Origin of the sequence: Pseudoalteromonas phenolica (assembly GCF_005876835.1) — a bacterium.
Lineage (GTDB): Bacteria > Pseudomonadota > Gammaproteobacteria > Enterobacterales > Alteromonadaceae > Pseudoalteromonas > Pseudoalteromonas phenolica_B.
The window spans coordinates 1-54817 of sequence record NZ_PPSW01000031.1 but is presented as its reverse complement, the minus strand read 5'-3'; the positions used below and the strand labels follow the sequence as shown (position 1 = coordinate 54817).

Sequence of the window (54817 nt, the reverse complement as noted above, 5' to 3'; positions counted from 1 at the left end):
TCTTCAATTAAAAGTTTTTTGAATCCGAAGATTCGTGCTCAATGAATTCTGTATAAATTGACTATATAGTCACTCATAAGAAATTGAGACTCTAAATTTTTTGCTCCTGAATCAAGAGCTGTTAGAACTCAATCTGTACGAGTGCCCACACAGATGATTGCTTCATATTTTTAAAGAACAGTGTAACTAATCTTGGTTAGTTACCGCAGCCTTGCTGCGAAGTGGAGCGCCATAATAACGACTTCACTTTTTATGTCAACACTTAATTTTAATCTTTTTCGTAAAGAAAGTTTTTAAGATTAAGTTTTATTTGACTCGACATCGTTTTGATTTGCTTTTCAGCGTCTCGCCCCGTGTCAGTGGGGTCGCATTATAGGGAGAGCTGAAAATTACGCAACCCCTTTTTTAAAGAAAAATGCAAAAAACTAACTGTTTGCGTGCATTTTAAACGAAACGTCTATTTTCATATATGTTACGGCTATAAAACATACAAATATGGCGTTCTGCTTGAGGGTTTATGACTTATCCGCGACTCTATAACTGCCTTCATAATCAAATAGCTTTTCCTTTACTTGCCAACCGTACTTCTTATGTTGGTTTGCAATCACAAAGTCAGGCGCTTTTAATTGGTACGCATATTGTTGAACTACCGAAGCCTGCTTAAAGTTAATTGGAGAAGAGACACCAGATACACGTTTTGCGTATTGCTTATTAAAAACGTACACACTTTTACTGTTATTGAAGTCGTACACCTCACTACAAGATGCACCATCTTCATCAAAGTAAGTTACTTTTATCTTTTCATCGGTCAGAGTTGTAATAGACAAACCACTACAACGTAAAACCATGGCGTTTTTGAGATTCAGTGCCGCTCTCAATTTATCATCTGGATCAGCCATAATAGAATGACATTTATGACACTGCCTCGCTGCTATGTCATTTTCAGCCCCACATTCATCACATTCTTTAAATTTAAAGCGATAGTCACATTGTTGCTCTTCTTCGCCATTATCCAGTAGTCCCTGACAACGGCGGCCAAAATGTTCTATGACTTTGCCTTGCTCATCTGTTTTGCCCCAGAATATATTTGCAAAGCCACAACCAGGACAAAGTACTTGAACCGGTTCGTTATCTGAACTAGGTTTTTTAGCCCCCACTTCAGGTTGGAACAAATCAAACTGATTACCTGCAAAGTCCATAACGAGACACTCTTTTTTGTCATCTGCAAGCCGTAAGCCTCGTCCAACTATTTGTTGATACAAACTGACGGATTCGGTTGGTCTTAATATAGCGATAAAATCAACATGGGGGGCATCGAAACCAGTCGTAAGAACGGATACATTTATAAGGTATTTTATTTGTTTGTTTTTGAAGTTCTTAATAATGGCATCACGCTCTGCCTGATGGGTATCACCAATCACCAGTGCAGCTTCACTTTGCGGCAAGTACGAAAAAATTTCTTTCGCATGCATAACCGTGGCAGCGAAGATCATTACACCTTTTCTTAAAGTGCTTTGCTCTATCACATGGTCGATGATGCTTTTTGTCGCTCGGGTTTGGCTATCTAACAAACTATTCATTTCTGTTTCACTAAACCTGCCAAAATTATCTGTTGTCAGACTCGAGAAATCATAATGTTTTATTGCCGGATCAACTTGTTTAGGCGGCGTAAGGTATTTATTGCTTATCATATATCTTAGAGGTAACTCGAAAATACACTTCTTAAATGGAGAGTCGCTATTACCTCTAGCAAAGCCATGATAATGATGTTGATAGATCCAACCCATGCCTAAACGATATGGTGTCGCGGTTAAACCTAGCACCTTTAAACTCGCGTTATGTTCTTTCAAAGCTGAAATGACTTTGCCGTACTGACTTTTACCATCCCCATTTACGCGGTGGCATTCATCTATAATGACCAAGGAGTATTCTTCATTTAACTGGTCGATATTTCTGGAAAGCGATTGAACACTGGCAAAGGTGACTAGATGAATAAGTGACTTTTGTTTTAAACCTGCAGAGAAAATACTCGCTTGTAGCCCAAAACTTTTATATTTTTCACTGTTTTGCTCTACCAACTCTTTTACATGAGCTAAAACAAGAATTTTTTTTCGGGCAAGTCTAGCCAACTCTGCAATCACAAGGCTTTTACCTGCACCTGTTGGTAAAACGATTACTGCTGGGTCGTTAGTTTTCTTAAAATGAGAAATGGTATTTTGAACAGCTTCTTGCTGATAAGGTCTGAGCGTGTAAATAATTAACCTCTAAAACAAATGAGCAGCCTATAAGCCTGCTCACCTAAAGACTAAACTTAAATTACTGCGTATTGTTGCAGGTCAACATCAACAAATACTTTAGGACGTTTTCCACGACCACTCCATTCAAATATCTCACCGTCTTTCTCCATGCGATATTTAATAGCTACTTTACTGCGTTTGTCAGTCAGAGTACTTTCAAGCAAATCCTCAACAGTCAGTCCTTTATCTTTAATTAAAGCTAATACTTCTGCTTTTGCAGCTTCCTGCGCTTTTTGTGAGGCAATTGCGTCGTTTATTAATCCAAGTGCTTTTTCTAACTCACTAACACTTGCAGACTTAATAAATGATTTTATTTCTTTCATTGCCTTCTCTCAAATATTTAATTTCTATTTAGCTTAGTTGTGTATTTTAAATCAATTACACACTCATATTAATAGTATAAATATATTAAAAACTTGCAAATATTATATTTGTTACGAAATATAATTGCACAAAAAAACGCGCTTAATGCGCGTTTTAGAAATTACAAAAAATAGTTAAGTTATATTTAAACTACTTTCCAGTCGATTTCTGCACCCGCTTTAATAGGCACAACATCTGCATCACCTAGTGGGTAACTGTCAGGCACCTGCCAAGGTGACTTCTCTAGCGTGATAGTATCGCTGTTTCTAGGCAAACCATAAAAATCAGCACCAAAGTGGCTAGCAAAGCCTTCTAGCTTATCTAATGCATCTACTTCTTCAAATGCTTCAGCATATAACTCAATTGCTGCGTGAGCAGTATAAGCACCCGCACAACCGCATGCTGCTTCTTTCTTATCTTTGGCATGAGGTGCAGAATCAGTACCTAAGAAAAACTTAGGATTACCGCTTGTAGCAGCTTTTATTAGTGCCTGTTGATGTGTATTACGCTTAAGAATAGGTAAACAATAATAATGAGGGCGAATACCACCAGCTAGCATATGATTACGGTTATAAAGTAAGTGGTGGGCAGTAATAGTAGCAGCTACATTGTCAGAGGCTGCTTCAACAAACTCAACCGCATCTTTTGTTGTGATGTGCTCTAGTACAATTTTAAGTCCAGGGAAAGCATCAACAACTTTAGATAGTTTTGTTTCTAAAAACACTCTTTCTCTGTCGAAGATATCGATTGAAGAGTCAGTTACCTCACCATGTACTAATAGCAACATGCCCACTTCTTGCATTGCTTCTAATGCAGGAAATACATTTTCAATGTCAGTTACGCCTGAATCTGAATTGGTCGTTGCGCCAGCAGGGTAAAGTTTTGCAGCGAAAATTTTACCTGTAGCTTTAGCTTTTCTGATTTCTTCAGGGGTAGTTTTATCTGTTAGATATAAAACCATAAGAGGCTCAAAATTGCCTTGTGGCTCTGCAGCCATAATACGATCACGATAAGATAATGCTGTGTCTGTACAAGTTGCAGGTGGTACAAGATTTGGCATGATAATGGCGCGCCCCATGTAACGGCTCACATCTCGAACCGTATCTTTTAACTGCACACCATCACGAAGGTGAATATGCCAATCATCAGGTCTGGTAATTGTTAAGGTAGTTGCTTTACTTGTCATTGCTTATTTCCGCTCCTCAGTTTGCTCGATCATAGGCACTTAGCCTTATCTAGTAAAGTTTTTAGGACGAAATACTCCCAACTTCTATACACTCATTTACAATCAAATTCGTTAATAACCCTATTTTATTATGTCGTTTTAACGACAAGTAGGTTAACGTATAGCCATGGACCAGAATGAATATTGTGCATGCTTTCGAATAACAACAAATTAGAATCAAAAACCGAACAGCTCAGCATTATAAATCAATTTTCATCTTCGCTTTTGCAAATCACCCAGCTAGATGAACTTTTTGATTATGTAACTTCTCAAGTAGTAAGCCGTTTAGGCTTTGTAGACTGTGTTATTTATCTTGCAGATGAACAGGCTGAATTCTTAGAAGAAGTTGCATCAATGGGTGTCGCACATCAAAGTATTGATTACCAAGTTGCCCAGACTCGTATTCCTATTGGTCAAGGTATCACCGGGCATGTGGCCCGAACGCAAGTCCCTTTTGTGTCTGGGGATGTTAGAAAAGAAGCAATGTATATTGCCGATTCTCGCCCTGCCCTTTCAGAAATTTGTGTGCCTTTAGTTTATGAAAATACCCTACTCGGGGTAATTGATTGTGAACACCCTAAATTAAATTATTTTACCGATGCGCATCTACAAATACTGTCTACCGTTGCTCATTTATTAAGCGCAAAAATATATCAGGTTCGTACACTTGATAATTTAACAACGACAGTAAGACAATTAAACCAAGCGCAACAACTTGAACAATGTTTATTAAAAATTGCCAACATCGCATATAAGTCAGCCGATCTAAATGCATTTTATGATGATTTATATCAAATCATTAATACTCAGTTACCCGCGGAAAACTTTTTTATTGCGCTTTATAACCGCAAATCAGATGTCTTAGAAATTAAATACCTTATCGAAAGTGAATTAAAATGTTTAGCAACGCCAAAAATTTCAAAAGACCAATTAAAAGATTCTGCGTCGTATTATTTGCTGAAAAGTAATAAACCTCTGCTATGTGATCAAATACAGTTTAAACAGCACATTGAAGACGGGCATTTTAAAATGCTCGGTCGTTCGCCGCTTTCTTGGTTGGGTGTGCCTTTTACAGTTAATGAGCAATATCAAGGTGTTATTGTGCTACAAAGCTACCAAAAGAATAAGAGCTTTGAAGCGCATGACTTAGAGATTCTGACCTATATAAGTCGCCAAGTAAGTATGGCCATTGATCGTCAAATTTCTCGCCAAGCTCTTGAACATAGAGCATTACACGATGAGCTAACTGGTTTGGCAAATCGTTATTTATTATTTGAACGTGTCAAACATGCCATATTGGCTTTAGGCCGCGCCAAGCAAAAAAACCTTCATTGCTTGCTTTACTTAGATCTTGACCGATTTAAAAGTATTAATGATTCACTCGGTCACGATGTCGGCGACCATTTTCTTATTGCCATTGTGGAAATGATCAAAAGCTGTATTCGAAAAACAGATACCTTTGCGCGATTGGGCGGTGATGAATTTGCAATCTTCATGGAAAATGTTCAGGACAAACACCAAGTAGAATTGGCACTTGAACGTATCACCAATGCAATTGCAAAACCTTTGCATATTGATGGTCATGTTTTGCAAGCATCTAGTAGCATTGGGGTGGCATTTACAGAAAGTGCCCAAGATAATGCGATTTCATTACTACAACAGGCCGATGCTGCCATGTATGAAGCTAAATCTCGTGGTCGAGGCCAAGTCTGTTACTTCAATAACGCTATGCGCCGTAAGCTAAAGCGCCAAGCCGATATTGAAAACGACTTGCAGCATGGCATCAAAAACAATGAGTTCGAGCTGTTCTTTCAGCCTATTTTTGCGTTGCAAGACCCTCATATTGTCAGCTTTGAAGCGCTAGTAAGATGGCATCATCCGAAAACTGGCTTTGTACCGCCTAATGACTTTATTCCTATTGCTGAGCAAACAGGTCAGATCATTGATCTGGACCTGCACTTATTAGAACTTGCAGGCGCACAGTTACAAAAATGGCGTCGCACTGGTATGCCGACAATTCGAGTAACCGTCAATGTCTCATCTCGTCACTTTGCCAGTCTTGAGTTTGTAGACTTTATGAAAGAGATCTACACCAAATACCAGTTACCCAATGGAACATTGTGTTTAGAAATAACCGAATCAGGGTTAATTGAAAACCTCAGCCTTGCAACACGAATAATTGAAGGATTAGAACCACTCGGTGTAAAACTTTATCTAGATGATTTTGGTACGGGCTATTCGGCGCTAGGTTATCTTCATCAGTTACCGATCCATGTACTGAAAATAGATAAGAGCTTTGTGGATCAATTAACACAAAAAGAGAACCCCTTGGTAGATGCTATTTTATCTCTAGCCCACTCTTTAAGGTTAACTGTGGTTGCTGAAGGTATTGAGAACCCAAAACAATGGGCGCTACTAAAACGTAAAGGTTGCCAATTTGGTCAAGGCTATATTGTGTCAAAGCCACTGCCAGCAGATAAAGCCATGGAGTTATTACTCAAACATACAGAGATGGTGCTACCAATTTAAAAGTGACCTTCCACTTAAATTAATAAAACAAAACCTGCATTACGCAGGTTTTGTCTTATCTTCTAGCTACTTTACTTTTAGTTAAAGTTAATTTTATCCAAGTTCCTTTCTGAGTTCTTTGGTCGCTTTCACCATGTTATCAAGCGCAGCTCTGGTTTCTTCCCATCCACGAGTTTTTAGACCGCAATCAGGATTCACCCACAAACGCTCTACTGGGATCTTCTTGGCGGCTTTATGGATCAATGATTTGATCCACGCAATGTCTGCCACATTCGGACTATGGATATCATACACACCGGGGCCAATTTCGTTTGGATAGGCAAAATCTTCAAAAGCATTTAGTAGTTCCATGTTCGAGCGAGATGTTTCTATGGTGATCACATCAGCATCCATATCGGCGATTGCACCAATAATGTCGTTGAACTCTGCATAACACATGTGCGTATGAATTTGCGTTTCATCTTTAACCCCCGATGCCGACACTCTAAATGCATATGCAGCCCAATCAAGGTAACTTTGCCATTCACTTGCCCTTAATGGCATGCCTTCTCGAAATGCTGGTTCGTCAATTTGTATGATATTAATTCCCGCGTTTTGTAAATCGACGACTTCATCTCGAAGTGTCAATGCGATTTGATTTGCAATGCTTCGCTTGTCGAGATCATCTCTAACAAATGACCAAAATAAAATGGTGACAGGCCCTGTGAGCATACCCTTCATTTTCTTAGCGGTTTGCGCTTGCGCATATTGCGTCCAGTTCACAGTCATTGGCTTTTCTCGAGATACATCGCCCCAGATAATAGGCGGTTTAACACAGCGAGAGCCATAGCTTTGCACCCAACCAAATTGCGTAAATGCAAATCCTTCGAGCTGCTCACCAAAATACTCAACCATATCATTACGCTCAGCCTCACCATGCACTAGCACATCGATATCAAGCGCTTCTTGCTCTTCAACCGCATAACGGATCTCCGCTTGCATTTGGTTTTCGTACTCTGCGGCTGAAATAACACCGGCTTTAAACTCTTTTCGTGCTTGGCGAATGGCTTGCGTCTGTGGAAAAGAGCCTATGGTTGTAGTTGGTAATAAAGGCAGTCCTAATGCGGCTTGCTGCTTTTTGACACGTTTGGCAAATTCACTTTGTCGCTTTGCGTGCTCAGAAGTAAGTAATGCCACTTTTTCTTGAACCACAAGATTATTTACGCGCTTAGAACTCGCTCTGGCTTTTACGGGCGCAGAATATAAATCTAAAGTTGTGAGTGCTTTATTCTCAATGGCTGTTTTAAGTAGCTTAAGTTCTTGTGCCTTTTGTTTTGAGAACGCCAACCAAGAACGTAATTCTGCATCAAGCTTTTCTTCTTGATCTAAATCTACCGGAGTATGGAGTAATGAACATGACGGTGCTAACCATAAATTATCACCACGACTTTGTGCTATGGGCTCGATTTGATCATAAATAGAAGACAGATCTGCTCGCCAAATATTACGGCCATTAATAACCCCCAAAGATAAAACTTGGTCATCATTTAAAAGCTGGTTTAGCTTTGTAAGATCTTGCTCACCTGCGACACAATCAAAATGCACGCCTGCGACAGGATATTGCTGAATATCTTCATAGTAATCTTTTACTGAATCAAAGTAGCTTGCCAGTAAAACCTTCACACCTTGTCCATTTAATGTAGCAAAAGAAGTGCGCAATGCACTGCGATACTCATCTGATAGCTCTAGGGCAAGAATTGGCTCATCAATCTGTACCCATTCAACGCCAAGTTCAGCCAACTTTTGTAACACTTGCTGATAAACCGGTAACAATCTCTCCAGAAGCGAAAGCTTATTAAACGGCTCATCTGCACACTTAGCTAAATGCAAATAAGTGACAGGCCCTACCAAAACAGGTTTAACTTTATAACCAAGACTGTGTGCTTCAGCGACTTCTTCAAACAATGCTTGCCAGCTAAGTTCAAAGGTTTGCTCTTTAGAAAGCTCGGGTACTATATAGTGGTAGTTGGTATTAAACCACTTAGTCATTTCACTCGCAGCACAAGCACAACCACTTGGCGCTTTACCTCGACCTACTCTGAATAATGTATCTAGGTCAACACTGCCATCAATATTTACATGACGCTTTGGTGTAGCCCCTACTAATAAACTGGTATTGAGTACATGGTCATACCATGCAAAATCGCCAACCGGGAGTAATTCAATGCCCGCTTCAGCCTGTATAGCCCAATTCTCGGCTCTGATAATTTTGCCTTTCTCTAGTAACTCGACCTGAGTGAGCTCGCCTCGCCAATATGCTTCGACTGCAAATTTGAGTTCTCGTTTTTTGCCAACTCGTGGAAAACCTAAATTATGAATATACGCCATGCTCTTTCCTTAAAATTATACGGATGTTTAGATGGCTAAAAGTATTAACATGAGATAGGATGAAGACAATTGATGGTTTTTCAGTTTTAACATGAACAAAATTAATCAAATAAAATTGTAAAAAATATGATCAAAACATGACAACGCTGTCAAAAATAGTGTTATAGTGATTTTGCTAATTAAACACAGTTTTATGCTGTTTTTATAAACTAGCAAACACGGAAATTAAAGTTATGCAGTTCAGGAATAGGTGAACTCTGAATTTTGCTCACTCTAAGAATGAGATTTATTAAAGATGATAGATATTAAACATTTAAAAACCATTTCAACGCTTAAAGAAACCGGCTCGCTCGTTAATACAGCCCGTGAACTGTTTTTAACTCAATCTGCTTTATCTCATCAAATTAAAGACTTAGAGAACAAATTAGACTGTCAGCTGTTCGAAAGAAAAACACAACCTGTGCGTTTTACACCACAAGGTATGCTACTACTAGAATTGGCCAATGAAGTGTTACCAAGAGTAGAAGCAACCAAGTGTCGATTAAAAGAAAGCCTCAATCAGCCAATTTCTCAACTGCGCTTAAGTGTTGAATGTCACGCATGTTTCCATTGGCTACTGCCGACAATCAAAGAATTTAACAATTTCTGGCCTGACATCCATGTAGATTATGAGCGCGGGTTTAGCTACGACGCCATTCCTGAGCTACTAAACGATGACTTAGATTTGGTATTAACTTCTGACATTCGTGAAGCAGACAAGCTTGAATACGCACATCTATTTGATTTTAAGTTGAAGCTGATTGTATCACCCGATCATGAACTGGCTAAAAAAGCCTACGTCACGGCACTCGACTTAAAAGACGAAACCATTATTTCGTACCCTATTCCTAAAGAACGCCAAGATATTTTTAAGCATTTTATCCAAAATGCACGCTTTGACGGCACATTAAAAACGGTTGACCAGGGATTACTTATTTTCCAGTTAGTCAGTGCCGGTATGGGTGTTGCCGCTCTACCTGATTGGCTAGTGACACCTTATGAAAGCCAAGGATTAATTAAGTCTATTCCTCTAGGCGCACTGGGGTTAAATCGTCCGATGTATTTAGCCATGAAGAAAAACATGAAAGACAACCCTGTCTATCGTCACTTCTTAAATACGTGTAAGCAAAGTAACGGACGATAACCACAGAAATCATCTGGTTGTCTTACTGATTCTATTTTAAACTAGCCCAAATTCTCTTTGGGCTTTTTTATGTTTGAAATCAAAAAGATCATCGGCGGCCTCTTGATGCCCTTGCCACTCACCTTAATTATCTTGTCACTGTGTTTATTATTTATCGCAAAGCAAAATAAAAAGTCATACTTAATTGCTTGGCTTTGTGTTCTTGCCACTTGGTTTATAAGCACACCTTACGGCGCGAACCTGTTGATTGAACCTGTCGAAAAGACACAAGCGCCTTTCAATATTAAAAAACACAAGAAGCTCGATTATATTGTTGTACTTGGCTGTGATGTTTATGCCAACAGCCGTCTGCCAGCAAACGGCCAACTTGGTGGCTGCGCGTTATCACGTTTAGTTGAAGGGCTTCGTCTGGCAAATGCATACCCACGAGCTAAACTGATTGTCTCAGGGTATGGCTTTGGTAAAACCACAGGCGCTGATTTAATGGCTGAGACTGCTAAAAGTTTAGGTATTGCAAAGCACCGAGTGTCGACTAATCCAACAGCCAAAGACACCGCCGATGAAGCAAAACTACTTGCACCAAAATTAGTAGATAGACAAGTTGCATTGGTTACCTCAGCAAGTCATATGGCCAGAGCCAGTGATTTATTTTATGTGCAAGGGGTTGATGTGCTCAAAGCACCGGTGCAATTTTACACTTATACAAATACCCCTACGCATAAGCTTTTTATTCCAGATTCGGGAGTATTAAGAGCGGTTACGAGCCACTGGCATGAAGTCGTAGGTAAAGCGTGGATTGCATTAAGACGATTCATTAACCCTGAAGCTTTATGAATCAGTGCTTAAAAATACGTTAAAATGCTTACTTTTACAGCGCTTTATCGCAATTTAGAAGGCTAAAAGTAGAGAAATGGCGCAAAAAATTGAAAATTAGCCCAATTTTCGGTATAAATGCGCCTTTAAATTAAACCCGCGTATCCGCGTATTAACGACTAGGATCTACGATGAGTAAACTTGATAAAACTGAAGTATTAAGCGCTTTTGAAGCTGCATATGAAGCTGCCCATGGTAAAAAGCCAGAGATCACAACTAAACCTGGCTGGTACAGCATTGACGGTGGCAAAAACATGCGTCTTGCAGATGTAGCAGCACTAACAGAAGAGCTTACTTCTGGTTCTGCGGCTCCTAGCCAAGAAGCGGCTCCTGCTAAAAAAGAAGCAAAAAAACCAGCAGCGCCTGCGAAAACTAAAAAAGCAGCATTTACTGTTGTTAAAGCTAACGAAGAAGGCTACACACCAGAAGAATTCTGGATCATCCGTCTTGCTGAAAAAGAGCATGACTGTCGCCTTCCACGTGGTGTGGTTTAATCCCCACACAGTTAGATATAAAAAAACCGCGTTTACCGCGGTTTTTTTATATCTGATTTTAATATTGAAAGATTAAAATCCAACAGGAGTGAGACCTAAGCCTCACTCACCAGTGAAAAAGTTACTCTTCGAAGAATAACTTCTCGCGTTTTTTAGCATCGACTTCTTGCATTGTAGACGCATCAAATAAACGGCCATTGATCATGGTATGACTGATCTTGTCCGTATCTCTGATATTATCTAGCGGGTTTTTATCTAACACGATTAAGTCTGCTAATTTGCCCGCCTCAATTGAACCAATGTGTTCATCAAGACCAATATGCTTAGCCGGATCAATCGTAGCTGCACGCAATGCTTCATGTGGCGTCATTCCACCTTGTGCAAACATCCAGATTTCCCAGTGTGCCGCTAGGCCTTCACGCTGACCATGTGCACCTAGGTTCACAAGTGTACCTAAATCTTGTAATTCAGCAGACACTCGTGCGTTGTTGAAGTGATTATAGTGGTGATCTGGTGACTTAATACGACGCATTGAACGTGGTAGTAATTGATTCTTAGGCACAAACTTACTTAATCTTGGGTGTGCCCACACATCGGTTTTATCATACCAGTAGTTTTCACCCCAAATACCGCCATAAGCCACACCCAGCGTTGGTGTATATCCTACATCAGTCTGCGACCATAACTGCTTAATATCGTCATAGATATGCGAGACAGGTAAAGAGTGCTCAATACCAGTATGACCATCAACGACCATAGTGAGGTTGTGTTGTAACAATGAACCACCCTCGGGCACTACCATCATGCCTAACTGACGACCCGCTTCTACCACTTGCTGACGCTGTTCACGACGTGGTTGGTTATAAGACTTCACACTAAAGGCACCGACTTTTTGTAAACGTTCTAAGTGGAACTTAGCATCGTCTAATGAATCGACATGTGATGTATACCCCGGCATATTCGCACCGTACAAAATTGTGCCGGTTGAGAAAATACGAGGGCCAACAATTTTACCTGCTTTTTGCATTTCGCTGGCTGCAAAGATCTCTGTGGTATCGTTAGATGGATCGTGAATGGTTGTTACACCTAAAGACAAGCCCGCAAAGTTCTTCCAGTTTTGCTCTGGAATGATCTCGTTGCTGCCTTGCGCACCGTGCGCGTGTACATCCACCAGCCCAGGTAAAATAGTCTTACCTGTTACATCAATCACTTTTGCGCCTTTTGGAATACGCACATCAGCTTGTGAACCCACAGCCTTAATGTGCTTGCCATCAGTCAGCACCACACCATTTTCGATAACTTGCTCACCTTTCATGGTCACAATTGTTGCGCCGGTTAACGCAATCATGCCTTTTGGCTCGGCCATCTTCTGTTTAAAACCAATGTTTGTACCACTGGCTACTTTAAAGTCAGCATCTTCTGCTTTATTGATATCAAACATCCCTGCAAGTGACGCGTGATAAAGCTCAGGCCCTAGACTCCAATATAGTTTATCGCCTTTAGCACTCCATGAAATGCCCTCACCCGCTCTGACAGATAACTGCTCAACAGGGAATTGTTTATCGCTTGGAGAGATATTAATGGTTTTGCCACTTTCAACAAATGGTGTCACAAATACTTTAAAACGTTCAGCAAATGCGAGATATTTACCATCCGGAGATACACGGTACTCTGTCGCATGTTTTGATTCGTATAAAACCTGTGTTTTCCTCGTCTCTAGGTTTACTGCGCGCAATTGCGGTTTAGGCCACCCCGCCATTACAAAGATACGGTCGTTTCTGTCAGCAAACTGAGGTTGGAACCCAGACTCTGTGATGAGATATGATTCACCACCTTTACTTGAAACTTTGTAAATACCCGACTTTAAAGACCACTCAGGCGTTAAAATTGAACTGCCTGAAGTTTTACGGTACACCACTGTGTCGCCATCAGGGCTAAATGTGGGCTCTACATATTTGCCTGGCTGTTTAGTAACCGCTTTACCACGACCTGAGCGTGCTGATACAACACGTACCGAGCCCTGCTCTTTGTCATCCCAAGTGACATAAACAATCTTTTTGCCATCACGAGAAAATTGCGGGAAGAATTCAAAATGATCTTTTTGTTTAGTCAAACGCTTAATTTTGCCCGACTCTAGATCTCTTTTATAAATGTGACCCATGGCTTCAAAAATAGCCATTTCACCGTCAGGAGAGACTTGTACGTTACGAAGCATTTTCACATCGAATTCAGGCTCATCGATGTCCTGAGCAAAACGTAATGCTTTTTGCAGCTTTTTGGTGGTTTCTACTTTGAAGGCTATTTCTTCAACTGACTTGTCTTTCACAGCCAGTTTATGAATTTTACCACCCGCCCAAAATACTAAGTGCTTCTGATCTGGTGTCCAAGCAATGGTTGGATATACACCGTGAATGGCCCAAGTCTCCTGCATATCACGCTCAAGCTCACCATAAAGTTTGGTATGCTCACCTGACTCTAAGTCATATAAATAGAGGCTTGATTGAAAATCGTCACGTTTGATATATGCCAGTGTTCTACCATCAGGTGAAGGGGTTGGACGAATGGCACCGCCCATACCCGATAAGATCACCTCGATCTCACCTGTTTCTCTGTCTAGACGCTTAATTTTATAAATGCCTGCCACTGAATCTTTTGAGTAGTGGAAAGTTTTTCCCGGTGTGGCATCTTGTGAGAAATATACATAACGTCCATCTGGCGAGAACGCAGGTTCACCTAGATCTTTTTGCTCATTTGGACGCTTCGTTAGCTGAACACCATTACCACCACTTTTGTGGTACATCCAAACTTCACCCGCACCTAAAGAGCGAGTACCGGTAAAGTGCTTACGTGCCACGATAAAGTTACTATCAGGGCTCCAAGCAGGACTGTTTAATAAACGAAAAGTTTCTTTGGTAACGGCGGTTTGCTCTGTTCCGTCGGTCTTCATCACCCAAATATTGTCACCACCGCCTTGATCTGAAGTAAACGCAATATACTGACCATCAGGGCTAAAACGTGGTTGCATTTGCCAACCAATGTCTGAGGTTAATTGCGTGGCTTTACCGCCTTTCATCGGCATAGTGTAAATGTCGCCAAGCAAATCAAATACAATGGTTTTACCGTCAGGGCTGACGTCGACATTCATCCAAGTACCTTGCTCTACCGATACTTTCGCATCAATAAACTCACCTTGCGGCGCATCTACTTGCCATTTTTCTGATTTTTCTTCGGCCTGTGCACTGCCAAGTGCCAATGACACAGACAGTGCGAGCGTACTATAAAACTGTTTTTTCATCTTGTTGTCTCTCAGTTGTCATCACTAAAGATTACAGCTGATTGCAACAAAATATCGAATGATATGCCAGAAAAAGCCACCAATTGCAGATTTTATCGACGGTACCAGTTACGGGGGTCAAACTGGTAATAATCTGTCAGTAACGTGAATAACTCTGGGTCGTATTGCTTCAGCTCAAACGGTTTTTCTATAAATGTTTCGGTCAGCACCGCAAAAAATTCCGCCTCATTGGTTGCCCCATAACTATGCATAACATGATGCATGCCGTAAGCAACATGACTTTTAAGGTTTGAGTAGGCACGGGTAAACACTTTACCCCATTGATGATACATGGCCTGTGAACGTAACTGGGGTGTACCATTGGTTTGCCCTGTTTGCTGATCGAGCTGATGAGCAAATTCGTGAAATACCAAATTATGGCCATCTTCAGGTAACCTATGCCCTTCAATTACGTTATCCCAACTTAAAACCAAAGTACCACCGGGCCAAGATTCCCCTTGCCTAACTGCGGTGTGGTAATTAACTAACCCTGCGGCATCGCGACTTTGCTGTGGCGCATAGTAGCTACTGGGATATAACAGCACTTCTTTTACATTTGGATATAAAGGCCATTGACTGTTCAGCACCAATAAACAAGCATCGGCGGCAATCAGTAAGGCCATGGCACGATTCACTTTTAAACCATCGCGGCCTAACACGCGCTTTTCACCTAAAAACCAAACAATATGATTTTCGAGCTTTTCGCGGTCTTTATCGGTCATATTACGATAGATAGGCATATATTTAAGTAAAATTTGCTTATCTTGCTCTGACAGGTTTTGCTCAGTATATTTATGCTGCCAATATTGCCTCATCACATCGTGCCATCGCCAATAAGTCACTACAAAAACCGCAAGTGCCAACATTAAGAAAATATTTATCATGTGAATTCTCTTTACTCTATTAATGACTTAGTTGGTACGAGTTGCAGCGATTTCAATATAGCTTTGATAAAATCCAAGAAACTTAAGAATTATAAGATAGAACACTCAGCCATGACTTTACCTATAGCCCAGATAGAAGCTGATTTTCACGCTCATATTGACTCATCTCCGCTTGTGATCAGCGCCAGTACCGGTTCAGGTAAATCAACTTGTTTACCCGTTTGGGCAAAAAAAATTGGCCGAGTGTTGGTAGTACAACCAAGACGTATTGCCTGTACGTCACTTGCAGAATATTTAGCAGAGCAGAGCCAGCAGCCGCTTGGAAAAGAAATTGGCTACGCCATTCGTTTTGAAAGCCACTTTGATGAAAACACCCAAGTGGTGTTTGCCACACCCGGTGTCGCACTGCGGTGGTTTTTTGAGTCTAAATTAAAAGAGTTTGATGTGGTCATGCTCGATGAATTTCACGAGCGACGCTGGGATATGGATTTGCTGCTTGCTCTTCTTAAAAGTCACCAAGCCCATAAACTGGTAATCACCTCTGCCACACTAGATACACAGCCTTTATGTGATTATTTACACGCAACACACCTGCACAGTGAAGGCAAAATGTTCCCCGTCGAAGAGACTTTTATTGCAGATGATATGAGGGCGATGCCAAGCAAACATGACTTAGCTCCAAGGGTATATCAAGCTTGCACTCAAGCATTGAATAGCACCCAAGGCGATATTTTGGTGTTTTTACCGGGCAAAGGCGAAATTCAAAGTGCCGCAAGTGCGCTCAAGGAGTTAGATGCCATTATCATTGGTTTGTACAGTGGTTGTCATAAGTCTCAGCAAGATTTAGCGCTCAAGCAACAATCAAAACAGCGTATTATCTTAGCAACCAATGTTGCTGAAACCTCATTGACCATACCCAATATTACTTGTGTGATTGATTCAGGCCTTGAGCGTCGTACCCATCTTCGTGGCGGTAAAACGGTACTGGCACTAGAAGCCATAGCTGCGGACTCTGCAAAACAACGACTTGGCCGCGCTGGTCGGACACAAGCAGGTCGCTGTATTCGCTTATATGGTCAATATGCGCCTTTGATAAAAACCACGCCGCCAGAAATTCACAGAGAAGCCTTGTCTGAATTGGTATTAGCGAGCGCCTGTGCTGAGTTCAATATACATGAGTTACAATTTTTAGAGCCATTGCCGAGTAGCTCGTTAAATACCGCCATTGCGAAATTACAAAAAGTCGACGCCCTTGATAACGATTTAAACGCCACTGATCTTGGCAAAGTGTTATATCCGCTGCCCATTGACGCAGAATTTGCATACTTAATTACACAGATGCCAAGCGGAGCGCTTAAACAAGCCATGATCGATGCCATCGCCGTTTTAAGTGTGCCAGCAAGGGTTTATCAGCTACCTAATAATTCAGAGCAACTTGAAGAATTAAACAAAGCTCTACCCAATCATTGCGATCTAGAACTGGCGATTAATCTACTTCGAGGTAAAGCCCCTCATGTAAATGTAGAACAAAACGCGTTTGAAGAGGCCAAGCAATTTAGCGCACAACTACGAGAGGCCTTTTCATTACCAGAGCTGAGTAAAGCCGCGAATTTCGATAGAAGTACATTCTTACAACATATAGCTCAAGCTCGGCCTGATTTACTCTACATAAAGAGAAATAATCGACGTGGTGCTTTTGGTAACGGTCATAACGAAGTGATACCAGCCAAAGAGTCTCGCATTAACGACAAAGCGCAAGCAATGATTGTGTTAGACACGTATGCCATGGCCGGTAAAGGCACAAAACAAGCCATGACACTGGCAACCTGCGCCGCACCTATACCACGGAGCCTTATTAGTGAATACGCAAAGTGCGAAACCGCACTCAACCAAGCTGAAATCATTGATGATGAGATTATGGTGAATGTTAGCCATATATTTGCTGATGTCGAACTCTCATCAAAACTTGAGCCTGTTACCTCAGACTCCCTCATTCCCGCCTGTGTCGAACTCATTTTAAACAATCAATTATTACAGGGCGTTGCAGAGCAAGTTACAGAAGCGATTGATTATCATACCCTTTATAACTTATCAGAAAATATCACAGAGGCACTACCAACAGCCGAGCAATATTTGCTAGAAACGTTAACGGATTTAGGGATTCGTGAGCAAGATGATTTGGCTTTAATAGAACCTGAAGACTTATTTTATCAAGGCATAGAACCTTGGTTAATCGAACCATTTAAAGAAAAACACCCGTTGAAAGTCAATTTACCTGAGTTAAAATTATCGGTTGAATATTTCTTCAAGGCAAAGCGTTTAACCCTTCATTATCATAGTGGTGCGCGCAAAGATGCACCTAAAAGATGGGAGTTACCAACTTGGCAAGGGTTTAAAATTCAGTATAAAAAAGCGAGTAAAGTGGTTGATTTGAAATAAAAAAACCCTCGAAAATGTCGAGGGTTTTTAAATTTAACAGGCTAACTTAAATTAGAACTTAAAGTTAACACCTGCTGTGAATGTACGTCCGTACATATCATAGTAACCGTTATCTGAATCATATACACCTGGTACACGAGGTGGTGTTACGTCAAATAGGTTATTGATGCCTGCTCTCACTGTTAATTGCTCAGAAATATTGTAGCGAGCATTTAGATCAAACTCAGTATGAGAGCGGATATCGTTGTAGTTGTTGTTTTCAATTGTCCAAACACGGTCACGAACAGTTGAGTGACGGTACTTAGTGAATAGACCAACATATAAGTCATCAAGTGTATAACCGATGCTTAAAGTCGCTTTCCAACGAGGGTAACGCTCTTCACCCACTGTAGGGTTGAACGAGTATTGTTCATCGTTCACATCGTCAATACGCTCGTTCTCAGCAAGGTAGTTTGCGATAGCGCGGAACTTGAACTCACCGAAAGACGTATCAAGCTTGTAGTTAGCTTCAATGTCAACACCCTTCATCTCGATGTATGCTAGGTTAGCTGAAGCAGCTTTAACTTCGATGATGTCTAAGTTTGCACGACGGTCAAATAACTGACAATACTCGTTTGTTGCAAAGTTAGAAGAGCGGTAACAGTTGTTAACGATTGTTTGAGCGCCAACAAAAGTTAGTGCATCTTCAATCTTATAATTCCAGTAGTCAACAATTACGCCAAGGTTATCAGTCGGAGTATATACGATACCGAATAATGTATCTTCTGAAGTCTCTTCCTGAAGGTTCGGGTTACCACCATTTACACTTTGTGGTGTAACTTCACGCCATGCCTGACTTGGTCTCCACTCATCTGCAACTGGAATTCCATCCGCCGCACAGTTAGCACGAATTGCTGCTTTAAATTGATCTTCAGCGGCTTCAATTTGTACTGCATCACATGGATCACGGTAAGATGCAAATGACTGTGTACCTGTGTTAAACAAATCGTCTAGCTCTGGCGCACGAACTGATTTCGAACGTGTAGCTCTAACACGGATATCGTCAATTGGCTGCCACGCAAAACCAACTTTGTATGCACTGTTACGACCTACTGTAGAGTAATCCATCGCACGGTATGCAATATCTAGTGATAGTTCTTCAGCTAAGAAAGTATCAGCCAATAGTGGGATAGATACTTCTAAACCAAGCTCAGTTACGTCAAACTCACCGTCCCATGCACGAACAAAGTTGTTGAAAAGTAAGTTGTTCTGCATTGCTGCACCTGGCGTTCTTTCACCACGCTCTTCACGGTATTCACCGCTTAAAGCAAACGAAATTGCACCTGCTGGTAGTTCAAAAGCAGCACCTGAGATAGACGCACCTAGAACTTTCTGGCTTTTAACACTGTGCTGTGTACCATCAGTATTTACATAGTTTAATGCTTCTTCTGATGCTGCATTTTGGCCAAGTAAGTTTAACGGAGCACAACCTGCAATAGCACCAACAACTTCGCCAGCATCATTTCTGTCTGCACAAACAATAGAGCCGTCAAGAAGTGTTGCATCAAGCGCGTTATCTAAGTGTGCTTCTAAAAGCTCACCGCCCCAATGCGCGTCTTCTGTATTTCTACCGTAGTTGTAATAAACTTCGTAGTCATACTCATCCATGATAACGCCTTTCACAGATAGAGTACCGCTGAAGTACGCTTGATCATTGTAGAATTGACGCTTACCGCCACCTACACCTAACTTAGTGATCCAAGCTACGTCGTCTGGATTTGCACCTTGCTCATTGAAGATATCTCTTGCATCTTGACCCCAGAAAGGGTTATCAACACGAATAGGCTTTGCAAGGAATACTGGGCTTGAATCAGATACAGATGACGTTTTACCATAAGCCATTTCAAAGCTAACACTATGATCGTCATTAATATCTTTGTTAATTGCCGTGAACGTATTTAGACGCTCAAGAGGCACTGCAATGTATGTATGATCTAGGAATTTATAACCGTCAGCATCTTCACCGAAAAAACGGTTTTGTGCATTTGGAGCTGGACGAGGACCGATACCTGTATTTGCAGTGGCCAATTCACCATTAGGACCAAACGTGTAACTTTGACCACCAAGAGTTACCATGCCCTTACGGTCGTAAGCGCCTAATACTTGAGGTAAACCTTGGAATTCTTGCGGTGCTAAAACGAACTGAGGAATACCATCTTCTTCACCTGTATTCTCAGGGTTACGCATAGTAACAATCGTGTCACGGATAAAGTCTCTGTCACGACCATCTAATTGACCAATGTTTGAATATGTTGCATTAAAAATGAAGCTGTTATCTTCATTCTCGCTACCAAACGTTAGTGAGAATACGTCTTCTTCACCATTGTCTTGTTGCGGTCTTGAAGTTAGAGCATCAATGCTGAAACCGTCATAAGAGTCTTCAAGGATGATGTTAACAACACCAGCCATTGCATCAGAACCGTATACAGCTGAAGCACCACCATGAGTAATTTCTACACGCTTGATTACCGCAGTTGGGATCATGTTAAGGTCAACTGCAGAGCTTGTAACACTTGATGATACAAAACGCTTACCATTTACTAGGACTAGAGTACGACCAGTACCTAAGCCACGTAGGTTAGTTGTACGAATACCAGCACCGAAAATACCTTGGCCAGTAGTTAAAGAAGTACCGATATCAGCAGATGGTGTTGAATCTAAAAGATCACCAACGTTTGTAATACCTGCATCGCTTAGGTCTGCACCTGAGAAAACTGTCACTGGAGTAGGCGCTACTTCAGAATAACGTTTGATACGAGAACCAGTAACCTGGATGCGCTCTACTTTTTCTTCTTTTGCTTCTGTCTCTTCAGCAGCAAAAGTATTTGCTGAAAACGCAGCTGTTGAAGCCGCACCAAAAGCAATCGCTAAGCGAACTGCTTTTGAAACTTTATTGTTTAACATTTATTTCTCCCTGATCTCACTTCGTAAGATTTTGTTTTTTTAATGTTTTTATTGAACTACTGCAAACTTAACAAATGTACCTAATGCAATACTCCGGCAACATACTAATAGCAGGAACAACAAAAGGTCAACCAATTGGAGATAAAAATTTACACTTTCTTCAACAATAGTGTTTGTGAACAACCTAGGTTAACGAAAAATAAATACTTGATGGGTCTAGAGAAAAGTGAACGAACAGCGATCGTAAATAAATTCTGATTAACGAAGTAAAAAATTAGAGCATTTAAATAATACGCATTTCCTAATCAGTAATTACCAAATACTTTAGTTGGTCTAAGCTTAATAAGTTCAATTTCGGATCCCTGAACACTTCTCTGCAGAAATAACAACCGCGATTAAGCCATTAGATGTGTCTCTTAGCTCTCTAACCACTACCTCAGAGTAAAATTGAGTATTTCTAATTTTATGCAACAATTTTTCGGTATTTTCTGCTGCCTGTTTAAGTTCATTCAACCTTAACAATAATAACTCAAGCTCTGATTCGAATAGTTTATATGCTTGTTCAAAGTCAACGCTTTTATTTTCAGTTATAAATTGGTAAAACGCCGGAAGATTTGTTGCTTCAAGACTGACTTTTTCTAATGACTGAAATGAAGATATAAACTGCTCTATTTTTTCTTTATATAAATTGCTAGATTTATTATTAATTAGTTCGTTCACTAGCGCTTTTAAATCTGTAAGCACATTCTCTTTAACCGCTAAACCCGCTTCAAGGATCTTCCTGTTGGGCTCAACTATTATTGAACTTTTATGATGACATACAAGGTGTAATTTACCTTTTGATTTTAATACTCTATGTATTTCACTTAAACTTAAATCGACATCTGAATATTCAAGAGCAAACTGAGATATAACCGCATCGAATTCAGCATCTGTAAAAGGCATTTTTTCAGCTGGAATATTAGAAATAAAATTTCCATTTATAAGCTTTGTTACTTTGTCATTTATTGTTGCCTGATCTATCCCTACACACTCATGTTGAGAGACAGATTGTATTAATTCTATTACCGCACCATTGCCAGTACCAATATCTAGCACTTTTGAATGTTTATCTAAAGTTCTAGAAAAGTTCTGCCATAAGGCTTTTATCTCACCTTGATAATTCATTTTAAAAGCATCACCAAATGAAGTTATATATCCTTGTTCCCAATATTCCGACCAGTGCTCACTCATATTGTTTCCCCTCTAGAAGTTAAAATAAAAAAACCCCTCAATTGAGGGGCTTATATTTATACTAATAAGTTAATATTAGAAGCTGATGCTGTAACCTGCAAATACTTCACGGCCGATATGACCAGCGTAGTATAGAGTGTCGTCGTTCCAGAAACCTTCGTCATCTTTTACAACGCCTTTATCAAACAAGTTACGTGCACCTAATGTGAATGTACCGTATGACTCAGTGAAATATTTAACATTAATGTTATGTGTTACGTACGTTGGATCATGATTCTCACCTTTGTAACGGAAGTTTTCAGGCTTACCATCACCAAGGTCTAGATACTGGTCTTCATATACTGAAGAAATAATATCTGTTGTCCAAGCTACTGATAGGTTGTCTAACGAGTAGTTTACATTGAACTGTGAACGCCAATCAGGTGTACCTGGCATACCGATAAAGTCTTGTGACGGACCTGAGAAGTATACGTCGCCAGCTGACTCAAGTAAGTAAGTAGTTGTATTGCTTACTGAGAAATCACCGAAGCCAGTTTCGAACTTGTACTCTAGGTTCAAGTCTAGACCTTTTCTTGACATGAATGCGCCGTTCTCAGAACGAGTTACAACATCACCAAGTACTGCACCGCTCGCATCACGTTCAAGCTTAACACCTGGGTACTTCGCCATTAGGTCGTCAAGTTGACCACCTACTTCAGCGTTGATAAGTGATTGAACTGTGATAGAAGAAATTACGTTACTAACTTCTAGTGAGAAGTAGTCTAGTTTAACAGCAAAGTTCTCGATACCTGAATATACGATACCAGCATTGATGTACTCAGACTCTTCTGGACCTAACTGGTCGTTACTTTGAATAAGGTTATCGAACTGACGAGATTTACAGTCAGAAGCCGCAATGCCTTGAGCTTCACAAGCTACATAGTCAGTTGCACTTGTTGCACTGAATGATGTTGCAGCTAGTAGCTCATCAAGAGATGGCGCGCGGAAACCTTCAGAATATGATGCACGTAGTAAAATCTCATCTGTTGGACGATATTCTACTTTTACGCTTGGGTTAGATACTGTACCGAAGTCGCTGTAATCATCGCGACGGATAGCAGCACTTACAATTAAATTGTCAGTGAACGGCATTGCGATTTCATAGAAGAAAGCAGTCGTATCACGTTCACCCATTGAAGAGTTACCTGCTGAACCACCAATTAGACCTGCTTCAGATTGTGCGTCGTACTGAGAGTCAAATGATTGGTCAAAGTACTCACCACCAAAGTAGTGCTGAATCTCGCCACCAGCAAGTTCACCTGCTGCGAAACCAATACCGAAGAAGTAGTGATCCATTTCGTTTTGGTTTTCAGTGTAAGTGGTAGAGCGAAGGTTATTGATGCCTTCTTCAGAACCTAGATCAATACCATACTTTTCATTGTAAGCAAGACCTGAGTAACTTAAGTAGTAACGACCAACTGAACGGTAGTCTAACTTAGCTTTGTGATAAGCGAATTCCCACTCGATTGAATCGCCAGCGATGCCTTTAAGACCAATCATGTAATCTTGTTGATAGTCAGTTACTAAACCATCACGGTTACCGATACCATACCAACGGAAGTAGCCTGTTACTTCTTCGTTATAAGGGTTGTGCTCATTACCTGCTGCCATGTTGTTCCACTTGGCAGCTGGCGGCGCATAACGACCGAAAGAATCATTACGGCTTAACATCGCACGAGCATATAGCTCGATTTCATCTGTGATTTCATAGTTAGAGCTAACCATGATTGAATCTTTGTTTGTAGAAGCCATGTTTGCAGAAACGTTAGCATATGCGAAACCACACACTTCACCGCCGCCAACACCACCTAATAGTGAACCTTGGTCAAGTTTACCAACGAAACCTGGTACGTTTGCAGCTAAATCATCACACTTAGCTGAAGCAACAAAACCATCAGGGCCAAGAATAGTTGCACCGTAGTAACTTACACCTACTGTTTCATCATAGATTGAAACTAGGCCGTCACCATTTGTATCTTCCCAAGAAGCCGCTGTGTATTCGCGATCTTTGTCGAAAATAGCGCCTTGCTCTTGGTGGTCATATACGAATGTGATGTTGCCTTTGTCTGAGCTAACACCGAATGAAAGTGACATTTGCTTTGTATCAGCACCTTCATTTGAAGGACGACCAAATTGAACGTCGAATGATGCACCTTCAAAATCTTTCTTAAGAATGATGTTGATTACACCAGCGATTGCATCTGAACCATAGATAGCAGAAGCACCGTCTTTTAAGATTTCAATACGCTCAACAGCTGCCATTGGAATAGAGCTTAAGTTTGCTGATGAACCGCCAAGTGATGGAGAACCAGCAACACGCTTACCGTCAACTAGTACTAGGGTACGGTCACTACCAGCACCTAAAAGGCTTACTGTAGATTGAGACTGTGCAGAAGAACCTGAACTTGGTACGAAAGAACCAAAGCTGTTTGAAGTAACGCTACGAAGTGCATCAGCAACAGAAATACGACCTTGTTCTTCAAACTGTGCAGTAGTAATTACTTCTACTGGGCTTGCACCTTCAAGATCCGTACGCTTGATACGAGAACCAGTTACTTCGATACGCTCAACTTTTTCTGCACCGTCTTCGTCTGCAGCAAAAGTATTCGCTGAAAATGCAGCTGTAGAAGCTGCGCCAAAAGCGATCGCTAAGCGAACTGCTTTTGAAACTTTATTATTTAACATGTTATCTCCCTGGGACCACTTGTTAGTAGCTTTTATAGTTTTGTGAGGGTTATCCCTCTTATAGGTAATTGCAACATATGCAATAAACTAGTTGCATACTAAACAACAGAGATTATTCATGTCAATTAAAAATATGACCAATTTGCAACACTAAATACACATAACTGTACCTTTTTTAAATAATTAGACCATAAAAACACTTTTAGTTGCCAAAAACAGAACAAACGACAGGAACTTGAGTGCAAAAAGGTAAATAATAGGTACAATTGATTTACATCAAAATACATTAAAAAGATATTTTTAATAATTCGTTAATTGTCAAAAAGGGTATGTTGCTTGCTCGTGAAATTGAACGCGTTAAAGTGAACTTGAAACATGTTAAGAATGGGCATGATTTGCTTTTGAATGTAATGCTCGTAATCAACTTGCTGAAGATCTTGATTACTCAATACTGCTGTAGGGCCTGATTTAGAAATATAGTAGTTAATAATCGTACCTTTACAAAAGGTAATGCCAGCAGATTTTGGTAGCGTTTTCGCGGCTCTGACATGGGGTGGGATATTCTTAACATACTGCTCAAGTGGCTTACCTAAGCGTTTTTTGTAGATGAGTAAGTGGTCATTTTCGCCACTAAGGATCTGTTCAATATATTTTTGCGCGACAGATTCTAGATCTCCTTCTGAGAATAACGTTTCAACTAACTCCTTTTGGAATAATTTTGCTATGTCAGTCCAATCACTTCTGACTGTCTCCATACCTTTGAATACCAGCTCAGATTGACCATCCTTTTCTACTCTGCCCACATAACGTTTTTTTGAGCCGGTTTCTTGCCCACGGATAGTCGGCATAAAAAATGGGCTGTAATGCGTTTCGAATTCAATTTCTAAATGACTTTGAATGCCAAAACGTTCTTCGCATTCTAAAGACCAAGTTTGGTTGATTTTTCTTTGTAGCACTTTGCCTATTTCGTGACTTTGTTCACCAGTTAACTCTTCTGGTAAGGCAACAAAAGTTGAATCTGTATCCCCGTAGATAACTTCATATCCCCAACTTTCGAGATATTTACGCGTTGTTAGCATAATTTTATGACCGCGAAGGGTAATGGAGCTAGAAAGCCTAGGGTCATAAAAACGACACCCTTTTGAGCCTAATACACCGTATAAACTATTCATTATAATTTTGATAGCTTGCGATAACATGGCATCGCCCTGCTCTTTGGCGTTTTGTCGTTTCTCTGACAATTGCTCGACCAATTGAGGCAAATGATGTGCTGATGTAGAAAAATACCCGCCGTTGAAGCCTTCTAATGCATTCTCTTGGTTTTCTAAACCTTTAATAAGTCCAAGGGGATCTATAAAAAAAGTCCGAATGATGGATGGATATAGGCTTTTAAAATCAAGTACGAGTACATTTTTATAAAGGCCGGGTTTTGACTCCATGACATAACCGCCAGGGCTCTCAAAAGACACACCATGCTCGGCTAAATTTGGCGCGATATAGCCACTTCGATGTAATAAAGGTAAGTATAAATTAATGAAAGCAGCCACTGAGCCGCCCATTTTTTCGAGCTCCAAACCTGTCATTTGCGTTCGGACAATGGCAAATTCTAACAAGTTTAGTTTTTTAAATATCGACATAACAAGCATGCAGTCTTGAAGGTTGTAAGCTGCTAAAGCGAGTTTATCTTCATTAAATTGTCTGATAATTTCAGACAAGCGGTTATCTTGTTGGATAAGCTTTTGCTCACCTAAGATTTCACTCGCCACATTAGCTAAGCTAAAACTCGGAAAGTGATACGTGGCATTTTTCATGGTATCAATACCATCAATAACCACTCGGCCTGAAATCAAAACTCGAACATAGTTGCCTTTATAAATATCTATAGAGGCGTTATCACGCCCTAAACAAAGTTCCATACCCAGTGCTTCAGCCCGCTCAGCTAAAACCACAAAATCAAACTCAATGACATTCCAACCAATAATCACATCAGGATCTATGGCCTTCACTTGCTGCATTAATACTTGCAGCAGTTCAATTTCGTCCTCTACCCAAATAATACTTTGCTCTGTTTGCTGAGGTGCCCCAATCATGATGACACTTTTATAGTGCTCGCTGACAAGGCCAACCGAAAAAAGTACCCCTTGTCCATCACACTCAATATCAAGTGACAGCATAGAAAGATTTGGCTTGTAGTCTGGGTTTTCTTTTAACTTTGCATCCGTGATCTCGATATAACCATTACGTTGCTTCACTTTTCCACTTACCCAAACACCGCCTTTTATGAATCGTTCCATTAAATAACGGTCGCAATGACGAATATCATCCTCATACAAACGCATATGCAGAGAAAAGCGTTGCTTGACTTGAAATAGATGCTGATTAGAAGAAAAGTAACAGGCTGCAACGGGCTCACCGTCGAAGTGCTTTAATGAAAGTGGTTTTATGTCACATTGCAACCCTTGCTCTTTGATAAGGCTTCTAGCTTGCGCTACATCTGAATGGCGAATAAAAAAAACAGATTGCTGATCGGGTATAATTACCTTGGCTGGACCTTGCGATGTCATAAGCCAATAACAAAGACACAACTTCCCCTGCTGATTAAATTGCTGGCGTGATAGTATAAAGCCTTCGTATACAGCTTGTGCCAAGATAAAACCCCATCTAAAATATCAAACACTGTAATTATATACATACCGTACTTTTTAGGCGACCTTCATGCTTTCAGATGCATTAAAAAAAACAATTAGAACAACACACACCAGCATTGCTGAAAGCTTAGACGGTTATAGACCGAGAAAAAGCCAAAACTATCTAGTCGCAGAAATCGCCAAAGTATTAGCGGGCGAATACCATAGATCGCAAAAAATTTGTGTAATAGAAGCTGGAACAGGTACAGGTAAGTCCCTAGCCTACTGTTTAGGCGCCCTGCCTTTAGCATTAGCTAAAAAGAAGAAACTCGTCATTTCTACTGCGACTGTTGCCTTACAAGAGCAACTCATTGAGAAAGAATTACCTTTTTTTAAAGAGCACTCAGGGCTCGATTTTAAGTTTGATTTGGTAAAAGGCAGGCATAGATATATCTGTGTGCACAAATTAAATTCAGCACTAGATGAAGACATGATGCAAATGTCACTCGTGCCTACATTAAGTTCCCCACTCTCTGAGCAAGAAAAAAATTGCCTCGTGGCACTACAAAACGCCTATCAGAATAAACAGTGGCAAGGTGATAGAGACAGTTGGGCCGACACCATTCCTGATCGAGTATGGAACTTAATTGCCTGCGATAAACATGCATGTCAAAGACAAATGAAATCTCATCATTTATGCCCCTTTCATTTAGCACGACAAAAAATGGCGCAAATGGATGTACTTGTTATTAACCATGCTCTGTTACTTGCTGACTTAGAGCTCGGTGGCGGCAAAATATTACCTGAGCCCGATGAGACTTTTTATGTCATAGATGAAGCGCACCATTTACCTCATATCACTAGAGACTTTTCATCCGCAGCGGCAACCATTAAGGGCACATTAGATTGGATTGAAAAACTTTTAAAGTTCAGTCAAAAGATGGCCAACGCCATTGTGTCGCAAAAAGCCATTGGTCAAAACTTTAAACTCAATGACGCTGCGAATGACGCGGCTAAAGATTTAAGGTCGGTCAGAGATCTGCTAGATCAAGCTGATTTTAATTATAACGATGACGACACTTATCGATTCGAACACGGTATTGTACCAGAGCAACTCACTCTCAAAGCCAAAGACATCAGCGATGCAACGCTCGATGCTTTAAGAGCACTCAATAAAATGCATGATGCACTTACTTTAGATGTCAGTGATGGTGATGTTACGGCATTCTTAGCCGATCCCCTTTTGGCCGAAAGTGGGCAGTACATCAACCGCCTTGAGCAACTACAAAAACTGTGGTTCAGCTACGCCAGTAAAGGTGACTCTATTCCGCATGCTCGCTGGATAAAGCGACTTGAATACAAAAACCACCACGACCATTTACTCTGCGACTGCCCAATTGAAGTGGGTTACTACTTAAAAGATAAACTTTGGCGCGAATGTGCAGGCGCCGTATTATGTTCAGCAACGCTAAGTGCACTCGGTACGTTTGACCATTTCGCCAAAGAAAGTGGGTTAAAAGGTGAAGAAGGCGTACAATATATTAAAGCTAATTCACCGTTTGATTATCCCAAACAAGCGACGCTTCATATACCTACAACAGATAAAGAGCCCACTGATAAAGCATTCAGTGACTTTTTAGCCGATGCTTTGCCTAAATATTTAGACCGAACAAAAGGTAATTTGGTGTTATTTGCCTCTTACTGGCAGATGGAACATGTTACAAAAAAAATGCGCCTGAAAAACTGGCAAATTCTTGTGCAAGGTGAATTTTCTCGTGATGCCCTACTGAAAAAGCACAAGTCTCGTATTGATTCTGGCCATGGCAGTATTTTATTTGGTACGCAAAGCTTGTCTGAAGGACTCGATTTACCCGGTGCCTATTTAGAAAATTTAGTCATAACTAAGATCCCTTTTGCAGTACCTACCTCCCCTATAGAAGAGGCACAAGCTGAGTTTGTTACAAGTAAAGGTGGTAATCCATTTTTATCAATCACAGTACCCGATGCCGCAAAGAAATTAGTACAAAGCTGTGGTAGACTGCTGAGAAAAGAAACCGATCAAGGAAAAATCACGCTCCTTGATAGGCGTTTGGTCAGTAAACGGTATGGTAAAGCCATGCTAGATACCCTCCCGCCATTTAAAAGACAAATAGATTATTAATGTTTGAATTTGCGCTCGACCCCACAACTTGGGGCTTATTGTGTTTGGTTGCTCTCATAGCTGGCTTTATTGATGCGGTAGCTGGCGGCGGCGGTATGTTAACTGTACCAGCTCTTCTTACAGCAGGCTTACCTCCGCACATGACGTTAGGGACCAATAAACTTGCTGCAAGCTTTGGCTCAATTACTGCCAGTGTCACCTATTATAAAAAGAACTTATTCAACCCTAAGTTTTGGGCAGGGTCTATACTAGCAACCGCCATAGGCGCACTTCTCGGTACCCTATTGGTTGATCATCTTAGTATTGAGTTTTTAAATAAACTACTACCAGTGATCATCATTGCTGTAGCCTGCTACAGTTTATTTGGTAAATTTAGCACTGAGACCAGTCATCATTTACCAGCTAAAACCTTACAACTAAAAATAAAACAATGGTCACAAGGGTTAAGTTTAGGTTTTTTTGATGGTTTAGCAGGTCCTGGTACGGGCACTTTTTGGACTGCATCAAATAGCCTACTTTATAAAATGAGTTTATTGTTGAATTGCGGACTCGCGCGCTCAATGAATTTTGTGTCGAATTTTATTTCGCTGATCACCTTTGTCGCATTAGGTCATGTTAACTTTTTACTTGGCATTACCATGGGGCTATTTTTAATGGTAGGCGCCTGGATAGGTGCGCACTCAGCAATTAAGTTCGGTAATAAGCTAATAAAGCCACTTTTTAATAGTGTCGTTATCGTACTTGCCGGTAAACTTATTTATGAGGCTTACTTTATATGAGTCAAGCCATTGTCAAATTACAGCAGCAAATTGAGCAGCTTGCTCAGCATGCTCACCAATTTGATAAAGCTAAGTGGTTTGATAAAAACCGCTACATTCAAGCACAGCCAAGTTTATTTGCACACAGCGTGTTTGCAACCAAAAGCTTAAAACTTTGTGACTATGTAGATGAAATCAAGGAAGCATTTGCAAGGTTGCCGAGCCCTGAAAAGCGCCATGCCTATGCATTCGCCCTCGAAAAATTAAGCACTCAAATAGAAGCTGTTATAAAGGTATTAAAATCGACGCCTGTTTGGGCCAAAGAGAATAAGTTTACCCAGCCTAAAAAAGCAAAAGTCTATAAGCAAGCAGTTAAGAAAATCATGCAAAGCTCTCATGAGCTGTATCAAGAGCTATCACAAAACCATGAATTTGAGCGCCGTTTACAAGAGATGATCGATATGCGTAAGCAGCAACTTGTGTCGGCGAGTACCGCTGAAGCGAGTAAAATCAATCACGAGATCTTAGCGCTACATGCTCGACTTGGCCGATGTCGAAAAGCAATAACCGCCACAGAAGACAAAATTCAACAAGTTGAAAAGCAACAAAACCGCTAATGATTTTCTATCACCCTCTATACAGTGCTATACAACTGCCTGAGAGGCACCGCTTTCCAATAAAGAAATACCAAAAACTTGAAAATGCAATTCGTGCAATGGGGTTTTCCGAGCGAGTATTTAAACCAAAACCAGCTAGCTTAGCGCAAATCAAACTTTGCCATGATGCTGATTATGTCGATGCATTTGTGAACGGCGCTTTATCTGAGAAAGCAATCAAAAAAATGGGTTTTCCATGGTCAACAACATTAGTTGAAAGAACCTTACTTTCTGTTGGCGCAAGTATCGAGGCAGCAGAATACGCATTAGAGCAAGGCCTTGGGTTAAACCTTGGTGGCGGCTATCACCATGCCAAATTTGATCATGGCGCTGGCTTTTGCATTTTTAACGACCATACCATCACTGCACAAAATCTGATACAGCAAGGCCTTGCTGAACGCGTTGTGATCCTCGATTGCGATGTTCACCAAGGAGATGGTACTGCTGATATTTTACATGACAACGACAACATCATTACTTGCTCTTTGCACTGCGCTCAGAATTTCCCCCGAGCAAAAGCGCGCTCAGATCTTGATTTCGAGCTCGAAAAAGGTTGTACAGACGCACAATACTTGCAAACGCTAGAACAAGCTTTAGATTTAATTAAGCGTCTCTATCAACCTGATATTATTATTTATAACGCCGGTGCTGATATTTACCATAAAGATGAACTCGGTTTACTAGACATCAGCCTAGCAGGTGTATTAGAGCGTGATAGAAAAGTAATTTCATTTTGTAAAAACAGCGATATCCCTTTATCGATTGGACTTGGCGGTGGCTATCAACGCAATGAAGAACAACTGATTGAAGTACATAAACAACTTTTATTCGCTGTGTTCGAAAACTATTGATTTTTAGTATAAACTCAAAAAATAAAAACATTAGGAAGATGACATGAAACTACATGATGATGTGCACAACTATTACGAAAAAGTCATGTTAGATCGCATCGTTGAGCGCAATCTACAAGACAAATACGATGATGATGTAATGGCTGATTTTTGCTGTACAGTACTTAATCAACTACCTGCAAGGTATATTCGCTATGATGTAGACATGGCTTTTTATTTACCCCAACACGAGCGTATCCAAATGGAGCAAAGAGTTGATATTGCAATTGATGTTGCCATGACACAAGTGGCTAAAAGAGGTTCAACGGTCAGTGAGTAATTTTTAGAAATGAGCAATAATTTAGAAAATGCACCAATCCATGTGAAATTAGCAGTCGACTTAATAATGTTATTAGAACAGCATGAAATACCAGCCGAAGACGTACTTGCTGCACTAGAGATTGTAAAATCTGACTTTCAAAATAAATTAAACAATGAAGCTAGCACAAACTAGCTTCATGTCACTTTGCTTGCTACGTGTTAGGCTGTTTTTAAATTCTCTGAGTTGAACTCTAACAGGCCGAGCTTATATTGTGCATAAAACTGACTATCGACTTCTGATTGCTCATGGCAAATAAAATAGCCAATGTCATCTCTAAAAGGCTTAGCTTGCTGGTGTTTGCCATCTTCCCAATATAATACTGCATGTTTCACCAAGTCACCCATATAAGTATGATCCCACTCATAATGACAAAAGCCATGGTGCGGAGACAAATAAGGCTCATACTTATCTACTAAAGTGATATCAAGCAAACCATTTTTATAGGCCGCAAATACCTTTGCATCATATTCCGCTGTCTTTTCGTCAACAAAATAGGCAATGTCTCTGCGAGGAGGTAATGCTTGTGGCAAACCAAACTTTTCATTCACACCTGAACACTCGACGACAATCCAAGAAACAAAATGCGCACCTATTTGATGGTCCCATTTCAATGCAACAAACATAATCATTCCTTATACAAATTTTGCCGTGATTGTATTTCTATCATATAAATTTAAAAGTCTGAAAAGCCGAATGCTTGCTTCAAATCAAAAATTCTTAAGCAAATTTCATGAATAAGTTTTTTCAAAACGTTACAAGATATTACGAAACCTACGGTTTAACTGACTTCTAGGGAGATTCAACGAAATCCGGATTTTTTATCTTTGCTAAATTATCCATATCTGCGCCACAATGTTATAGCTGATTACTTTTGGTGCCTTTGGACATTACCATGAACTTAACCCGTTCCTCTTTAAAGAACCCGGCTGCGGTCCTTGTCATTCTTACTTTAATCATTTTATTTGGCATCATCAGCATTTTTAAGTTACCCATTCAGCTCACTCCTGAAATTGAACAACCTCAGATCACTATTTTTTCTGGTTGGCGACAAGCAGCCCCTGAAGAAATTGAATCCATGATCATCGAACCTTTAGAAAATGCCGTAAAACATACACCTGGCGCACTCGAGGTAAATACCAATATCAACCAAGGTGGCGGTGCTATAAATCTGACTTTTGCTGTTGGCGCTGATATGCAACAAGCCATGTTGGATGTGCTAACTAGTTTAAACCAAGCCCCCCCTCTTCCTTTAGATGCGATGGACCCTATGGTTACTGCCGGAGGAAATGGTGGTCCTGGCTCAGGAGGTCCAACAGCAGCAAGTTTATTAGTTGTGCCTTTAAGCTTTGACTCTGAGCAACTTGATATGGCGCAATATCAAAAGCAAATTGAAGACATTATTGAACCTAGGCTTGCGCGGATCCCAGGAATTTCTCGTGTCAATATGAACAGTGAACGACCTCGTGAACTGCGCGTAACATTCGATCCGCAAAAAGCAGCGGCATTTGGTATCAGCCTTGCGCAAATTCGTCGTACATTATCGACAGCCAATGATAGCTCTGGCGGCTTGGCTGATGTCGGACGTCGACAATACACAGTGCGATTCACCGGAAAATACAATGTCGACAACTTAGCTGAACTACGAGTGGGCTATGTGGGTGAACGACCCATTTATTTAGGCGATATCGCCAGTGTCGAAGATACAGTGACTGATCGCCGCTCTATGACATTAAGAAATGGTAAACCAGCTTATTACATCACAATTTCAAGAGCAAATGACGCCAATACTGTTGCTGTATTAGACGAAATAAACCATGCCATTAAAGAACTAAATGAAGGCGCTTTAAAAGAAGCTGGTCTTGCCATTGAACTAAGCTTCGATTCATCAGTGCATATCAGAAATGCATTACAGCTGGTAAAAGGTAATTTAGGCTTAGGGGTATTACTGGCTTGCGGTATTCTCTGGCTGTTTTTTAGAGGACTAAAACCCACTCTGATCATCGCAGCAACCATCCCTGTTTCACTGATGGTTGCATTTTTAGCGCTTAACCTATTTGAGCGAAGTTTGAATGTTGTGTCATTAGCAGGTCTGGCATTTGCCGTAGGCTTGGTACTTGATGCTGCAATTATCGTGCAAGAAAACATAGCTAGACTAACTGCCTCGGGCATGGCTGCAAGCAAAGCAACTTTGAAAGGAGCCACGCAAGTTGGGGGGGCTTTATTTGCTTCCACTGCAACCAGTGTCGCTATTTTTTTACCTATCATGTTTATGGCGGGTATTGAGGGTCAGCTATTTTCAGATCTCGCTTTGACTTTATCTATCGCTGTTATCTCGTCACTTATCTGTGCCATGACGCTTATTCCTGTCGCAAATAAGCTTTGGCCGGATACAAAGATTAAATCTGACCCATATCAAGCCTATTGGCATAAAGTCACCCATTTCGTTGTTAAATTAACCAATAGCAGGGTTAAACAACTTAGTTGGATAGCCTCTTTGTTAGGTGGCTCTGTATTTATTACCTATGTTTTATTACCTCAAACAGATTTTATGCCTCGTGCCCCTACCGACGGTTTCTTTTATACCTTGCTGACACCGCCAGGTGGAAATATCCAATTTATGGAAGCCGAAATTGCATCACGAGTTAAAAAGCGTGTGATGCCGTATTACGAAGGCGAAAAGTCGCCGAAAATAAAAGACTTTAATTTTTATGTCTTCGGTTCAAATGCCGGTGGGTTTATTTACTCGGAAGATCCAACCCGAGTAGAAGAACTTATGAAAGTCGCACGTGAAGAGATATTCCATGATTTGCCTGATACACGTGTTTTTCTAACAAGAGGCTCGATGATCCGAGTCAACAATGGTGGAGATGGTCGAGTAATAAATATCGATTTATCTGGCCCAAACATTGATGATTTGATCGCAGGTGCAAGAGTCGCTTTGCAAGCAACACGAGAAGCTATACCTAACGCTTCAGCGCAGCCTATGCCGCGTTTAGATATGGCCGAACCGGAATTAAGGCTTCACCCTGATGACAGACGGATCACTCAAGCGGGTCTAACACGCAGTGACGTTGCACAAGCTGTGCAAGCATTCACTGGGGGATTATTTATTAATGAGTACTTCGATGGTAACGAACGTATGAACGTCATCTTGCGTGCAAAACCCTGGCAATCACCAGAAGAGCTTAAAGAGATGCCTATCATTACACCTCTGGCTGGCACACAAACACTCGGTGAACTTGCCCGTGTTGAACGAACCGTAGGGCCAACACAATTAAGACGTGTAAATGGCAAGCGCACAGTCACCGTCATGGTCACTCCGCCGCCTCAGATGAGTTTACAAGAAGCACAAGCACGCCTTAATTCACAAGTGCTGCCAAAAGTACAAGCTGCGGTTTCTGCTTCAACGAGTGTAATCTTGGCTGGTAATGCGCAGAAGATGAATTCAGCAATTGAGGAAATGACCATCAATTTTTCCTTAGCCTTATTTATCTTATTTTTATTGATGACTGCATTATTTAAATCAGCAAAAGATAGCTTCCTTGTTCTATTGATCATGCCTTTGGCGTTAGCAGGCGGGGTTATTGCTCTGTATGTACTAAACCTATTTACCTTTCAATCACTCGATCTTTTAACCATGATTGGTTTTATCATTCTGCTCGGGTTAGTCGTCAATAATGCCATCTTATTAGTTGACCAAACTCGTAGCTCTGAACGAGACGGGATGCAAAGAGAAGATGCTGTGAGGCAAGCCGTATTATTACGTGCTCGCCCAGTTTACTTAAGTACGCTAACCAGTTTATTCGGCATGTTGCCACTGATGCTAGTACCAGGTGTCGGCTCAGAGATATACCGCGGTTTAGCAACCGTAATTGTTGGGGGGATGGCTATCAGCGCTCTTTTTACACTGGTATTAATGCCTAGCTTATTACTATTAGGTAAAAGCAAATATAAAACACCGAAGCCCATTAACAAAGAAAAGCCGCAACTCAATTTAGTTGCGAATCAATAAAGGAAACTGCTGATGATTTTTAACCTCTCTAAGATTCGCACGAGTATGCTTTCAAACAGTTTTGCCCTAGGGGTAATATCTTGTATCGGCTTATTTTCTGCATCGAGTTTTGCGGCTTCGCCTGTTGCAGTTGAAACAATAGAGCAGGCAAAACTACACAGTAATTTGTCGGTACACGGCACTCTTTATGGAAAACAAGATGTTACATTAACGTCTGGTGTAGCTGGCAGATTAACCTTTGTAGCCACACCAGGGCAGTTGGTCAACAAAAATGACATGCTCGCTAAGATTGACTTGTTGCCACTACAACTCGCTAAGGCAAAACAAGAGGTCATGTTAGAGAGAGCCAAAATTAATCTTACCTTTCAAAAGCAGGAACTTGCTCGATTAAAACGATTGGCCAAAAGTAACAGCGCCGCAGCGACACAAGTCGATCAAGCGCAGAATCAACATGACTTAACCCTCACTGATATTAAATTGGCTGAGATTGAACTTAAAGTCATTGAAGACCAATTAAACCGAGCAGTACTGAAAGCGCCATTTAGTGGTGTAGTGAACGAAAGATATGAACGTGCTGGTAGCGAAATAAACCGTGCTCAGCCGCTTGTCAGTTTAATTGACATAAACAACCTTGAAGTGCGTTTGTATGTACCAGTTAAATATTTAAAATACTTAAGTTTAGGCAATGAATTACAGTTAAGCGCGGGTCAACTAGATGACCCAAAACAGGCACTTGCAACTGTAACCGCTGTGATCCCAGTTACTGATCCAAGAGCGCAATCCTTTGAAGTTCGTGCAGACCTTTTAGCAAATGACACACAAAGCTGGGCTTCCGGGCAATTAGTCGATGTCGTGGTACCTTTAAGCTCAAATACTGAGGAACTAATCGTTAATAGAGACGCTCTAATACTTAGGCAACAAGGTGTGCATATCGTGAAAATTAAAGATGATAATACCGCAGAGCATGTAGCAGTCATTGTTGGTAAAGGCCAAGGCGATCAAGTTGCAATTAAAGCAAAAGACAAAGGTGCCTTAAAAGTAGGTGACAGAATTGCGATAAGGGGTGCTGAAACCCTTGCTCAAGGTCAAGAAGTAGAAATCCAACCTACATTATAGAAACGTTTACTAGCCCAATGAGCAAGCCGCTAAGTCTTTTCTTAGCGCGCTTGTCTCATTTTTTAAGCTTTATCCACCTAAAAGAGCCATTTAAAATGACTCGTTCAAAAGGTTAGACAGTCAGCTAAATCAAACATCATCCTCAATGTTATCTTTACCTTTTGTGCGCTCGATACTATCAAGCTTGTGGTGTATTGCCGATTTAATGAGCATATAACCACTAATAGGTGCTGTTAATAGTAAAAAAATCGAAATCAAGATCTCTTTAACACTGATCCCCGCTTCAGATTGACTAAAAAACACCATGGCTGCTGTTAACAAACAAGCCATACCCAGTGTTGTTGCTTTTGTCGGACCATGTAGACGCATGAAGAAGTCTGGCATTTTAACAAGGCCAATTGACCCAACCAACACGAATGAGCCACCAATTAAAAGTAATATAGAAATAATCCACTCAGCCATCGCTCACCTACTCTATTATATCGCCGCGTAGTAAATACTTACATATAGCAACAGTACTAACAAAACCTAACATTGCAATTAACAGCGCTGCTTCAAAGTAAAGCTCAGTGCCCATGCTCAGACCATATAAAATAATCAGAGCAATACTATTAATGTACATGGTATCTAAAGCCAAAATTCTATCTGGCACTGACGGGCCTTTCACTAATCGCCACAAATTCAACAATAACGAAACGCCAATCATGGCAAACACAATTAGGATAACTGTCTCTAGCATTCAAAGATCTCCTTCAATGGTGCTTCATAGCGCTGTTTAATAGTATTAATCAATTCTTGCTCGTCTTTTAGATTCAATACATGGATCAACAAATAGCGCTGCTCAGGCTCTTCGCCTTCTTTCAATGTCTCTTTCCATGGGTAAACCTCTGCACTCACTGTGCCGGGAGTCAATGATACAGTGCTGGCTAGAATCGTAATCGGCATAGCTTGGTCAAGATCTAAAGGCACTTTAACAAAGCCCGGATTTAGCTTCTTCGTCGGACCAAGTATTAAAAGCGCAACTTGAATATTTGCGGTAATGATATCGTACAACACTAACAATAATTGTTTCAATGCCAGCCCGGGATGTAAGATCAGCGGCTGTTTTGTCCTAAACGGATTAGTCGCCAATGGGATCACAATCGCTAGAATGGCACCTAAGATCAGATGCCCAGCTGAAACGCTGTTATTGAGTAATAACCAAACACTGAAGAGTAGTAAGCTTCTAAAAGGCGTTGGTAACCACTTAAACTTTGCTTCTGTACGCATTATTTAGCCTCCCCAAGTACCACAGATATGTTCGCTGAGAAGTCATGCAATTGTTTTGCAGCTTCAATGGCATACTCAGACATATTACCAGCAAAAATAACCATTAATGGTGAGCCAAGTAATACAATTAACAGCGCAGATATCTGATATTTATGCGCCTTGACTGGCTCAACGTTGTCTTGTCCTTTGTTTTGGTGATGCCAAAACACTGTACTGCCCGCCTTTGAAATACCGACTAATAAAGCCAAGCTAGCCAATAAATAAAGCCCCCAGAATATAGCGCCATATTCACTCTCGAATGTCGCTCTGAGTAGCCAAACTTTGCCAATAAAACCTGAGAGCGGCGGCATACCAATAACCGTAATAGCAGCGATAGCAAACGCCCCGCCAAGTAATATAGGTTGGGTGACAGGTCGACCAATAGTGATACGATCAGCGACTTTACCACGTTGAATTCCTATCATATCGGCAAGTAAGAATAATGCCGCCGTAACCAGTGTCGAATGAACTAGATAAAAAATAGCTGCAGCACTGGCCTCTTCTGTTTGCACAGCAACAAGCGCAACCAGGGTACCCACAGATACTATCACTAAGTTAGCAACAAGTTTGCGCATGTCTTTACTCGCCAAAACTCCAATGGCGCCCATCACAATAGTTGCCAAGGCTAACCACCACAGCCAACTCTGGGCCATATGGCTTAACTCACCAGCTTCATCACCAAAAATCAGTGTGTACACTCGCATCATCGAGTAAACACCCACCTTAGTCATAATTGCAAACAGCGCTGCAACGACCGGCATGGCCGTCGCATATGTGTTAGGCAACCATAAATGAAGCGGTAAAAGCGCGCCTTTTAGAGCAAATACAACAAGTAGTAACAAGCCACCAATTTTAGCAAGGTAAACATCATCACCCTGTAAGTTTGTGATTTTGTTTGCCATATCAGCCATGTTTAATGTGCCAAGTACACCATATAAAATGCCTAGTGCAATTAAGAAAATGGCAGAGCCCACCAAGTTCATTATCACGTATTGTAACGCTGCTCGAGTATTATGCTTATCGCCGCCATGCATTAACAATGAATAAGAGGCAATCAATAACACTTCAAAGAAAACAAATAAGTTAAACGCATCGCCCGTTAAGAATGCGCCATTTACACCCAACACTAAGAAATGCAATAAAGGATGATAAAAGCTGCCCTTCTCGTCATCACCTGCACACGCATACAATGCACAAGTCAGGCCAAGCAAAGAAGTAAGAGAAACCAATAAAGTCGAAAGCGGATCAGCAAACAACACAATACCAAACGGTGCCTGCCAATCACCTATCGCATAAGTTGTGCTGCCCATTTCTTTTACTTGTACCAGCAGCAGCACCGATGCAAGCAAGGTGATAAAACTGAGTGCCACTGAAGAAAAGCGACGGATCTGCTTATTCTTACCACAAGGTGGCATTAATAAAATAACCCCTGCCAACATAGGAAGTAATACAGGCAGAGAAGTTAAATGTTGGATCATGCTTTGCCCTTGTTATTATTAGTCGGAACTTGACCATTAACATGGTCATTACCTAAATCTGCACGGCCTCTGATTGCTAAAATCACCACAAATGCGGTCATCGCAAAGCCAATTACAATCGCAGTTAACACTAAAGCTTGTGGTAAAGGATCTGCGTAATCTGAACTATATCCAAGTACAGCAGCTTTATTTAACGTTAAACGACCTGATGCGAATAAAAATAAATTCACCGCGTAAGACAACATAGTTAGGCCTAATACCACAGGAAAAGTTCTTGAGCGCAAAATCAAGAACACGCCACACGCGACCAACAGGCCCACGCAAGATGCATATAATATTTCCATTAGATGTTTACCTCTTCTTTCGGTGCATTGGCAGTTAATTTACCTAGACTTGCTAAAATCATCAGAGTTGCACCAACAACCGTGATATATACCCCTAAATCAAATACGAGGGCACTGGCAAGCTCAATCTGGCCAATCACAGGAAGGTCAAAGTAATCAAACCATGTTTTCAAGAACGGACGGCCAAATAACCAACTGCCTACACCTGTTGCAAGAGCAATTGCGATACCCGATGCAATAATTTTACGGTAGTTGATGGTTAAACGCTCTGCTATCCAGTTCGAACCATGCGCAATGTACTGCAGAATAAAGGCAATCGCAGTGATAAGACCTGCAATGAAGCCGCCACCTGGTAAGTTATGGCCGCGAAGGAAAATATAGAAAGACACTAACAGCGCGAGAGGTAGTAGACTCTGTGAGATACTTGCAAGCAACAACGGATAGCGCTCTTTCGCCCAAGGACGCCCTTCACTATCAGAGCCTGGCATAAACAGCGGCAAGTTTACTAATAGCTTGTAGATACCCAAAGCAGCAATACCGAGTACACAAATCTCACCGAGCGTGTCAAAACCACGGAAATCAACCAATATCACGTTAACCACGTTAGTACCACCACCGCCTGTTTTCGCGTTCGCTAAGAAGAAATCAGAAATACTGGTCAGTGGACGAGTAATTAACGCATAGCAAATACTACCAACGACGATACCAATTGTAGAGGCAATGCCTAAATCACGTAAAACACGCACGGAGCTTGAAGCTTTAGGAGACTTTTGCGGTAAGAAAAATAGCGCCAGCATAAGTAATATAATGGTCACTACTTCTACCGTTAATTGGGTTAATGCTAAATCAGGGGCTGAAAAGCGTGTAAAGGCAATTGATACCATTAAGCCTACAACTGATAGCATAAGTAGAGAGATCATGCGCTGGCGATGCCAAATTACTGTCGCTATCGCTGCTATCATTAATAAGCCTGCGCCAATACCATTGTGAACATCTACCGGTGTCAGAGGGTTGTTACCCGCTAATTGTGCCATTTCAAATAAAGGCCAACCTGCTGCCAGTAAAACAATCACAAACATCAGCATTAAATAACGTTGCAAAGAGCCATTTTCAACGGCAGCAATTTTATTTTGGCTCCATTTAACTAACTTAGACACTGAGCCATCAAACATCTTTTTACCTGTCATTGGTGGTAGTGATGCTTGGAATTGGAATAAATACTTGCGCTGAGTATAAATTAAAATACCACCGGCAACGGCAAGCGCACTCATAAGCAATGGTAAGTTAAAACCATGCCAAAGAGAGATCTTATACTCAGGCACTTGCCCTGCAAGTACCGCATCAGCAGCCGTATAAATAATGTCATGAACAATGAAATTCGGAAACATCCCTACAATTAAACATAAGGCTACAAGTATCTCGATTGGAATACGCATATATCTTGGTGCTTCATGAGGCTCTTTAGGTAAATCAATTGGATCGCCGTTGAAGAAAACATCATGAATAAATCGCGCTGAATAAGCCACTGAGAAAGCTGCAGCGATGGTTGCAAGCACTGGAACTAACCAAGACATTGAGCCTAATAATTGTTGATGAAGGGTCTCTGCAAAGAACATCTCTTTTGATAAGAAACCATTCAGTAACGGTACACCTGCCATAGACGCGGCAGCAACCATAGCAAGTGTTGCGGTATAAGGCATAAATCGCCACATACCATTGAGCTTACGCATGTCGCGCGTACCTGACTCATGATCGATAATACCAGCAGCCATAAATAATGACGCTTTAAAAGTCGCATGGTTAATGATGTGGAATATGGCAGCTACAGTTGCAAGCTCTGTGTCTAAACCAAATAGTAAGGTAATTAAACCTAAATGACTGATCGTAGAATAAGCTAGCAGACCTTTTAGGTCATGTTTGAAAAGCGCTACATAAGCTGCAAATAGCAAAGTCGCTAAACCAGTAAGGCCAACTAAAATAAACCACAACTCTGTGCCCGCAAGTGCTGGATAAAAACGTGCAAGTAAGAAAATACCCGCTTTTACCATAGTTGCACTATGTAAGTAAGCACTGACAGGTGTTGGAGCTGCCATCGCATGTGGCAACCAGAAGTGAAATGGGAATTGCGCTGATTTGGTAAATGCACCCAATAATACTAATACTAGCGTAGCTTCATATAAGTCATGTGCTTGAATAAGCTCACGGCTTGCTAATATAACATCGATATCATAGCTACCGACAATATGACCCAACATTAACAGACCAGCAAGTAAGGCAAGGCCACCACCGCCAGTGATAGTTAGCGCCATACGCGCACCTTTACGTGCTTCTGACTTATCCCACCAATAGCTAATCAATAAGAATGAGCTAATACTGGTAAGCTCCCAGAATAGCCACAGTTGAAGCACGTTATTCGCCGTTACAATACCTAACATCGCCGTCATGAACAGCATCAGGTAAGCGAATAATTTCGGCATAGAATCTTTTTCACTCAGGTAATAACGGGCATAGAAGATAACCAACATGCCAATACCTAAGATCATAAAAATAAATAATAGTGAGAGCCCGTCAAGTCGGAACGATAACTCTAGACCAAGTGCAGGCACCCAATTGATGCTTTCACGCAGTACTTCGCCCGCAAATACATCTGCAGCAGAGTTAATGACCAGTATTAAGGCAATAGCAGGCATTACTAGCGTTAAAGCGGTCGTTTGGTTACGCGTTAGCTTACCCGTTAAAGATGAAATAATACTGCCAAAAAAGGATAACAAAGGTATCCAAAGCAAAGTCATATAATTAACCTTTTTTATTGTGCTGTCACAGAGATAAACAGTGCAACTAAACACTGATAGTGATGGATAGTTATGCATCTAATTGTGCATTTTCTCCATGCAAAACTGTTACAATTTATACTTATTAGTGTTTGAGTTGTCTATAGTTTTGAGTTCTAGCTGGTTAAATACTAGACGAAATTAACAAACAATTCAGATTAAATTATAAAATTAGATATAAGCAGACAGCTTAATTAATATTAGTTTGTGCATTGTTTGCCAGCTTTTGCTGCTCGATCAACCAATCTTGTTGTACTTTTTTTTGCCAAAGCTGTCTATATTGTTCCGAAAGAGGCAGTTCTTGAAATTGCATCTTGCTCCATTTGAGAGCAGGTTTAAAAGCGTCAAGTTTACCATTTTGACAGGTCACTGATTTTACCCATCCTTGAGGCGCATTTTCAGCTAAACCAACAAACAAATTTGGCGCTTTTAATCCTTTTGAATTACACAACCAGTGCGCTTTTTGGCCATAAATCGCATACTCATCTTCGAAACCACTGAAGTGCATTAATTCATGAACTAGAACGTCGTAATCACTTGTCATAGTTAGCGTCATCTGTGTCCCTCTCACATTCGCTAGCCCACTTTTTGTCATGACAATTAAAAAATCTGATTTAGGTAAATCTCGCATCATGTTACAAATTGCAAACCCCTTAAAACCCTCTTCGCATATAAGTGCATTGCCAACATAATAAACCTCACTCAAACAAAAGCTATTCTGCTCTGGCTCTGGCTTTTGCAAATATTTGTCTCGCAGAGCATTTAATTGTTGATATGCAGAAAAACGATCGGCTAATAACAATACATTATTTTTACACTCTGTATTAAAAGCGACTTGTTCAGGTAACAATGCGATAGATAGCCCGTCTAATTGGGCCTTATTCAATTTGTCAGGTGCGATGCCTTGCTGAACATCTAATACTGTCTCTAACCGCTCTGTTGGCTTAAGGCGCTTTGACAACGTCGTTAATTCTTCCCAGCGCTGCTTTAAAACGAGTAAATCAACCAATTCATTCAATCTTGTTTCTGGAATGTTGGTTGGCAAAGCCTGCCAGAGAAATCTTGTTTTATGAAACTCGCCCTCCCGAACCAAATGGAATAGCCAAGCTAAATTCACTTCAGGCTCATCTATGAACCGGAGTTTTTCTAGGGTACTGGCGGGTAAGTCGAATGGGTTTATATCGACAAAATAATACGCTTGAGGAAAGCGTTCTAAAAAGTCAGTTTGTGAAAGTTTATCCGCAAGCCTTGGGTGATCAACACTGCTGTTAATCACCACAAGAAAGAAACAAGACCAAAAATACTTAGCCAGCTTTAACACCGGCAAAAAGCTCTAGTTCTAATCGAGCATATTTATGCTCGACAAATTCGAATACATTTGTAGCCAGCGCGAGCTTAAAGAAGTCAACCGCGACAGCCTCTTTGCCTCTTGCTTGATAAAGCTTTGCTAAGTAAAAATATGCTTCACAGAGTCGCTCTGCATATTGCTGCTGCCCTGCTACACCCTCTGTGATTTGGGCTAAAAACTGAGTTTCAGTTAGCTGACCTAAGTAAAGCTGTACAAGCTGAGTAGACCATTCATCTGGGTTAAGTGCTTGGCTATTGGCTTTCAGTTGTTCATAAGCGGCACTGGCATCTACTTTTGCTTGCGCTAAATATAACCACATAACACGATAAGCATCGGCTGGAGAGCGTGCTAAAAATGCTTCTAAATCTTGGCTAGAAAGCTCTGGCCTACCACCATAATAAAGCGCTATACCACGATTAAGATAAGCGTATTGATGGTCTTCATCTAGTTCTAAAACTGCATCAAACATTTCATACGCCTTACCGAAATCTTGCGCAAGTGTATGGTGAATACCTAGAAAATTATACACAGAAGCAAGATCGGGCTTTAGCTGCACTGAACGATTAAAGTCAATACGTGCCAAGGTTGATAAACCAACGCTGTCATAGAGTCGACCCCTTCTCAGAAACAGCTCTGCTTTTTGGTCATTATTAATTTCAGGAGAGAGCAACAGCTCCGAATAACGAGCAATTTCAATTTCATTTCTATAATTTGGCGCTAATGGAACACCCAAAGGCACATTAGCCACCGACTTAGCCGTTTGTTTCTCTGAGGTTGTTTGACAACCCGCTAAGGTCATCGCGACCACTGATGCGAGTAGAAATGATTTAAACTTCATTGGCTTCCTTTATGTGATATCAGCAAACTGAACTGTCTTTATATGCTGACAGTCATAATAGCGATAAGTGCCATTAAAACATAAAAAAAGGGGCCTAACAGCCCCTTTTCATTGTTACATGAGAGAAAACAGATTATTCAGCTGACTTTTCTTGCTCAGCGTCTGCTTTTTTCTCAACAGCTTCTTTGATGCTAAGACGAACACGGCCCTGACGGTCAACTTCAAGTACTTTAACTTTAACTTCTTGACCTACAGTTAGGTGATCAGACACGTTATTTACACGCTCTTCACTGATCTGAGAAATGTGTACAAGACCATCTTTACCAGGAAGTACGTTAACGAATGCACCAAAGTCAACGATACGAACAACTTTACCATTGTAAAGCGTACCAACTTCAAGCTCTGCAGTAAGCGCTTCGATACGTGCGATAGCATCTTTTGCACTTAGACCATCTGTTGCTGCAATCTTAACTGTACCGTCATCTTCGATTTCGATTGTTGTACCAGTCTCTTCAGTAAGCTGACGAATTGTTGCGCCACCTTTACCGATCACATCTGCAATCTTCTTCGGTGGGATGCTCATTGTGTAGATACGCGGTGCAAATTCAGAAAGCTCTTCTGAAGGGGCCGCAATCGCTTGGTCCATCACACCTAGGATGTGTAAACGCGCAGCTTTTGCTTGCTTAAGTGCGATCTGCATGATTTCTTTAGTGATACCTTCAATCTTGATATCCATCTGAAGTGCAGTAACACCCGCGTTAGTACCTGCTACTTTAAAGTCCATGTCGCCTAAGTGATCTTCATCACCTAAGATGTCAGAAAGAACAACAAAGTCGTCGCCTTCTTTAACTAGACCCATTGCGATACCCGCAACAGAAGCTTTAACTGGTACACCCGCGTTCATAAGCGCTAGTGACGTACCACATACAGAAGCCATTGAAGATGAACCATTTGATTCAGTGATTTCTGATACTACACGGATTGAGTATGGGAATTCTTCAAGTTTAGGAAGCACTGCAGCTACACCACGCTTAGCTAGGTTACCGTGACCGATTTCACGACGCTTAGGCGAACCTACAAAACCAGTTTCACCTACACAGAATGGAGGGAAGTTGTAGTGCAACATGAAGTGGTTCTTCTGAGTACCAGTCAGGTCGTCAATTAACTGTGAATCACGCTCAGTACCTAATGTTGCAGTAACCAACGCCTGAGTTTCACCACGTGTGAAGATAGCAGAACCATGCGTACGAGGAAGAACACCCGTCATTACGTCTAGTGCACGAACCATATCTGGTTCACGACCATCGATGCGCTTTTCACCTGCGATGATACGACCACGTACTGTTTTCTTCTCTAGAGAACCAAACAGTTTACCAACTTCTTGCTCATCCAAAGACTCATCTTCAGCAAGCTCAGCAGTTAGTTTTTCAATTACTTCTGCTTTAGCAGCAGAAATCGCTTCTTTACGCGCCACTTTATCAGTGATCAGGTAAGCTGCACCTACTTTCTCTTCTGCTATTGCAGCGATTTTATCAGCCAGTGTTACGTTCTTTTCTGGTGCTGTCCAATCCCAAGCTGGTTTACCCGCTTCAGCTTTAAATTCTTCAACAGCTTTGATGATAGCCTGTGCTTGTTCATGACCATAAACAACCGCACCTAGCATTTCTTCTTCTGTCAGTACTTCAGCTTCTGATTCAACCATTAGTACAGCGTTTTCAGTACCAGCAACAACTAGGTCTAGCTTGCTTGATTCAAGCTCAGTCAGTGTTGGGTTAAGTACGTATTGACCGTCAGTGTAACCAACACGAACCGCACCTAGTGGACCGTTAAATGGAATACCAGAAATAGCAAGTGCCGCTGATGTACCAATCATCGCAACCATATCAGGCTGGATGTCAGGGTTTACAGAAACAACTGTTGCGATAACTTGTACTTCGTTTACGAAACCGTCTGGGAAAAGTGGACGAATTGGACGGTCAATTAGACGTGCGATCAAGGTTTCACCGTCGTTTGGACGACCTTCACGCTTTAAGAAACCACCAGGAATACGACCTGCAGCGTACATACGCTCTTGGTAATTAACTGTTAGTGGGAAGAAGTCTTGACCTGGTGCTGCTTCACGCTTACCAACAACAGACACTAATACTGAAGTGTCACCGATGCTAGCTAGAACTGCACCGTCAGCTTGACGTGCAATTGCACCTGTTTCTAGGGTCACTGTATGTTGACCTAGTTGAAATTCTTTAATAATTGCTTGCACAATATTTTCCTTATTTAAAACAAAATAAAACGCCAACAATCACCAATTACAGTCTTAAACAGACTAAATAAATCTACTTAAGTACTACAATTGGCTAACGCGTCGGCGTTCACTCGACATAATTGCCAAGTGCGAGTAAGTATACTTGTAGAATACCCACAAAAAAAGGGGCGATTAGGCCCCTTTTTTATCATTGGCTAAAAAGCCAACACAAACAAAAAGATTAGCGACGTAGGCCAAGCTCTTTGATTAGTGCAGAATAACGCTCAACACTCTTACCTTTTAGGTAGTCTAGAAGGTTACGACGTTGGCTAACTTTACGAAGAAGACCACGACGTGAGTGGAAATCATGCTTGTGGTTAGCGAAGTGACCTTGTAGCTTGTTGATGTCAGCAGTTAGAAGTGCAACTTGTACTTCTGGTGAACCAGTGTCGCCTTCTGCACGTGCGAATTTTGCTACGATTTCTGCTTTTTCTTGGTTGCTTAGTGACATAATAACTCCAAAATAAATTTAAATTGTGCTTTAGCCGATCACTAATTCAGCCAAAGCGGGAAGCGGCGCGTAGTTTATCAACATTCACACCTAAACTCTAGTATTTAATCTTGTTGGCTTGAAAGTGCACGCTTTGCTTTAAGTAAGCCTTGTTCATTGCGCTCACCCACACCGGCAAATTGTCCATTGGCAACGACTTTAATGGGACCGTTTGGCAACTCACCACAACTTACCGTTTGACCATGCCCAAATGCAACACCTTGCGCTTCATCAATCTCTACACAAGGTAAATCAACGAGTGCGGTATCCATGGGTAACAACAATTCGTCAAGATACGTACTTGTAGGTAAATCTTCTGCTTTCGCCTGATTAAGTTTTTCTTCAAGTTGCTCTAGTGTCAGCATCTTATCACTTGGATAATGCCCCACTTTCGAGCGATGAAGCATAATCACATGTGCGCCACAACCAAGCTTTTCACCTAAGTCGTCAACAATAGTGCGAATATATGTGCCTTTAGACACGTGCGCTGTCATTTGAATTTCTTCATTTTCCGCGTCATATTCGTCGAGTGTTAAACTGAACACATTGATCTTGCGACATTTACGTGGCACTTCGATACCTTGTCTTGCATAAAAATATAGTGGCTTACCTTCGTATTTCAACGCCGAGTACATTGAAGGGTACTGATCTGATTCACCTAAAAAGCTAGCGACTTGCTCTTCAAGCACTTCTTGCGACACTGCAACTGGACGTGTTTCGACTACTTCACCGTCAGAGTCGGAGGTAGTGGTACGCTCGCCTAGCTTTGCTCTAACAACGTACGTTTTATCAGTATCAAGTAAAAACTGGCTGAACTTAGTCGCTTCACCAAAACAAATTGGTAGCATACCTGTTGCAAGTGGGTCTAGTGCCCCTGTGTGACCTGCTTTTTGCGCGAAATAAATACCTTTCGCGCGCTGTAGTGCTTTATTTGAAGAAATGCCTTCGGGCTTATGAAGAAGTAAAATGCCATCAACCGGGCGACCTTTAGATCGTCTCGCCATGCTAATTACTCTTCGCTTTCTTCCTCTGGGCCGCGCTTCGCATTGTCTTCACGGATCACAGAGTCAACTAAGTTAGAAATACGCATACCTTCAAGAAGAGATGTATCAACCACAAATCTCAGCTCAGGCATGATACGAGCGCGAATACGTTTACCTAAAATAGAACGAATATAACCCGTTGCATCATTCAGTATTTGTACGCTCTGTTTGGTTTTGTCTTCATCACTGGTGTTTAACACAGTAACAAAAATTTTTGCGTATGAAAGGTCTCTTGAAACTTCAACGGCAGAGACCGTAACAAAACCTAAACGCGGATCTTTAATTTCTCTTTGTAAGATCACAGCGATTTCTTTTTGAATTTGCTGTGCAACTCTGTCAGTACGAGAAAATTCTCTCATTATCACCTACTTGTAATTTAAACCATTGATTTTATTAATAGTTTTATTAATCTATCTAATAGACGAATGGGGGCATATAAATGCCCCCATTTTGTAAATCAGTATAGCAGTTGATTACAGGCTACGCTGGATCTCTACAATCTCAAATACTTCGATTTGGTCGCCTACGCGTACATCGTTGTAATTCTTTACACCGATACCACATTCCATACCGTTACGAACGTCATTTACGTCATCTTTGAAGCGACGTAGTGATTCAAGCTCACCTTCGTAAATAACAACGTTATCACGAAGTACACGGATTGGATTGTTACGTTTAACAACACCTTCAGTAACCATACAACCGGCAATTGCGCCAATTTTAGGTGACTTAAACACATCGCGCACTTCAGCAAGACCAATGATTTCTTGCTTGAATTCTGGCGCTAGCATACCAGACATTGCTTGCTTAACTTCGTCGATTAAGTGGTAGATTACACTGTAATAACGCAAATCTAGGCTTTCAGCTTCAATCACTTTACGAGCAGAAGCGTCAGCACGTACGTTGAAGCCTACAACAATCGCGTTAGATGCTGCAGCAAGTGTTGCATCAGTTTCAGTAATACCACCAACACCAGTACCAACAATCTTCACTTTAACTTCATCTGTTGATAGCTTCACTAGTGCATCTGAAATCGCTTCAACTGAACCTTGAACGTCCGCTTTAAGTACCACATTAACTTCAGACACATCGCCCTCAGTCATGTTAGAGAACATATTCTCAAGCTTCGCTTTCTGTTGACGAGCAAGTTTAACATCGCGGAATTTACCTTGACGATAAAGTGCTACTTCACGCGCTTTACGCTCATCTTTAACAACAGTCGCTTCATCACCTGCAGCTGGCACACCTGAAAGACCTAAGATCTCAACTGGAATTGAAGGGCCTGCTTGCTTGATGTCTTTACCATCTTCGTCTTTCATTGCACGAACACGGCCGTACTCAAGACCACAAAGAACAATATCACCTTGCTTAAGCGTACCTGACTGAACTAGTACAGAAGCAACTGGACCACGGCCTTTATCTAGGCGAGATTCAATGACAACACCTGACGCCATACCGTCATGCACAGCCGTTAATTCAAGTAACTCTGCTTGCATTAGCACTGCTTCAAGAAGATCGTCAACACCTTGACCTGTTTTCGCTGAGATGTGCACAAACTGGACGTCACCGCCCCAATCTTCAGGAATTACATCGTGCTGAGAAAGTTCGTTCTTAACACGATCTGGATCAGCTGTTTCTTTATCAATTTTGTTTACAGCTACAATAAGAGGTACTTCTGCTGCTTTCGCGTGCTGTACCGCTTCGATTGTTTGTGGCATTACACCATCATCAGCTGCAACAACTAGGATTACAATATCAGTTGCCTTCGCACCACGAGCACGCATTGAAGTAAACGCTGCGTGACCTGGAGTATCTAGGAAAGTAACCATGCCGTTTTCAGTTTCAACGTGGTAAGCACCGATATGCTGTGTAATACCACCCGCTTCACCTGATACCACGTTCTTAGAACGAATATAATCAAGTGTTGACGTTTTACCGTGGTCAACGTGACCCATAACTGTTACAACTGGCGCACGTGATTGTAATTCAGCAGAACCTTCACAACGGTCATTTAGTACTTTTTCTTCTAGCTCGTTCTCTTTAACAAGAACAACCTTGTGACCCATTTCTTCAGCAACAACTTGTGCTGTTTCTTGGTCAAGTACTTGGTTAATGGTAACCATTTCACCCATCTTCATCATGGTTTTAACGACTTCAACGCCCTTAACCGCCATGCGAGATGCAAGCTCAGCAACTGTGATTGTTTCACTGATGCGGACTTCTTGTTTTACGTCTGCAACTGGCTTTTGGAAACCATGTTGTAAAGAAGTAGGTGCCTTCAGCTTGCCTTTACGGCCTCTTGCTGGTGCTTCAGCTTTCGCTGGACCTTTCTTCTTCTTCTTGCGACGTGCACTCTTTTCTTCACGCGCATCTGACTCATCTTCTGCTTCACGAGCATATGTTGATGTAGTCATGTGGTGATCTGCTGTTTCTTCGCGCTTCTTGCGCTCTTCTTCTTCCTTTTTCCAGCGCGCTTCGTTTTCTTCCGCTAGACGACGAGCTTCTTCTGCTTGACGTTTTGCTTCTTCTTCAGCTTTTTTCAATGCTGCTTCTTCTGCTTCTTTCTGCAATCTTTCAGCCTCTAGACGATCTTTCTCTTGCTGTTCTGTATCCACTTGCTTGCTCTGCTGTTCTTTGGCTTTACGTTCAGCATCAGCTTTACGCTTTGCCTCTTCTTTAGCTTTACGCTCAGCTTCCTCTTTTGCTTTACGCTCTGCTTCTTCTTTCGCCTTTTGTTCAGCTTCTTGCTGAGCTTTCAACTCAGCTTCTTTACGAGCAGCTTCCTCTTGCGCTAAACGCTCTTGCTCTTTTTGCTGTTCAACGGCGCTCTTCTTGACATAAGTGCGCTTTTTACGAACTTCAACTTGTACAGATTTCTCTTTACCTGTCGAACCTTTCACGCTTAAAGTGCTTTTGCTTTTACGCTGTAATGTCATACGCTCTGGGCCTTCAGCACCTTTACCACCATGCTGCTTGCTCAAATGATCAAGTAATTGTGCTTTTTCAGCTTCAGTGACCATATCACCATTGCTTTTGCTGATCCCAGCATTACTTAATTGCTGCAACAGTTTATCAACAGATGTATCAATAGTTTCGGCCAGTTTTTCAATACTTACTTCTGCCATAGTGTGTGTTACCTCCGTTAATAAATTTTATGCGTCTTCACCAAACCAACAGATATTACGTGCAGCCATGATAAGCTCACCCGCTTGTTCTTCTGAAAGTTCAGTAATCTCTACTAATTCGTCAATACCTTGCTCTGCTAAATCTTCAAGCGTTACAACACCTTTACTTGCCATTACAAATGCAAGGTGACGCTCTAACCCTTCTAGAGCAAGTAAATCTTCAGCAGGCTCTGCGCCTTCAAGACTTTCTTCAGTTTTAAGAGCACTTGTTGTTAGTGCATCTTTTGCACGATTGCGTAGCTCTTCAACTGTATCTTCATCAAGACCATCGATTTCTAAGAACTCAGCCGCAGGCACGTAAGCAACTTCTTCAAGTGAAGAGAAACCTTCGTTTATAAGTAAAGTTGCAAAGTCATCATCGATGTCTAGGTTTTCAGTAAATAAGTTGATCAGTTTATCAGATTCAGCCGCGTTCTTCGATTCCATATCTTCTACTGTCATTACGTTTAGTTCCCAGCCCGTTAACTGACTAGCTAAACGGATATTTTGACCGTTACGACCAATTGCTTGCGCAAGGTTATCAGCTTCTACAGCGATATCCATCGAACGTGAATCTTCATCCATTACAATTGATGCAACTTCAGCTGGTGCCATTGCATTGATAACAAACTGAGCTGGGTTATCATCGTAAAGAACGATGTCAACACGCTCGCCACCAAGTTCTGTCGAAACAGCTTGTACACGTGCACCACGCATACCTACACATGCACCCACAGGATCAATGCGCTTATCATTTGACTTAACCGCAATTTTAGCACGTGAACCAGGATCACGAGCTGCACCGCGAAGCTCAATCATTTCCTCACCAATTTCAGGCACTTCGATACGGAATAATTCCATTAGCATCTCAGGCTTAGAACGCGTTACAAATAATTGCGCGCCACGTGCTTCTGGTTTAACTTCATATAATAAACCACGAACACGGTCACCCGGGCGGAAGCTTTCGCGTGGTAACATATCCTCACGGTAAATCACAGCTTCTGCGTTGTTACCTAAATCAATGACAATTGCATCGCGCGTTGCTTTCTTAACCACACCGGTTACTAACTCACCTTGCTGGTCTTTATAAGCTTCAACTACCAGTGCTCGCTCTGCTTCACGTACTTTTTGTACGATTACTTGCTTGGCCATTTGCGTAGTAATACGGTCAAATTTAATTGACTCAATTTGTTCTTCAACAAAGTCACCCAGTTCAATACTGTCGTCATCAAAACGCGCAGCTTCAAAAGTGATTTCAGAAAATGGGTTTTCTAACGACCCATCTTCTTGCGGGTTTACCACCATCCAGCGACGGAAAGTATCGTATTCACCCGTTTTACGGTCAATTGAAACGCGTACGTCAATTTCACCTTCATGCTTTTTCTTTGTTGCCGTTGCTAATGCAAATTCTAACGCCTCAAAGATTTTTTCTCTAGGAACCGCTTTTTCATTCGAAACGGCTTCTGCTACTAAAAGTATTTCTTTTGCCATAATAATGCCTCGCTTGCCCTTGTCCTTCGCTCTAATTATTAAAATTTTGCGATGATGTTGGCACGTTCAATATTGCTAAGCATGATCATATGATCTTGCCCATCGATTTGGAGAGTGATCATGTCACCAGACACTGCAACTAAATCACCTTTAAAATTTCTTCTTCCATCTTGAGGAAGCTTGGTACGAACTCTTAATTCTTCACCTTGTGCATGCTCATAATGAGCAGGCTTGAATAATGGTCTATCAACACCTGGTGAAGACACTTCAAGGTCGTATTCATTTGTAATCGGATCTTCAACATCTAAAATCGCGCTCACTTGGCGACTCACATCAGCACAATTATCAACCGTGATGCCATTCTCATGTTCGATGTAAACACGTAGAGTTGAGTGTCTACCGGCTTGCACAAACTCTAGACCCAAAAGTTCGAATCCCAATGCTTCAACAGCAGGCTCTAGCATAGCTGTTAATTCTAGCTCGATTTTTGACACAAATATCCTCCATACAAACAAAAAAAGGGCAAAATGCCCTGAGTAATCATGTATCTTTAGCAAGCTTTAGATACAACAACGCCCCGGACCAAGCGGGGCGTCACACTAAATACAAAACTGTGCGGCCTGAGGCCTAGCTTGGTCACGTCAGCGCTAAATACGAACGCTATAAACGCAAAACGCGCATTACAATGAATGCGCGCTACCAGAGTAAGAAAACATAAAAATGTTATCTAAAATTGGTTGCGGGAGCCGG

At 41.2% G+C, this 54817-nt stretch carries 39 protein-coding genes; 13 read left to right on the top strand and 26 right to left on the bottom strand.

Translation table 11 applies throughout. The features are described from left to right. Positions 1–515: 515 nt before the first annotated feature. The 3 genes from C1E24_RS17930 to pyrC form a co-directional block, all read right to left on the bottom strand. On the bottom strand, positions 516–2258 hold the full coding sequence (locus tag C1E24_RS17930; protein ID WP_138483838.1) for a DEAD/DEAH box helicase: 1743 nt from the start codon (positions 2256–2258) through the stop codon (positions 516–518). A gap of 53 nt (positions 2259–2311) precedes the next feature. Further along, on the bottom strand, positions 2312–2620 hold the full coding sequence (locus C1E24_RS17925; RefSeq protein WP_138483836.1) for an H-NS histone family protein: 309 nt from the start codon (positions 2618–2620) through the stop codon (positions 2312–2314). A 185-nt stretch (positions 2621–2805) separates the two neighbouring features. Then, the gene (gene pyrC, locus C1E24_RS17920; RefSeq protein WP_138483834.1) at positions 2806–3846 is read right to left on the bottom strand and encodes a dihydroorotase; all 1041 of its coding nucleotides are present in this window, start codon (positions 3844–3846) and stop codon (positions 2806–2808) included. Positions 3847–4035: 189 nt separating this feature from the next. Between pyrC and C1E24_RS17915 the strand changes: the two genes are divergently transcribed. Next, on the top strand, positions 4036–6414 hold the full coding sequence (locus tag C1E24_RS17915) for a bifunctional diguanylate cyclase/phosphodiesterase (RefSeq protein WP_138483833.1): 2379 nt from the start codon (positions 4036–4038) through the stop codon (positions 6412–6414). A 93-nt stretch (positions 6415–6507) separates the two neighbouring features. On the opposite strand, the gene metE is transcribed toward C1E24_RS17915, so the two are convergent. Continuing rightward, positions 6508–8781 carry a 5-methyltetrahydropteroyltriglutamate--homocysteine S-methyltransferase gene (metE, locus tag C1E24_RS17910; protein ID WP_138483831.1) on the bottom strand — a complete coding sequence of 758 codons (2274 nt, stop codon included), beginning with the start codon at positions 8779–8781 and terminating at the stop codon, positions 6508–6510. Between the two features lie 295 nt (positions 8782–9076). On the opposite strand from metE, the gene C1E24_RS17905 reads away from it, so the two are divergent. The 3 genes from C1E24_RS17905 to C1E24_RS17895 all read left to right on the top strand — a co-directional run bounded on the left by C1E24_RS17905 (position 9077) and on the right by C1E24_RS17895 (position 11331). Further along, positions 9077–9964: a LysR substrate-binding domain-containing protein gene (locus C1E24_RS17905; protein WP_058029305.1), complete on the top strand. Its 888-nt coding sequence runs from the start codon at positions 9077–9079 to the stop codon at positions 9962–9964. Between the two features lie 69 nt (positions 9965–10033). Beyond that, on the top strand, positions 10034–10798 hold the full coding sequence (locus tag C1E24_RS17900) for a YdcF family protein (RefSeq protein WP_138483829.1): 765 nt from the start codon (positions 10034–10036) through the stop codon (positions 10796–10798). 170 nt (positions 10799–10968) lie between these two features. Beyond that, positions 10969–11331: a hypothetical protein gene (locus C1E24_RS17895; protein ID WP_058029303.1), complete on the top strand. Its 363-nt coding sequence runs from the start codon at positions 10969–10971 to the stop codon at positions 11329–11331. 121 nt (positions 11332–11452) lie between these two features. Here the strand turns inward: C1E24_RS17895 and C1E24_RS17890 are convergent, their stop codons facing one another. Together C1E24_RS17890 and C1E24_RS17885 are read right to left on the bottom strand one after the other, a co-directional pair. Then, positions 11453–14626 carry an amidohydrolase family protein gene (locus C1E24_RS17890; protein WP_138483827.1) on the bottom strand — a complete coding sequence of 1058 codons (3174 nt, stop codon included), beginning with the start codon at positions 14624–14626 and terminating at the stop codon, positions 11453–11455. 92 nt (positions 14627–14718) lie between these two features. Continuing rightward, the gene (locus C1E24_RS17885; protein ID WP_138483825.1) at positions 14719–15549 is read right to left on the bottom strand and encodes a M90 family metallopeptidase; all 831 of its coding nucleotides are present in this window, start codon (positions 15547–15549) and stop codon (positions 14719–14721) included. Between the two features lie 111 nt (positions 15550–15660). Between C1E24_RS17885 and C1E24_RS17880 the strand changes: the two genes are divergently transcribed. Then, positions 15661–17988, top strand: coding sequence for a helicase-related protein (locus tag C1E24_RS17880; RefSeq protein WP_138483823.1), 2328 nt, complete (start codon positions 15661–15663; stop codon positions 17986–17988). A 51-nt stretch (positions 17989–18039) separates the two neighbouring features. On the opposite strand, the gene C1E24_RS17875 is transcribed toward C1E24_RS17880, so the two are convergent. The 4 genes from C1E24_RS17875 to C1E24_RS17860 all read right to left on the bottom strand — a co-directional run bounded on the left by C1E24_RS17875 (position 18040) and on the right by C1E24_RS17860 (position 27536). Next, a complete protein-coding gene (locus C1E24_RS17875; protein WP_138483821.1) occupies positions 18040–20931 on the bottom strand; it encodes a TonB-dependent receptor domain-containing protein in 2892 nt (963 codons plus the stop codon). Positions 20932–21279: 348 nt separating this feature from the next. Then, on the bottom strand, positions 21280–22164 hold the full coding sequence (locus C1E24_RS17870) for a class I SAM-dependent methyltransferase (RefSeq protein ID WP_138483819.1): 885 nt from the start codon (positions 22162–22164) through the stop codon (positions 21280–21282). Positions 22165–22239: 75 nt separating this feature from the next. Next, positions 22240–24888 (bottom strand): TonB-dependent receptor domain-containing protein, encoded by a 2649-nt coding sequence (locus C1E24_RS17865; RefSeq protein ID WP_138483817.1) that lies wholly within the window; start codon positions 24886–24888, stop codon positions 22240–22242. A gap of 311 nt (positions 24889–25199) precedes the next feature. After that, positions 25200–27536 (bottom strand): DNA polymerase II, encoded by a 2337-nt coding sequence (locus C1E24_RS17860; RefSeq protein WP_138483815.1) that lies wholly within the window; start codon positions 27534–27536, stop codon positions 25200–25202. Positions 27537–27603: 67 nt separating this feature from the next. On the opposite strand from C1E24_RS17860, the gene dinG reads away from it, so the two are divergent. From dinG to rsmS, 6 genes are read left to right on the top strand one after another with little or no spacing between them, the layout of a single operon-like run. After that, entirely contained in the window at positions 27604–29676 is a 2073-nt protein-coding gene (dinG, locus tag C1E24_RS17855; RefSeq protein WP_138483813.1) for an ATP-dependent DNA helicase DinG, read from the top strand. Further along, entirely contained in the window at positions 29676–30455 is a 780-nt protein-coding gene (locus C1E24_RS17850) for a TSUP family transporter (RefSeq protein WP_138483811.1), read from the top strand. The genes dinG and C1E24_RS17850 overlap by 1 nt, the downstream gene beginning before the upstream one ends. Beyond that, entirely contained in the window at positions 30452–31051 is a 600-nt protein-coding gene (locus C1E24_RS17845; protein ID WP_138483809.1) for a primosomal replication protein, read from the top strand. Before C1E24_RS17850 ends, C1E24_RS17845 begins: the two co-directional genes overlap by 4 nt. After that, positions 31051–31941 (top strand): histone deacetylase family protein, encoded by an 891-nt coding sequence (locus C1E24_RS17840; RefSeq protein ID WP_138483808.1) that lies wholly within the window; start codon positions 31051–31053, stop codon positions 31939–31941. Before C1E24_RS17845 ends, C1E24_RS17840 begins: the two co-directional genes overlap by 1 nt. 43 nt (positions 31942–31984) lie before the next feature. Beyond that, the gene (locus C1E24_RS17835) at positions 31985–32260 is read left to right on the top strand and encodes a late competence development ComFB family protein (RefSeq protein WP_138483806.1); all 276 of its coding nucleotides are present in this window, start codon (positions 31985–31987) and stop codon (positions 32258–32260) included. A 9-nt stretch (positions 32261–32269) separates the two neighbouring features. Beyond that, complete coding sequence (gene rsmS / locus C1E24_RS17830) at positions 32270–32434, top strand: pleiotropic regulatory protein RsmS (protein ID WP_138483804.1); 165 nt, start codon at positions 32270–32272, stop codon at positions 32432–32434. Between the two features lie 26 nt (positions 32435–32460). On the opposite strand, the gene C1E24_RS17825 is transcribed toward rsmS, so the two are convergent. Continuing rightward, entirely contained in the window at positions 32461–32925 is a 465-nt protein-coding gene (locus C1E24_RS17825) for a hypothetical protein (RefSeq protein ID WP_138483802.1), read from the bottom strand. 269 nt (positions 32926–33194) lie between these two features. On the opposite strand from C1E24_RS17825, the gene C1E24_RS17820 reads away from it, so the two are divergent. Together C1E24_RS17820 and C1E24_RS17815 are read left to right on the top strand one after the other, a co-directional pair. Then, a complete protein-coding gene (locus tag C1E24_RS17820; RefSeq protein WP_138483800.1) occupies positions 33195–36314 on the top strand; it encodes an efflux RND transporter permease subunit in 3120 nt (1039 codons plus the stop codon). A 12-nt stretch (positions 36315–36326) separates the two neighbouring features. Further along, on the top strand, positions 36327–37430 hold the full coding sequence (locus tag C1E24_RS17815) for an efflux RND transporter periplasmic adaptor subunit (RefSeq protein WP_240722048.1): 1104 nt from the start codon (positions 36327–36329) through the stop codon (positions 37428–37430). A gap of 129 nt (positions 37431–37559) precedes the next feature. Here C1E24_RS17815 and C1E24_RS17810 read toward each other — a convergent pair whose 3' ends face one another. The 15 genes from C1E24_RS17810 to rimP all read right to left on the bottom strand — a co-directional run bounded on the left by C1E24_RS17810 (position 37560) and on the right by rimP (position 54561). Continuing rightward, a complete protein-coding gene (locus C1E24_RS17810; RefSeq protein WP_058029289.1) occupies positions 37560–37892 on the bottom strand; it encodes a Na+/H+ antiporter subunit G in 333 nt (110 codons plus the stop codon). A 7-nt stretch (positions 37893–37899) separates the two neighbouring features. Beyond that, entirely contained in the window at positions 37900–38169 is a 270-nt protein-coding gene (locus tag C1E24_RS17805; protein WP_138483798.1) for a K+/H+ antiporter subunit F, read from the bottom strand. Next, positions 38163–38699, bottom strand: coding sequence for a Na+/H+ antiporter subunit E (locus C1E24_RS17800; RefSeq protein WP_138483796.1), 537 nt, complete (start codon positions 38697–38699; stop codon positions 38163–38165). Before C1E24_RS17800 ends, C1E24_RS17805 begins: the two co-directional genes overlap by 7 nt. Beyond that, the gene (locus C1E24_RS17795) at positions 38699–40216 is read right to left on the bottom strand and encodes a monovalent cation/H+ antiporter subunit D (RefSeq protein ID WP_138483794.1); all 1518 of its coding nucleotides are present in this window, start codon (positions 40214–40216) and stop codon (positions 38699–38701) included. Before C1E24_RS17795 ends, C1E24_RS17800 begins: the two co-directional genes overlap by 1 nt. Beyond that, positions 40213–40560: a Na+/H+ antiporter subunit C gene (locus tag C1E24_RS17790; RefSeq protein WP_058029285.1), complete on the bottom strand. Its 348-nt coding sequence runs from the start codon at positions 40558–40560 to the stop codon at positions 40213–40215. The genes C1E24_RS17795 and C1E24_RS17790 overlap by 4 nt, the downstream gene beginning before the upstream one ends. Further along, a complete protein-coding gene (locus tag C1E24_RS17785) occupies positions 40560–43352 on the bottom strand; it encodes a monovalent cation/H+ antiporter subunit A (RefSeq protein WP_138483792.1) in 2793 nt (930 codons plus the stop codon). The genes C1E24_RS17790 and C1E24_RS17785 overlap by 1 nt, the downstream gene beginning before the upstream one ends. Before the next feature lie 229 nt (positions 43353–43581). Further along, the gene (locus C1E24_RS17780) at positions 43582–44718 is read right to left on the bottom strand and encodes a hypothetical protein (RefSeq protein ID WP_138483790.1); all 1137 of its coding nucleotides are present in this window, start codon (positions 44716–44718) and stop codon (positions 43582–43584) included. Next, the gene (nlpI, locus tag C1E24_RS17775; RefSeq protein ID WP_138483788.1) at positions 44696–45577 is read right to left on the bottom strand and encodes a lipoprotein NlpI; all 882 of its coding nucleotides are present in this window, start codon (positions 45575–45577) and stop codon (positions 44696–44698) included. The genes C1E24_RS17780 and nlpI overlap by 23 nt, the downstream gene beginning before the upstream one ends. A gap of 133 nt (positions 45578–45710) precedes the next feature. Continuing rightward, the gene (gene pnp, locus C1E24_RS17770) at positions 45711–47837 is read right to left on the bottom strand and encodes a polyribonucleotide nucleotidyltransferase (RefSeq protein WP_138483787.1); all 2127 of its coding nucleotides are present in this window, start codon (positions 47835–47837) and stop codon (positions 45711–45713) included. Positions 47838–48060: 223 nt separating this feature from the next. After that, entirely contained in the window at positions 48061–48330 is a 270-nt protein-coding gene (gene rpsO / locus C1E24_RS17765) for a 30S ribosomal protein S15 (protein ID WP_010385052.1), read from the bottom strand. A gap of 104 nt (positions 48331–48434) precedes the next feature. Next, entirely contained in the window at positions 48435–49373 is a 939-nt protein-coding gene (truB, locus tag C1E24_RS17760) for a tRNA pseudouridine(55) synthase TruB (RefSeq protein WP_138483784.1), read from the bottom strand. A 5-nt stretch (positions 49374–49378) separates the two neighbouring features. Further along, positions 49379–49771 carry a 30S ribosome-binding factor RbfA gene (gene rbfA, locus C1E24_RS17755; protein ID WP_058029279.1) on the bottom strand — a complete coding sequence of 131 codons (393 nt, stop codon included), beginning with the start codon at positions 49769–49771 and terminating at the stop codon, positions 49379–49381. Between the two features lie 114 nt (positions 49772–49885). Continuing rightward, on the bottom strand, positions 49886–52537 hold the full coding sequence (infB, locus tag C1E24_RS17750; protein ID WP_138483782.1) for a translation initiation factor IF-2: 2652 nt from the start codon (positions 52535–52537) through the stop codon (positions 49886–49888). 27 nt (positions 52538–52564) lie between these two features. After that, the gene (gene nusA, locus C1E24_RS17745) at positions 52565–54067 is read right to left on the bottom strand and encodes a transcription termination factor NusA (protein WP_138483780.1); all 1503 of its coding nucleotides are present in this window, start codon (positions 54065–54067) and stop codon (positions 52565–52567) included. A gap of 38 nt (positions 54068–54105) precedes the next feature. Beyond that, on the bottom strand, positions 54106–54561 hold the full coding sequence (rimP, locus tag C1E24_RS17740; protein WP_138483778.1) for a ribosome maturation factor RimP: 456 nt from the start codon (positions 54559–54561) through the stop codon (positions 54106–54108). Positions 54562–54817 lie beyond the last annotated feature (256 nt).

Bases quoted from the DNA above. Each gene is read 5' to 3' on its own strand.
- C1E24_RS17925 (WP_138483836.1), bottom strand. From the start codon at position 2,620: ATGAAAGAAATAAAATCATTTATTAAGTCTGCAAGTGTTAGTGAGTTA.
- pyrC (WP_138483834.1), bottom strand. From the start codon at position 3,846: ATGACAAGTAAAGCAACTACCTTAACAATTACCAGACCTGATGATTGG.
- C1E24_RS17915 (WP_138483833.1), top strand. From the start codon at position 4,036: ATGCTTTCGAATAACAACAAATTAGAATCAAAAACCGAACAGCTCAGC.
- metE (WP_138483831.1), bottom strand. From the start codon at position 8,781: ATGGCGTATATTCATAATTTAGGTTTTCCACGAGTTGGCAAAAAACGA.
- C1E24_RS17905 (WP_058029305.1), top strand. From the start codon at position 9,077: ATGATAGATATTAAACATTTAAAAACCATTTCAACGCTTAAAGAAACC.
- C1E24_RS17900 (WP_138483829.1), top strand. From the start codon at position 10,034: ATGTTTGAAATCAAAAAGATCATCGGCGGCCTCTTGATGCCCTTGCCA.
- C1E24_RS17895 (WP_058029303.1), top strand. From the start codon at position 10,969: ATGAGTAAACTTGATAAAACTGAAGTATTAAGCGCTTTTGAAGCTGCA.
- C1E24_RS17890 (WP_138483827.1), bottom strand. From the start codon at position 14,626: ATGAAAAAACAGTTTTATAGTACGCTCGCACTGTCTGTGTCATTGGCA.
- C1E24_RS17885 (WP_138483825.1), bottom strand. From the start codon at position 15,549: ATGATAAATATTTTCTTAATGTTGGCACTTGCGGTTTTTGTAGTGACT.
- C1E24_RS17880 (WP_138483823.1), top strand. From the start codon at position 15,661: ATGACTTTACCTATAGCCCAGATAGAAGCTGATTTTCACGCTCATATT.
- C1E24_RS17875 (WP_138483821.1), bottom strand. From the start codon at position 20,931: ATGTTAAACAATAAAGTTTCAAAAGCAGTTCGCTTAGCGATTGCTTTT.
- C1E24_RS17870 (WP_138483819.1), bottom strand. From the start codon at position 22,164: ATGAGTGAGCACTGGTCGGAATATTGGGAACAAGGATATATAACTTCA.
- C1E24_RS17865 (WP_138483817.1), bottom strand. From the start codon at position 24,888: ATGTTAAATAATAAAGTTTCAAAAGCAGTTCGCTTAGCGATCGCTTTT.
- dinG (WP_138483813.1), top strand. From the start codon at position 27,604: ATGCTTTCAGATGCATTAAAAAAAACAATTAGAACAACACACACCAGC.
- C1E24_RS17850 (WP_138483811.1), top strand. From the start codon at position 29,676: ATGTTTGAATTTGCGCTCGACCCCACAACTTGGGGCTTATTGTGTTTG.
- C1E24_RS17845 (WP_138483809.1), top strand. From the start codon at position 30,452: ATGAGTCAAGCCATTGTCAAATTACAGCAGCAAATTGAGCAGCTTGCT.
- C1E24_RS17840 (WP_138483808.1), top strand. From the start codon at position 31,051: ATGATTTTCTATCACCCTCTATACAGTGCTATACAACTGCCTGAGAGG.
- C1E24_RS17835 (WP_138483806.1), top strand. From the start codon at position 31,985: ATGAAACTACATGATGATGTGCACAACTATTACGAAAAAGTCATGTTA.
- rsmS (WP_138483804.1), top strand. From the start codon at position 32,270: ATGAGCAATAATTTAGAAAATGCACCAATCCATGTGAAATTAGCAGTC.
- C1E24_RS17825 (WP_138483802.1), bottom strand. From the start codon at position 32,925: ATGTTTGTTGCATTGAAATGGGACCATCAAATAGGTGCGCATTTTGTT.
- C1E24_RS17820 (WP_138483800.1), top strand. From the start codon at position 33,195: ATGAACTTAACCCGTTCCTCTTTAAAGAACCCGGCTGCGGTCCTTGTC.
- C1E24_RS17815 (WP_240722048.1), top strand. From the start codon at position 36,327: ATGATTTTTAACCTCTCTAAGATTCGCACGAGTATGCTTTCAAACAGT.
- C1E24_RS17810 (WP_058029289.1), bottom strand. From the start codon at position 37,892: ATGGCTGAGTGGATTATTTCTATATTACTTTTAATTGGTGGCTCATTC.
- C1E24_RS17805 (WP_138483798.1), bottom strand. From the start codon at position 38,169: ATGCTAGAGACAGTTATCCTAATTGTGTTTGCCATGATTGGCGTTTCG.
- C1E24_RS17800 (WP_138483796.1), bottom strand. From the start codon at position 38,699: ATGCGTACAGAAGCAAAGTTTAAGTGGTTACCAACGCCTTTTAGAAGC.
- C1E24_RS17795 (WP_138483794.1), bottom strand. From the start codon at position 40,216: ATGATCCAACATTTAACTTCTCTGCCTGTATTACTTCCTATGTTGGCA.
- C1E24_RS17790 (WP_058029285.1), bottom strand. From the start codon at position 40,560: ATGGAAATATTATATGCATCTTGCGTGGGCCTGTTGGTCGCGTGTGGC.
- C1E24_RS17785 (WP_138483792.1), bottom strand. From the start codon at position 43,352: ATGACTTTGCTTTGGATACCTTTGTTATCCTTTTTTGGCAGTATTATT.
- nlpI (WP_138483788.1), bottom strand. From the start codon at position 45,577: ATGAAGTTTAAATCATTTCTACTCGCATCAGTGGTCGCGATGACCTTA.
- rpsO (WP_010385052.1), bottom strand. From the start codon at position 48,330: ATGTCACTAAGCAACCAAGAAAAAGCAGAAATCGTAGCAAAATTCGCA.
- truB (WP_138483784.1), bottom strand. From the start codon at position 49,373: ATGGCGAGACGATCTAAAGGTCGCCCGGTTGATGGCATTTTACTTCTT.
- rbfA (WP_058029279.1), bottom strand. From the start codon at position 49,771: ATGAGAGAATTTTCTCGTACTGACAGAGTTGCACAGCAAATTCAAAAA.
- infB (WP_138483782.1), bottom strand. From the start codon at position 52,537: ATGGCAGAAGTAAGTATTGAAAAACTGGCCGAAACTATTGATACATCT.
- nusA (WP_138483780.1), bottom strand. From the start codon at position 54,067: ATGGCAAAAGAAATACTTTTAGTAGCAGAAGCCGTTTCGAATGAAAAA.